At 45.0% G+C, this 51,725-nt stretch carries 49 protein-coding genes and 5 pseudogenes (1 of these 54 cut by a window edge); 44 read left to right on the top strand and 10 right to left on the bottom strand.

Annotation, left to right across the window (positions count from 1 at the left end; genetic code table 11):
* From HMPREF1534_RS01620 to HMPREF1534_RS01630, 3 genes and pseudogenes are all read left to right on the top strand, one after another.
* Positions 1-271 (top strand): annotated as a pseudogene (locus HMPREF1534_RS01620) (transposase family protein); the annotation flags it as partial.
* Complete coding sequence (locus tag HMPREF1534_RS21425) at positions 225-689, top strand: IS5 family transposase (RefSeq protein ID WP_005650024.1); 465 nt, start codon at positions 225-227, stop codon at positions 687-689. The pseudogene HMPREF1534_RS01620 and the gene HMPREF1534_RS21425, both read left to right, overlap by 47 nt.
* 8 nt (positions 690-697) lie before the next feature.
* The gene (locus tag HMPREF1534_RS01630) at positions 698-1,009 is read left to right on the top strand and encodes a helix-turn-helix domain-containing protein (protein ID WP_004295270.1); all 312 of its coding nucleotides are present in this window, start codon (positions 698-700) and stop codon (positions 1,007-1,009) included.
* A gap of 845 nt (positions 1,010-1,854) precedes the next feature.
* Here the strand turns inward: HMPREF1534_RS01630 and HMPREF1534_RS01635 are convergent.
* The 5 genes and pseudogenes from HMPREF1534_RS01635 to HMPREF1534_RS01650 all read right to left on the bottom strand — a co-directional run bounded on the left by HMPREF1534_RS01635 (position 1,855) and on the right by HMPREF1534_RS01650 (position 6,389).
* Entirely contained in the window at positions 1,855-3,387 is a 1,533-nt protein-coding gene (locus tag HMPREF1534_RS01635) for an acyl-CoA carboxylase subunit beta (protein ID WP_005944414.1), read from the bottom strand.
* 7 nt (positions 3,388-3,394) lie between these two features.
* Entirely contained in the window at positions 3,395-3,910 is a 516-nt protein-coding gene (locus HMPREF1534_RS01640; RefSeq protein WP_005944412.1) for an acyl-CoA carboxylase biotin carboxyl carrier protein subunit, read from the bottom strand.
* Positions 3,911-3,927: 17 nt separating this feature from the next.
* Complete coding sequence (gene accC / locus HMPREF1534_RS01645) at positions 3,928-5,439, bottom strand: acetyl-CoA carboxylase biotin carboxylase subunit (RefSeq protein ID WP_005944410.1); 1,512 nt, start codon at positions 5,437-5,439, stop codon at positions 3,928-3,930.
* 54 nt (positions 5,440-5,493) lie between these two features.
* Positions 5,494-5,849, bottom strand: a pseudogene (locus tag HMPREF1534_RS0119380) (DUF488 domain-containing protein).
* Between the two features lie 57 nt (positions 5,850-5,906).
* A complete protein-coding gene (locus HMPREF1534_RS01650; RefSeq protein WP_005944405.1) occupies positions 5,907-6,389 on the bottom strand; it encodes a GNAT family N-acetyltransferase in 483 nt (160 codons plus the stop codon).
* A 74-nt stretch (positions 6,390-6,463) separates the two neighbouring features.
* Here HMPREF1534_RS01650 and HMPREF1534_RS01655 point away from each other — a divergent pair, with 74 nt between their 5' ends.
* The 10 genes and pseudogenes from HMPREF1534_RS01655 to HMPREF1534_RS01695 all read left to right on the top strand — a co-directional run bounded on the left by HMPREF1534_RS01655 (position 6,464) and on the right by HMPREF1534_RS01695 (position 16,977).
* A complete protein-coding gene (locus tag HMPREF1534_RS01655) occupies positions 6,464-8,101 on the top strand; it encodes a B12-binding domain-containing radical SAM protein (protein ID WP_005944403.1) in 1,638 nt (545 codons plus the stop codon).
* 45 nt (positions 8,102-8,146) lie between these two features.
* Positions 8,147-8,575 carry a GNAT family N-acetyltransferase gene (locus tag HMPREF1534_RS01660; RefSeq protein WP_005944400.1) on the top strand — a complete coding sequence of 143 codons (429 nt, stop codon included), beginning with the start codon at positions 8,147-8,149 and terminating at the stop codon, positions 8,573-8,575.
* A gap of 27 nt (positions 8,576-8,602) precedes the next feature.
* Positions 8,603-9,091: a GNAT family N-acetyltransferase gene (locus tag HMPREF1534_RS01665; RefSeq protein ID WP_005944396.1), complete on the top strand. Its 489-nt coding sequence runs from the start codon at positions 8,603-8,605 to the stop codon at positions 9,089-9,091.
* Between the two features lie 28 nt (positions 9,092-9,119).
* Complete coding sequence (locus HMPREF1534_RS01670) at positions 9,120-11,444, top strand: outer membrane beta-barrel family protein (protein ID WP_005944394.1); 2,325 nt, start codon at positions 9,120-9,122, stop codon at positions 11,442-11,444.
* 151 nt (positions 11,445-11,595) lie between these two features.
* Positions 11,596-13,323 (top strand): WG repeat-containing protein, encoded by a 1,728-nt coding sequence (locus HMPREF1534_RS01675; RefSeq protein ID WP_005944391.1) that lies wholly within the window; start codon positions 11,596-11,598, stop codon positions 13,321-13,323.
* A gap of 6 nt (positions 13,324-13,329) precedes the next feature.
* The gene (locus HMPREF1534_RS01680; protein ID WP_005944389.1) at positions 13,330-14,265 is read left to right on the top strand and encodes a hypothetical protein; all 936 of its coding nucleotides are present in this window, start codon (positions 13,330-13,332) and stop codon (positions 14,263-14,265) included.
* A gap of 185 nt (positions 14,266-14,450) precedes the next feature.
* Positions 14,451-15,698: a site-specific integrase gene (locus tag HMPREF1534_RS01685; RefSeq protein ID WP_005944387.1), complete on the top strand. Its 1,248-nt coding sequence runs from the start codon at positions 14,451-14,453 to the stop codon at positions 15,696-15,698.
* A pseudogene (locus tag HMPREF1534_RS21305) lies at positions 15,688-16,171 on the top strand (hypothetical protein). Before HMPREF1534_RS01685 ends, HMPREF1534_RS21305 begins: the two are co-directional and overlap by 11 nt.
* 33 nt (positions 16,172-16,204) lie before the next feature.
* Positions 16,205-16,372, top strand: a complete 168-nt coding sequence (locus HMPREF1534_RS20770) for a hypothetical protein (protein ID WP_004295314.1) — start codon at positions 16,205-16,207, stop codon at positions 16,370-16,372.
* Positions 16,373-16,377: 5 nt separating this feature from the next.
* Positions 16,378-16,977 carry a GNAT family N-acetyltransferase gene (locus HMPREF1534_RS01695; protein WP_004295313.1) on the top strand — a complete coding sequence of 200 codons (600 nt, stop codon included), beginning with the start codon at positions 16,378-16,380 and terminating at the stop codon, positions 16,975-16,977.
* A 370-nt stretch (positions 16,978-17,347) separates the two neighbouring features.
* On the opposite strand, the gene HMPREF1534_RS20765 is transcribed toward HMPREF1534_RS01695, so the two are convergent.
* Positions 17,348-17,599: a hypothetical protein gene (locus HMPREF1534_RS20765; RefSeq protein WP_224205373.1), complete on the bottom strand. Its 252-nt coding sequence runs from the start codon at positions 17,597-17,599 to the stop codon at positions 17,348-17,350.
* A 323-nt stretch (positions 17,600-17,922) separates the two neighbouring features.
* On the opposite strand from HMPREF1534_RS20765, the gene HMPREF1534_RS01700 reads away from it, so the two are divergent.
* From HMPREF1534_RS01700 to HMPREF1534_RS20755, 3 genes are read left to right on the top strand one after another with little or no spacing between them, the layout of a single operon-like run.
* The gene (locus tag HMPREF1534_RS01700) at positions 17,923-18,483 is read left to right on the top strand and encodes a sigma-70 family RNA polymerase sigma factor (protein ID WP_005944382.1); all 561 of its coding nucleotides are present in this window, start codon (positions 17,923-17,925) and stop codon (positions 18,481-18,483) included.
* Between the two features lie 39 nt (positions 18,484-18,522).
* Complete coding sequence (locus HMPREF1534_RS20760; protein ID WP_004295310.1) at positions 18,523-18,915, top strand: hypothetical protein; 393 nt, start codon at positions 18,523-18,525, stop codon at positions 18,913-18,915.
* A gap of 4 nt (positions 18,916-18,919) precedes the next feature.
* Positions 18,920-19,099 carry a hypothetical protein gene (locus HMPREF1534_RS20755; RefSeq protein WP_004295309.1) on the top strand — a complete coding sequence of 60 codons (180 nt, stop codon included), beginning with the start codon at positions 18,920-18,922 and terminating at the stop codon, positions 19,097-19,099.
* A 340-nt stretch (positions 19,100-19,439) separates the two neighbouring features.
* Here HMPREF1534_RS20755 and HMPREF1534_RS01710 read toward each other — a convergent pair whose 3' ends face one another.
* The gene (locus tag HMPREF1534_RS01710; RefSeq protein ID WP_004295308.1) at positions 19,440-19,763 is read right to left on the bottom strand and encodes a helix-turn-helix domain-containing protein; all 324 of its coding nucleotides are present in this window, start codon (positions 19,761-19,763) and stop codon (positions 19,440-19,442) included.
* A gap of 43 nt (positions 19,764-19,806) precedes the next feature.
* On the bottom strand, positions 19,807-20,118 hold the full coding sequence (locus HMPREF1534_RS01715; RefSeq protein ID WP_005944380.1) for a helix-turn-helix domain-containing protein: 312 nt from the start codon (positions 20,116-20,118) through the stop codon (positions 19,807-19,809).
* A gap of 341 nt (positions 20,119-20,459) precedes the next feature.
* Here HMPREF1534_RS01715 and HMPREF1534_RS20520 point away from each other — a divergent pair, with 341 nt between their 5' ends.
* The 6 genes from HMPREF1534_RS20520 to HMPREF1534_RS01740 all read left to right on the top strand — a co-directional run bounded on the left by HMPREF1534_RS20520 (position 20,460) and on the right by HMPREF1534_RS01740 (position 24,348).
* Entirely contained in the window at positions 20,460-20,606 is a 147-nt protein-coding gene (locus tag HMPREF1534_RS20520) for a hypothetical protein (protein WP_154653514.1), read from the top strand.
* Positions 20,596-21,099: a DUF3408 domain-containing protein gene (locus tag HMPREF1534_RS01720; RefSeq protein ID WP_004320813.1), complete on the top strand. Its 504-nt coding sequence runs from the start codon at positions 20,596-20,598 to the stop codon at positions 21,097-21,099. The genes HMPREF1534_RS20520 and HMPREF1534_RS01720 overlap by 11 nt, the downstream gene beginning before the upstream one ends.
* Positions 21,100-21,326: 227 nt before the next feature.
* Positions 21,327-21,698 (top strand): plasmid mobilization protein, encoded by a 372-nt coding sequence (locus HMPREF1534_RS01725; protein WP_005650044.1) that lies wholly within the window; start codon positions 21,327-21,329, stop codon positions 21,696-21,698.
* Between the two features lie 4 nt (positions 21,699-21,702).
* Complete coding sequence (locus tag HMPREF1534_RS01730) at positions 21,703-22,623, top strand: relaxase/mobilization nuclease domain-containing protein (RefSeq protein WP_005944378.1); 921 nt, start codon at positions 21,703-21,705, stop codon at positions 22,621-22,623.
* A gap of 29 nt (positions 22,624-22,652) precedes the next feature.
* Positions 22,653-23,414 (top strand): hypothetical protein, encoded by a 762-nt coding sequence (locus HMPREF1534_RS01735; protein WP_004295303.1) that lies wholly within the window; start codon positions 22,653-22,655, stop codon positions 23,412-23,414.
* 7 nt (positions 23,415-23,421) lie between these two features.
* Entirely contained in the window at positions 23,422-24,348 is a 927-nt protein-coding gene (locus tag HMPREF1534_RS01740; RefSeq protein WP_005641960.1) for a site-specific integrase, read from the top strand.
* A 68-nt stretch (positions 24,349-24,416) separates the two neighbouring features.
* Here the strand turns inward: HMPREF1534_RS01740 and HMPREF1534_RS01745 are convergent, their stop codons facing one another.
* Positions 24,417-25,337 (bottom strand): helix-turn-helix domain-containing protein, encoded by a 921-nt coding sequence (locus HMPREF1534_RS01745; protein ID WP_004295301.1) that lies wholly within the window; start codon positions 25,335-25,337, stop codon positions 24,417-24,419.
* A 279-nt stretch (positions 25,338-25,616) separates the two neighbouring features.
* Here HMPREF1534_RS01745 and HMPREF1534_RS01750 point away from each other — a divergent pair, with 279 nt between their 5' ends.
* The 9 genes from HMPREF1534_RS01750 to HMPREF1534_RS01790 all read left to right on the top strand — a co-directional run bounded on the left by HMPREF1534_RS01750 (position 25,617) and on the right by HMPREF1534_RS01790 (position 38,329).
* Positions 25,617-26,771, top strand: coding sequence for a lactonase family protein (locus HMPREF1534_RS01750; protein ID WP_004295300.1), 1,155 nt, complete (start codon positions 25,617-25,619; stop codon positions 26,769-26,771).
* Positions 26,772-26,795: 24 nt separating this feature from the next.
* On the top strand, positions 26,796-28,403 hold the full coding sequence (locus tag HMPREF1534_RS01755; protein WP_005944375.1) for a carboxymuconolactone decarboxylase family protein: 1,608 nt from the start codon (positions 26,796-26,798) through the stop codon (positions 28,401-28,403).
* A 1,168-nt stretch (positions 28,404-29,571) separates the two neighbouring features.
* Entirely contained in the window at positions 29,572-32,268 is a 2,697-nt protein-coding gene (locus tag HMPREF1534_RS01760; protein ID WP_005944373.1) for a SusC/RagA family TonB-linked outer membrane protein, read from the top strand.
* Positions 32,269-32,280: 12 nt separating this feature from the next.
* Positions 32,281-33,897 carry a RagB/SusD family nutrient uptake outer membrane protein gene (locus HMPREF1534_RS01765; protein WP_005641955.1) on the top strand — a complete coding sequence of 539 codons (1,617 nt, stop codon included), beginning with the start codon at positions 32,281-32,283 and terminating at the stop codon, positions 33,895-33,897.
* A 9-nt stretch (positions 33,898-33,906) separates the two neighbouring features.
* Positions 33,907-34,509, top strand: a complete 603-nt coding sequence (locus HMPREF1534_RS01770; RefSeq protein WP_004295295.1) for a Crp/Fnr family transcriptional regulator — start codon at positions 33,907-33,909, stop codon at positions 34,507-34,509.
* Positions 34,510-34,851: 342 nt separating this feature from the next.
* Complete coding sequence (locus HMPREF1534_RS01775) at positions 34,852-35,409, top strand: PPC domain-containing DNA-binding protein (RefSeq protein ID WP_005641953.1); 558 nt, start codon at positions 34,852-34,854, stop codon at positions 35,407-35,409.
* A gap of 126 nt (positions 35,410-35,535) precedes the next feature.
* Positions 35,536-36,708 (top strand): aldo/keto reductase, encoded by a 1,173-nt coding sequence (locus tag HMPREF1534_RS01780; RefSeq protein WP_004295292.1) that lies wholly within the window; start codon positions 35,536-35,538, stop codon positions 36,706-36,708.
* A 7-nt stretch (positions 36,709-36,715) separates the two neighbouring features.
* A complete protein-coding gene (locus tag HMPREF1534_RS01785) occupies positions 36,716-37,747 on the top strand; it encodes an alpha/beta hydrolase (protein WP_005641952.1) in 1,032 nt (343 codons plus the stop codon).
* 42 nt (positions 37,748-37,789) lie between these two features.
* A complete protein-coding gene (locus HMPREF1534_RS01790; RefSeq protein WP_004295290.1) occupies positions 37,790-38,329 on the top strand; it encodes a flavodoxin in 540 nt (179 codons plus the stop codon).
* 68 nt (positions 38,330-38,397) lie between these two features.
* Here HMPREF1534_RS01790 and HMPREF1534_RS20750 read toward each other — a convergent pair.
* Positions 38,398-39,420 (bottom strand): annotated as a pseudogene (locus HMPREF1534_RS20750) (site-specific integrase); the annotation flags it as partial.
* A gap of 1,379 nt (positions 39,421-40,799) precedes the next feature.
* Here HMPREF1534_RS20750 and HMPREF1534_RS0119360 point away from each other — a divergent pair.
* From HMPREF1534_RS0119360 to HMPREF1534_RS01850, 13 genes and pseudogenes are all read left to right on the top strand, one after another.
* The gene (locus tag HMPREF1534_RS0119360; protein WP_004295287.1) at positions 40,800-41,009 is read left to right on the top strand and encodes a hypothetical protein; all 210 of its coding nucleotides are present in this window, start codon (positions 40,800-40,802) and stop codon (positions 41,007-41,009) included.
* 161 nt (positions 41,010-41,170) lie between these two features.
* On the top strand, positions 41,171-41,623 hold the full coding sequence (locus tag HMPREF1534_RS01800) for a ferritin-like domain-containing protein (protein WP_005641945.1): 453 nt from the start codon (positions 41,171-41,173) through the stop codon (positions 41,621-41,623).
* Between the two features lie 102 nt (positions 41,624-41,725).
* Positions 41,726-42,373: a MarC family protein gene (locus tag HMPREF1534_RS01805; protein WP_005650034.1), complete on the top strand. Its 648-nt coding sequence runs from the start codon at positions 41,726-41,728 to the stop codon at positions 42,371-42,373.
* 50 nt (positions 42,374-42,423) lie between these two features.
* A complete protein-coding gene (locus HMPREF1534_RS01810) occupies positions 42,424-42,906 on the top strand; it encodes a ferritin (protein ID WP_004295284.1) in 483 nt (160 codons plus the stop codon).
* Positions 42,907-42,934: 28 nt separating this feature from the next.
* Positions 42,935-43,984 carry a class I fructose-bisphosphate aldolase gene (locus HMPREF1534_RS01815; RefSeq protein ID WP_004295283.1) on the top strand — a complete coding sequence of 350 codons (1,050 nt, stop codon included), beginning with the start codon at positions 42,935-42,937 and terminating at the stop codon, positions 43,982-43,984.
* Between the two features lie 13 nt (positions 43,985-43,997).
* Positions 43,998-44,747, top strand: a complete 750-nt coding sequence (gene gpmA / locus HMPREF1534_RS01820) for a 2,3-diphosphoglycerate-dependent phosphoglycerate mutase (protein WP_004295282.1) — start codon at positions 43,998-44,000, stop codon at positions 44,745-44,747.
* A gap of 67 nt (positions 44,748-44,814) precedes the next feature.
* Positions 44,815-45,243: an Hsp20/alpha crystallin family protein gene (locus tag HMPREF1534_RS01825; RefSeq protein ID WP_004295281.1), complete on the top strand. Its 429-nt coding sequence runs from the start codon at positions 44,815-44,817 to the stop codon at positions 45,241-45,243.
* 85 nt (positions 45,244-45,328) lie between these two features.
* Positions 45,329-45,784: an RNA polymerase sigma factor gene (locus HMPREF1534_RS01830; RefSeq protein ID WP_005641942.1), complete on the top strand. Its 456-nt coding sequence runs from the start codon at positions 45,329-45,331 to the stop codon at positions 45,782-45,784.
* Positions 45,750-45,824, top strand: a pseudogene (locus tag HMPREF1534_RS21300) (RNA polymerase sigma factor); the annotation flags it as partial. The gene HMPREF1534_RS01830 and the pseudogene HMPREF1534_RS21300, both read left to right, overlap by 35 nt.
* 25 nt (positions 45,825-45,849) lie before the next feature.
* Positions 45,850-46,833, top strand: a complete 984-nt coding sequence (gene pfkA / locus HMPREF1534_RS01835; RefSeq protein ID WP_004295279.1) for a 6-phosphofructokinase — start codon at positions 45,850-45,852, stop codon at positions 46,831-46,833.
* A gap of 13 nt (positions 46,834-46,846) precedes the next feature.
* Entirely contained in the window at positions 46,847-49,093 is a 2,247-nt protein-coding gene (locus tag HMPREF1534_RS01840; RefSeq protein ID WP_005944366.1) for a cation:proton antiporter domain-containing protein, read from the top strand.
* A gap of 21 nt (positions 49,094-49,114) precedes the next feature.
* The gene (glgP, locus tag HMPREF1534_RS01845) at positions 49,115-51,673 is read left to right on the top strand and encodes an alpha-glucan family phosphorylase (protein WP_004295277.1); all 2,559 of its coding nucleotides are present in this window, start codon (positions 49,115-49,117) and stop codon (positions 51,671-51,673) included.
* A gap of 16 nt (positions 51,674-51,689) precedes the next feature.
* Positions 51,690-51,725 carry the 5' end (the start) of an arginase family protein gene (locus tag HMPREF1534_RS01850; RefSeq protein WP_005944363.1) on the top strand. Its footprint extends 774 nt past the window's final position, so the window shows 36 of its 810 coding nt (coding positions 1-36); it begins with the start codon at positions 51,690-51,692; its stop codon lies off the right edge, out of view.

The following is a 51,725-nucleotide window of genomic DNA, read 5'->3' as shown; positions in this document are numbered from 1 at the left end:
ATATCTGAAGATCAATCCCCTTCAGGAACTCCATGCTATTCAGTTTGAGATGACCCAGCCCCAGGCCAATAGATGGATTCACCTTCTTTCTGAGATTCTCCGGCGTACATTGAAAACGCTTGGTGAATTGCCTGACCGTAACTCCAAACGTCTGATACACATTCTTCAAGGGTGCGAAGAAGTCTTGTTGGACGGAACCGAGCGACCTATTCAGCGTCCTTTGGATGAAGACTGGCAGTCTGCATGCTATAGTGGTAAAAAAAACTCATAGCATAAAGAATAACCTGTTATGTACTAACAATCTTCGGATTGTATGGTTGAGCTCCACATACAAAGGTCATGTCCATGACAAAAAGATTTGTGATGAAGAACCTCTTCTACTTCCCAAAGGTATTAGGCTCTGGCAGGATACAGGTTTCATCGGACACAAACCGGATGGAGTTGAAATATGCATGCCCAAAAAGAAACCTAAAGGGAAAGAGCTTACTTGTGTTGAAAAACAAGAGAACAAGCGGATTTCCGGAGTTAGGATTAAAGTGGAGCATGCCATAGGTGGTATGAAAAAATGCCGTATTGTCAAAGAACGATTCAGATGCCATAAATTCGGTTTCGAAGATATGGTGATTCTTATTGCTTGTGGATTACACAACTTCAGAATCAGTCACAAAATGAGTCATATAACAAATTAATCTATATAATGTTTAATGAATTGAAAACGAAAGACGATGCGTGGATGCAGTCCATCCACGAGCGTATCGACCGGCTGTCGGCGATGATTGACGGCATTTTCGGAGATGGCGCGGTTCCGCCAAAAGAAGACGTGTACCTGTGCGACAGTGAGGTGGCGTGTATGCTGAAAGTCAGCCGCAGGACATTGGGCGAGTATCGGAGCAACGGCACGCTGCCTTACTATGTACTTGGTGGCAAGGTCTTGTACAAGAGGAGCGAGATCGAGCAGGTGTTGGAACGGGAATATAGGAGTGTCGGCAAGGCGCGGGGAAGCGGATGAAGATTCCATTTACCTGTTTTTTACGCACTTGTACAGGCTGCGGGCATTAAGACTGTCCGCATAAAGGCTGGACGTTTGCGTGCGCCAGCCACAGACTGTTTTTTAGAGGTGAGGGAGTTTGCCGTCTGGAAAAAGAACCTCTTTTTGGACTTTGGCACAAAGTCGTCCCCTGCCCGGTATCAGACTGTAATTCCTGTATGCAATCCTTTTCTGACTGTTCTCGTAACAGTCTGTTTCAATCCTGCCTGACCTTTGTTTACTTTTCATAAAGAGACTGTACCGCCTTTGTGACCGGGATATGAAACCGAAAGATTGTTTTTGACGGTTGCTAAAAAAGAAAAATCAAAGGTGTTTTGCATGTTCCGTAAAAAATCGTACCTTTACATAAAGTGAGTTGCACATCAACGCAATTGATGCAAGTATGTAGAAACCAGAACGGTTGCCAACTCGTTACCTCGTTTTTTGATGATCCGCATAAACTTTTATTCTTAGCGGATTATGTGATTCTTTCAAAAATAATCTCTATTTTGGGAATACGGCTTTCTGAATATCGGAAATTCTATGTGCCTGCCGTTTTACATCCCCTCCCTACAATCTACAACGACATGCTATCAGAACACTTCCCCATAAAATTTCTATTTTTCCTGTGAAATTATTCTCTTATTCAAAAAAAATAGTATCTTTGTCCTATAAAAGTTGTTCATAAGTATGAGACTGTAAAGTACTGAAATTAGCACAATCTCCAAATCGTTACCTTAGACTTTTCAGAACTTCCATAAGCGTTTGTCTTTCAAATTAATCCATCAAATTGATAAGAATTTAAAGTATAAAAGAAGGCACTTTCATTACAACGGCATATTGCCATGCTTTTTGGGAGGATTACTTTGGTTTTTGTTGTGACACATATCCAAAGCCTGAGCCAGTTTATATCTTGTATCACGCGGCATAATTACTTCATCAATCAAACCGCGTTCGGCTGCACGGTAAGGGTTGGAGAACTTATTCTCATACTCCTTTATTATCTCCTGCTTCTCTTCGGGAGTCGATTTACGATACAGGATGTTTACTGCACCCTCGGCACCCATCACTGCAATTTCCGCCTGTGGATAAGCCAGATTCACATCAGCACCTGTCGGCTTGCTGGACATGACGATATAGGCTCCACCGTATGCCTTACGGGTAATCAGGGTTACTTTGGGAACTGTGGCCTCAGCGTATGCATACACGATTTTCGCACCGTGGCGAATAATACCGTTGTGCTCCTGCACCGTACCGGGAAGAAAACCGGGAACATCCTCAAAAGTAATCAAAGGAATATTGAAACAGTCGCAGAAACGGATGAAGCGAGCAGCCTTGTCACTGGCGTCGATATCGAGCACACCGGCAAGGTAAGCGGGCTGGTTGGCAACGATACCCACCGAACGACCTCCCAAACGACCGAATCCCACTACCACGTTCTTGGCAAAATGAGGCATTACTTCGAAAAAGTACTGGTTGTCCAGCACCGGTTCGATAATATCTTTGATGTCGTAAGGCATATTGGGGTCTTCGGGAATAACGGTCTGAAGTGCTTCTACCTGGCGATGAATATCATCCGTACAGGGGGCAAGGGGAGCATCCTCCATATTGTTGGAAGGCAAGAAGCTCAACAACTCGCGAATACTCATCAGAGCTTCCTCTTCATTATTACACATAAAGTGAGTGACACCACTCTTGGAACTGTGAGTATAAGCGCCACCCAGTTCTTCTTTTCCTACCTCTTCATTGGTCACCGTCTTTACCACATCGGGACCGGTAATAAACATGTGGCTTTGCTCTTTCACCATAAAGATAAAGTCGGTCAGTGCCGGAGAGTAGCAGGCACCACCCGCACAAGGACCCAAGATGGCAGAAATCTGAGGAATAACACCCGAAGCGATGGTGTTCTGATAGAAGATAGACGCATAACCGGCAAGACTGTTCACACCTTCCTGAATACGGGCACCGCCCGAATCGTTCAGTGCAATAACAGGCGCACCGTTCTTCAGGGCAAGTTCCTGCACCTTGACAATCTTGGCTGCATTGGTTTCACTCAGCGAACCACCGTGTGCGGTGAAGTCGTAAGCATACACAAAAACCAGGCGGCCGTCTATCTTTCCGTAACCTGTCACCATTCCATCTCCGGCAATCTGTTTTTTATCCATACCGAAATTGGTGCAACGGTGGTTCACCAACTTGTCCAATTCATTGAACGTACCTTTGTCAAGGAGCATTTCAATACGTTCGCGGGCAGTCATCTTACCCTGTGCATGCTGCTTCTCTATCTTGTCCACACCGCCACCCAGCGATGCCTTTTTGTCCAGTTCCTCAAACCGGCTGTATATTTCTTCTCTTGTCATGGTTCTTTCAGTCTTCTTTTATGATATCCAATATTATCAACTCCTGATTGGCATTGACGGCATCGCCCTCCTGCACCAGAATATCCTTTACGACACAATCCGAACTTACTTTGTAGTTGCTCTGCATCTTCATGGCTTCCAGCACTACCACGATGTCTCCCGCACTAAGGCGGTCTCCCTTTTGAACGGGGATTTTAACGACCTTACCCGGCATGGGTGCAATAATCCGATCGTCTTGTTTCTCTTCTCCACCCTTCTTCATGCGCAAGTACTTGGTCTGCGTATCCACAATATCTACGTGATAAGAGCGATAAAACATATTCACGTCATAACTCTTACCACCTTCACCGCGAATCAACTCGGCATTAAACGAATTGCCATCGTGAAGAATGGAGCAACTTCCGTTCTCAGCCATCACAATATCCACATCGTATGGTTTTCCATCGATAAGGAACTGTACCTTATTACCCTCTTTGCTCACCAAAGTTACATCGGCGATGCGGTCTCCTATATGTATTTCCATATTTCTTTTCCGTTTGTTTAGATGCGTAATACTCCCTTCTGCAAACCGAACTCACGCCAACGGCTGATGGGACGACCGTCGGGCAACTGTGAACTCTTGTTTTCTTCCAGATTCATCAGATAATCGATGTAAGAGGCAATCATGGCAATATTCTCGATTTCTTCGTTGTTGCCATTACTGCGCAACAGCATACGGGAATTCTTCTCGATAAACAACGTATTATATTCGCCTTTTACAAAGTCGGGCGTATGCATGATACGTTTCAAATAACTGAGATTAGTCTTCAGTCCGGTAATTTTATATTCATAAAGCACTCGGCGCATACGCTCGATGGCATATTGACGGGTGGTGGCCCACACAATCAACTTACCGATCATGGGATCGTAATAAATAGGTATCTCATACCCTTCGTACACATAGCTGTCTATACGGACACCGATACCGTTTGGTTCAGTAAGCTGCTTGATAATACCCGGCGAAGGCATGAAATTGTTTTCCGTGTCCTCGGCACAGATACGGCATTCGATGGCGTGGCCGCGCTGAAACAGCTCTTCCTGTCTGAGATGCAACACCTCATCATTGGCAATACGGATTTGTTCCTTTACCAAGTCCACACCAACTACCTCCTCCGTAATAGGATGTTCCACCTGAAGGCGGGTATTCATTTCAAGGAAATAGAAGTTACGGTTCTTGTCCACCAGAAACTCAATGGTTCCTGCACCCGAATAGTTCACTGCCTTGGCTGCGGCAACTGCCTTTTCTCCCATCTCCTTACGAAGTTCGGGAGTAAGAAACGGTGAAGGACTTTCTTCCACTATTTTCTGGTTACGACGCTGAACAGAACATTCGCGGTCGAACAGATGAACTACATTGCCATGATTATCACCCAGAATTTGAAATTCGATATGGTGAGGTTCTTCCACAAACTTCTCCAGATAAACAGTATCATCTCCAAAAGACGACATGGATTCCGAACGGGCAGTATTATAAGCTTCCACTACCTCATTTTCATTATGAATAAGACGCATACCCTTTCCGCCACCGCCCATTGAAGCCTTCAACATCACAGGATAACCAATCTCATTGCAAATGCGGACTGCTTCCTCAGCACTCTGTAACGGCTGTTCCGTTCCGGGAACGACTGGTACACCGGCTGCAATCATACGTTTACGGGCAGCAATCTTATCGCCCATCGCCTCCATTGTCTCGGCAGCCGGACCGATAAAAATAATACCTTCTTCCTTACAACGGCGGGCAAAGTCTGCATTCTCGGATAAGAAGCCATAGCCGGGATGAATGGCATCGGCATGATGCTGCTTGGCAGCTTTGATAATATTATCTATATTCAGATAACTATCCTTGGAAGCGGCAGGGCCTATCAGACAGGCTTCATCTGCATACATTACGTGCCGCGCTGTGCGGTCGGCTTCCGAAAAAACAGCCACAGTGCGAATGCCCATTTCCTTACAGGAACGCATTACACGTACGGCTATCTCGCCACGATTGGCGATTAGAACCTTTTGTATCATAATCCTTCTTTTTACCTAAAACGGTCGCAAAGTTAGCTTTTTTTTGCACAAAAACTAAAAAAGTGTGCTTAAATATTGCGCCAATACACGCGCATGATTCTGCTCCTGATTCTTCGAAGCATAAAGGAGTGTAACCTTTTCATAAGGTTTTATCCTATCAATGAACGTTTTAACAGCAGTGAGCGTTCCAGTTCCTTTTGGTACATATCAGCAAAGGCTCCCCATCTTTTTTCGACATCAGCATGAAACCATTTACGCAAATCATTGGAAGGAGTCAGTTCTTTTGCCCAATAATCGTATTTCAGATACTCCCGTTTCATGCCTCTGGGCCAAAGACGGTCGACCAATACCCGATAACCGTCATTGGACGAAGGAGTCTCATATACCCTTTTAATATTAATTTGAGTCATAGTCAGTTTTTTTAGGTTTAATGGCTATAACCCTTTTTGGATAGAAATGTTCACTGATTATAAGATAAGTTCATAATCGCTGACATCAAGCCAACGCCCGAACTTCAGTCCAACCTCCTTAAAATGAGATACTTTTTGAAATCCCAGCTTAGTATGTAAAGAAGTACTGTCTTCATTCGGTTCCGTCAGACAAGCTATCAGTGCATGGTAACCCTCCCTCCGGCATTCTTCTATCAAACGCATCATGAGTTGGGTTCCCATACCTTTCCCAACACAATCGGGAAGAAGGTAAACAGTTGTCTCCAGCGTATGTCCGTAGGCCACACGCTGTTTCCAGGGATGAGCATAGCAATACCCCACAACTTTTCCGTCTGATTCACAAACAAAATAAGGATAATGAGCCGAAATCCCGGCTATCCGACCACGCATATCCTCTTCGCGCACAGGCTCAATATCAAATGTAACCACACTATGTATTACATACTCATTATAAATAGCCGCAATCGCTTTAGCATCTTGTAATTCTACCCTTCTAATCATAACGGTATTTATTTAAAAACACAGGCAAGATATAAAAAAAAAGCTATCTTTGCAAACAGAAAACAATATTAAGAATGAAGATTCTCTGGATAGACCTCAACTGTTCGTATGCTCACTCTTCACTGGCACTCCCTGCCTTGCATGCACAAATGGCTTCAGACACCTCTGTGGAATGGGATATAGTATCCGCTACCATCAATGAAAATGTAGGGATGATTGTCGATGAAATCTATCGCCGCCGGCCCGACATACTTGCAGCCACCGCCTGGCTGTTCAATCACGAACAACTGATGCATATCACTTCCCGCGTAAAGGCATTACTGCCGGATGCCTGTCTCATTTTGGGCGGTCCCGAGTTTTTGGGAGATAATGAAGAGTTTCTGCGTAAGAATCCTTTTGTCGACTGTGTATTCAGAGGAGAGGGAGAAGAAGCGTTTCCGCAATGGCTGGCATGCCGGAAACAGCCTGAGAAGTGGAACACCATTCCGGGGCTCTGCTATCTGACCGCCGAAAAAGAATATAAAGACAACGGTTTAGCCCGCGTACTGAACTTTTCCGGCCTCGTTCCTCCCGAAGAAAGCCGTTTCTTTAATTGGAGCAAACCTTTTGTCCAGTTGGAGACCACACGCGGTTGCTTCAATACTTGCGCCTTTTGCGTAAGCGGAGGAGAAAAACCGGTGCGCACACTGTCCATCGAAAGCATACGCCACAGACTGCAAATCATTCACAGCCACGGCATCAAGAATGTACGTGTGCTCGACCGCACCTTCAACTATAATCCGCGCCGCGCCAAAGAACTTCTCCGACTTTTTCTGGAGTTCTCACCCGACATCTGCTTCCATCTGGAAATTCATCCCGCCCTGTTGTCTGAAGAGCTAAAAAAAGAATTGCGACAATTACCGGCAGGACTCCTTCATCTGGAAGCCGGTATTCAAAGTCTGCGTGAACCCGTTTTAGAGAAAAGCCGAAGAATAGGCAAACTCTCCGATGCATTGGAAGGATTGAAATTCCTGTGCTCACTATCCAATATGGAAACCCATGCCGACCTGATTGCCGGACTCCCGCTTTATCGCTTGGATGAAATATTTGAAGACATATATACCCTTGCGGGATATCGCGCCGGAGAAATCCAATTGGAATCTCTTAAGCTATTGCCCGGAACAGAGATGCGCCACCGGGCAGACGAATTAGGTATCCGCTACTCTCCCCTTCCGCCTTATGAAGTATTGCAAACCGGAGAAATCAGTGTAGGCGAACTGCAAACAGCACGCAGACTGTCCCGCTTGCTCGATGCCTTCTATAATACTCCCGCGTGGCAGGAACTGACACGGGAACTCATACTGAACGACAGGCGTTTTCTATATAGATTTCTGGCTTATCTGACAGAAGCCAATCTCATTGACCAACCCATGAGTCTGGAGAGACGCGGATTAGTTCTATATGAATATTGCAAACAATATTATCCCGACTATCGGACACAAGCCTCCATAGCATGGATAGAAGCAGGCATGTCACTCAAGAAACTTCCGGCAGAACACGTGAAAACCAAGCGGCAAATTCCACCCGAACATTGGGAAGTGATCTATGGCAACTATAAACCCGAACTACGCCTCTGCTTCCTGCCTGTAAGCACCGACACGGAACATGGTTATTGGTTCGGTTTCGAATCGGAGATACAAAAAATAGCACCGGTCTTCAAAGCGCGGACCTAAAGCAGGCTACACCTTATTATATATAGACATAAAACCGACTTATTTATGACTCAAATCATCGAAATACTGGAATACAAGCCGGAATATCTGGAAGCCACCCGGAAATTCCTGACTCAACTGACTACCCGACCCATACAACTTACAGAAGAAGCCTTCAGGCATACACTCGCGTCAGCGAACAGCCATCTCTTCTTCCTGCTGGATGACAAAGCGGTGGCAGGAATGCTGACCGTCGGAATCTATCATTCCCCCACCGGCGGAAAAGCATGGATAGAAGATGTGGTGATAGACGAAGCTTATCGCGGAAAAGGACTCAGTAAGATGTTGGTGCGCCACGCCATCGATTTCGTGAAATCGCAAGGCATCCCCGCGCTGATGCTGACCTCCAACCCTAAACGGACAGCCGCCAACAAGCTGTATCAGACAATGGGATTTGAACAGAAAGAGACCAATGTATACAGAATGAATTGCTAATCTTAACACGATATAAACCAAGAAAGCATGAGAATCAGAAAAACAACCCTCAATGACCTGGAGCCGGTAATGGCCATGTATGACTATGCACGCAAGTTTATGCAAGAGCACGGCAATCCCAACCAATGGATAAACGGCTATCCCTCTGAGGAATACATCCGCCGCGAAATAGCCGACGGACACAGCTACATATGCGAGAATGAGCAGGGAGAGACGGTAGGAACCTTCTGTTTCATTGTCGGAGAAGACCCTACCTACGCGGTTATCGATAATGGCAAATGGCTGAATGATGCCCCATACGGTGTGATTCACCGCATGGCCTCCAACGGGAAAGAGAAAGGAATTGCAGACCAATGCATCCGATGGTGCTTTGAGCAGCATCACAACATACGCGTAGACACACATCATGACAACTATGTAATGCAAAACATCTTGAAGAAAAACGGTTTCGAGGAATGCGGAATTATCTATACACACAACGGCAGTCCACGTATCGCATACCAAAAAAACGTATAAAAAAACAATAAAACACACATTTAATACTATGAAAACATTTTATATTATATACTTGCTACTTGCCTGCCAAAGTATCATCACCGGTCTTTCAGCACAAACAGTCAGTGGGAAATTAGTAGATGAAAAAAACGAACCGATGCCATACGCCAATGTAGTACTGCTATCACTCCCCGACTCTGCCTTTGTCAGCGGAACAATAAGCGGAGACGACGGAACATTCAGCCTGAGTGCAACAGCACAACCTCAGATAGTACGCATTTCCTCTATCGGATACACCACCATATACAGACCGGTGAATCCTGCCGACATGGGGATTGTCCGACTGACAGCAGACACACACCAACTGGGTGAAGTAACCGTAAAAGCCGACTTACCCAAAATGCGTCTGAAAGGCGATGCGATGGTGACTACAGTTGCGGGCAGCGTATTGGAAAAGTCCGGTACAGGCAACGACCTGCTCGACAAGATACCGGGTATCTCGGCTGAAGAAGGAGCAGTGAATGTATTCGGAAGAGGAACAGCGGAAGTCTACATCAACGGAAGAAAAGTGAGAAGCAGCTCGGAGCTGGAACAACTCTCTTCGGACAACGTAAAGAGCGTGGAAGTGGTACGCAACCCGGGAGCACGCTACGACGCTTCCGTAAAAGCCGTTGTCCGTATCCTCACCAAAAAGGCACAAGGCGAAGGATTCGGTTTCGACAACCGGCTCGTGACTCGCAACCGCCGCACGTATGGCTGGACCATCTATGACCAGTTCAACTTCAACTACCGGAAAAACGGTTTCGACCTTTCCGGCACTTTATTCGGCGGCAAATTGCGAGGCGGGAACAACCAACAGATTGTCATTGACACCTATTTGGACAAGTTATGGCAACAAAAGATGGATGCCACATACGCCAAGACAAAACGCAGCAACATAGAAGGCACGCTCGCCATGAGCTATCAGTTCAATGAAAAACATTCGATGGGAATACGCTACAACATAGACCGTTACATGTCTACCCATGAAGACTGGCGGTATCTCACACAAGTGTTGTGCGACAACCAACCTTACGAGAACAGCTCCAGCCAAATGATTATCCACAACCCTTCCACCACTCACAACCTGAACTATTACTACAACGGACAGGCAGGCAACTGGAATATCGACTTCAACGCCGACGGCCTATGGAGCCCTACCAAAGAGATACAAAACACAACGGAAATCATTAACGAACACAATGAAAACCATATCAATACCCTGAACGAAAACAACAACACGCTTTATGCTGCCAAGTTGGTACTCTCACATCCTCTGTGGCAAGGGAACTTATCGTTCGGAGGTGAATACTCTCATACCAAGCGCACCAACCTTTATCTCAATCCGGAAGGTATCCTTGCCAATGACGACAGCGAGATAAAGGAAGGAGCCGCCTCCATGTTTGCAGACTACACCCGTTCCTTCGGCAACGTAAGCATACAGGCAGGCATCCGATACGAACACGTAGGCTTCGACTATTACGAGAAAGGCAAACACATAGATGTACAAAGCCGTAAGTTCGATAACATTTTCCCTTCGCTGAACATCAACTTCCCCATCGGAAAGACACAAGTGCAGCTCAGTTATGCAGGAGACATCACCCGCCCTTCTTATGACAACCTGCGGAATAGTACTTATTATGCCAACCGCTATACTTATCAGACAGGAAACCCTTTCCTAACTCCGACCATGACGCAAAACATATTACTGGCTGCCTCTTACCAATGGCTGAATGTCTCCGTGGGATACAGCCGCGTGAAAGATGACATGATACAGATATCAGAAAACTATTCGGAAGAGAATCCCACCATCTCGTTGATGAAAGTGGTAAACACCGAATCCTACGACCGCATGACGGCATCACTGACAGTGGCGCCCACCATCGGGCTGTGGAAACCGCAGTTCACGGCAGAGCTCTACAAGCAGTGGTTCTCCATCAAAACCCACAACGGCATAAAGTCACTGAACAACCCTGTCGGTACATTTGTCTGGCGCAACAACTTCTCGCTGCCTGCCGGTATACTGCTTGATATAAACGCCGTTTACACCACCTGCGGCCACAACCAGAACATATACCTGCAAAAAGATGCGTGCAATGTGTCGCTGGCTCTATACAAAGCATTCTTCAATAACCGGCTGAGCATGCAGCTGCAAGCCAACAACCTTTTGGAAACCGACGATGCGGACATATTGATATACAGCGGAATACGCACTATGAGCGATTATATAACCCAGTTCCGACAGGTAACTCTCACCTTGCGCTACAAATTCAACGCCGCAAAGAACAAGTATAAAGGAACAGGAGCCGGACAAAGCCAAAAGAACCGTATATAAACAACGGACATGGCTCCTTCCGGAAAGCAATAACATTATCGGTGTGACTGATATAAGACAAAGAAAGGAAATGCTCCCTTTCACCAATCCGATAAACAGCGGGAACCCTGTTACCAATGCAAACATTTGAATATTGTTTATATAATTGATTATGAAACATTTTCTATCCATATTATTTATATTTTCTCTCAATCTTGTCAGCCCACTTTTAGCGCAAGACAAGAGTTCGGTAGATATGTCTGCTTTATTAGAGAATAAAATATGGAAAGTGCAATTACCCCAAGACAAACAATATGCAATAGAAATGGAATTTCGTAGTGCCGAATGGAAACAAAGTTTTCTATATGATAAAAAACAAAACCCAATATGCTATTCCTATTCTTTGCATGAGGATACAATCAAAGTTTTTGAATCGGGAAAAGATTATATCATACAGGAACTGACAGATAGTACGCTGGTTCTCCAATATCTGCCGGAGATTTTGACAATCGAAGTTGCACCTGTCAGATGTACAACAGATAACAGTATTCAAGGACAAAGGCAGAACGAAGAACGCCTGGATAGTATTTGGCGCAAAGAGGACATTTGGAACAAGGGTGTTGCTAAAATAACCGGAGAGCCTATTAAGGATTTATCCACGATAGAACCTCCCCGATGGGCAATATGGAATTACGATTTGGAAAAGTATTTTGTTTCTCGAATGAAATACCCCAAAAAGTTGCTGGAAAAGAACGTGGCAGGCTATTCCGTTGTAATGTTCTCTCTTGATACTTTAGGATTGCCTCGTGGAATAAATATCCTGACGTCTATTCATAAAGATTTTGATAAAGAGGTAATCAGACTGACCCAAGAGCTTCCGCACTGCCTGCCTTGCAGGGACAAGAACGGCAAACGGATGGAATGCTTTTATACAGTGTATGTACCATTTTTACCGCAACATTACAAAGACAGGGTAAAAACGGATAGTGTTAGAGAAGAAGAACTGAAACAGTGTCTTGTAGAATGGGAAAGCGGGTCTTACTTTCAAAAAGGAAATCCGTATGCAATTACCAACTACATCAATGAACACTTGAGATACAATCCTAAAATGTTGGGCAACAAAAATCAAATCAGAGGAATTTACACAATACAGATTGATTCCTACGGAGAAGTGTCAGAAGCTAAAACCATGAGAAGTTGCAGAATCCCGGAATGGGATAATCAAGTATTGCAAATCATAAAAAGCATGCCACGATGGACCCCGGCAATCAATTATTGGAAAGGTGAATATTGCAACTCCGTTTGGACTGTACCTGTTTTATTCAAGAATGATAGTCCGACAACTCCTATCAACCCTCACACCGATGTTTCAGTTATCGGTTATAGCACTTGTGATACCCCTGTCTTGATGCGATACGATGCCACACTGACCGCCCATACCACAGAACCTTATTTGGAGGTGGGTGTTCCGGTCTGTTATCTGAATGAACAGGGTGACACCATTGTGCCATACGGCAAGTACAGATACTGTCAGACAGATACTATCAAAAAACTAGGTTTTGTTTATGAGCACAAGCCAAAGGACGCTCGAATAATCTGCATCAATAATGCGGGCAAAGAACTTTTCTATGTATTCAAATATGATAATGGTCCCGACTACATACAAGAAGGGCTTTTCCGTATAATGAACGAGGATGGATTGGTAGGTTTTGCCGATTCATTGGGTAATGTGGCCATAAAGCCTCAATTTAAATTTGCTTACCCATTCGAGCACGGCAAAGCAAAGGTTACTTTCTCCGGTGAGAACAAAGTAATTCCCGATTCCAAAGGCGAAAAGCATTACCGGAATAACTCTGATTGGTATTATATAAATAAGAATGGTAAAATAATTAACAAGTAGATATGTATGAAAAATCTGATTTACTTATCTGTCCTTTTGTCTGTTTGGTCGCTGAAGCTGAATGCACAGGACATTGATTTTCCCCTTTTACAGTCGGAAATAGAGAAGTACGAAAGTCGTGTACATATCCAAAGGCTTCCCAATGTTTACGTTACGCATCCGGACGCTTACAAAATTCGAACCCAACAACCCGTTTACCCGTCCTCAACCAAACGAATTACGTTGGATGTAATCAATGTAGATGCTCCTACCGCCGAACCTGAATTACATTGGATGAAGTACAGGAAAGGCGGCGAGTGGAAAGAGTTTCCTTTCATTGACAATCTTGCCTTTGCTGGCGTGGGCAGAGATTTGTCTAAAGGCGATACGTTGCCCGAACACATTCACATGTCTGAGTTTAAATATCCGTTGAAACCGAACAAGTACCAAGTTCACTTTTACGTGTTCTCCAATATCTACACGTATTGCAACCTGACAGACATGGGGATTCAGCCCGTGAAAGGGACAGAGATGCAGGGAGCTTTTAGTTTTAGGGTATTGGAATCCGATAACGATTCTATCCGCATACAGTTTGAAAACCATACCAATCTTTCGGTACAACCGCTGTTTCTTCCGAGCATAGGAACGGATGAATTGTATATGGTACATCCGCTTACCCGCTCCGGTTCGAGAGATGAATCTGATTACATGAGGAGTTGCGCACGTTTGGAAGCAGGAGAAGCAATGTTGTTTTCCATACCTGTATCATGGAATGTCAGTCGTATTACCGACCCTAATTACAAACAACGATTCAGTTCCGGGAAATTATCTCCCGGCAAATACAAGATAGGATTACAATTGGAAATATACATGAATACAGAGTTTGAAGTAAACGCAGAAAGAAAAAGCAAGGTTGATGATAATACAGCAAAAATGCAGTCTATTAAGTGGTTAGGTGTTTAACTCATAATACTGCATAAGCTGAAAAAGGAGGTCCGATAAAAGCTGCGAAAGACTTCAGTTCCCATATCGTTACTGATATAACAGGAACAAGAAACGGCACAACAGATTCTATTTCAGTAATTTGCACAGTTTTTCATACCTGAGGACAACTCGCTTGATATTAACTTTGTAACGATCAAAAAAGTATGAAAACGAGTATGAGCAGATCGACCTTCAAAATCCTCTTCTACGTGAAGAAGGGCAGCGAGAGAGCCAACGGCTATCTCCCCCTGATGTGCCGTCTTACGGTAGACGGCGAAATCAAGCAGTTCAGCTGCAAGCTGGACGTGCCCCCGAAACTTTGGGACGTGAAAACGGCACGTGCCACGGGCAAGAGCGCCGAGGCGCAGAAAATCAATGCGGCGGTTGACCGGATACGTGTGGACGTGAACCGTCGTTACCAGGAACTGATGCAGTCCGACGGCTATGTCACTGCTGCCAGGCTGAGGGATGTCTACCTCGGACTGGGCGTGAAACGGGAGACTTTGCTGAAACTCTTCGAGCAGCACAACGAGGAGTTCATCAAGAAAGTGGGACACAGCCGCGTGCAGGGAACATACAACCGCTACCGTACCATATACAGGCACCTTTGCGAGTTCGTCCCGAAAGTATACCGCCGTGACGACATCCCCCTGAAGGAACTCAACCTGACCTTCATCAACAACTTCGAGTATTTCCTGCGTACGGAGAAGAAATGCCGCACCAATACCGTATGGGGTTACATGATCGGGCTCAAGCACGTCATCTCCATCGCCCGCAACAGCGGTGCGCTTCCCTTCAACCCCTTCGCCGGGTACATCAATTCCCCCGAGAGCGTTGACCGAGGCTACCTGACGGAGCGTGAGATACAGACGTTGATGGAGACCCCGGTGAAAAGCGGGACCTGCGAACTGGTACGCGACCTCTTCATCTTCTCTGTGTTCACCGGACTGGCATACGCGGACGTGAAGGCACTGACGACCGACCGGCTCCAGACCTTCTTCGACGGCAACCTCTGGATCATCACCCGCCGTCGCAAGACAAACACCGAGTCCAACATCCGCCTGCTGGACGTGCCCAAGCGCATCATAGAGAAGTATAAGGGACTGTCCAAGGACGGTCATGTATTTCCGGTACCGAGCAACGGCAGATGCAACACCATATTGAAGGAACTTGGCAGGCAGTGCGGTTTCAAGATACGGCTGACCTATCATGTGGCCCGGCATACGAACGCCACCACCGTGCTGCTCTCGCACGGTGTACCCATCGAGACCGTAAGCCGTCTTTTGGGGCATACGGATTTGAAAACCACCCAGATATATGCCCGGATAACCAACCAGAAGATCAGCAGCGACATGGAAATCCTGTCCCATAAGCTGGAAAAGATGGAGAAGGAAATATGCGATGCCATCTGAGGAAATGGTATTTATGAAACAGATGATTTTCCCCTTCCTCATCAAAGTTCGTCCGTCCCTGCGGGACTCCGCGTTTTCCCTTCGGTTTCCGGCAGAAAATTTCCGTACGGCGAAATTTTCTGCCGGAAAAACGCTCCGAAAGCGCAGGGACGGACGTAAGAGGGATTCAGAAGGCGAAAACTGCGACCGACGTAGTGCATGTGCGACAAGGAAAAGAACTGTCCGGGAGCCCCCTTTTCATGCCGTACCCCGGCATGAAACCACTTTTCTCTCCGGCTGTGGTGAAGGCTCTCCTGCTCCCTCTGCATTGCATATGCGGGTTGTTTTGCCCATATCCACGTCCGCCGGTATTGCCTGCCCTTTCCTTGAGAAAAACGGCTTACCGCAACGGGTGGCGTGACACAGACTTTTCCGGATATGGAGGAACATTCCGGAAAAAAGAGTGGAAGACGGGCTATTATTTGGCTGTATAACAACAAAGTTGTATTTTTGCAAAAAATAATATTATGGCTATAACTATCAAGAACATTCCGGTTTTGGAGGGCGTTACGGCGGAAGATTTCGTACGCAGTGCAGACAAGAACGCCGCAAAGGTAACACCCCGGTTATCAGTGGAGGCAAAGAAACGGTTGCGAAAAGTATTGGAGAAATCCCGTTCATTCCGGTTCAATTAACAGCAATGGACGGTATTTCTTTATATGATGATTGTGTCATGCTTGCCTATAACAAGGAAGTACGGAGGAATTGCCTTCCTTTCACTTGTGGCGAGAATGACCTTGATGATTTTTTTCTCAATGATGCCGATCTGTATGCGGATGAACTCCTTGGGAAAACATATTGTTGGGTGACGACTGAAATCCCGCATCGTATTGTGGCCTTGTTTACCTTGTCCAATGACAGTATCAAGACCAGATTAATATCCCCCAATGATAAAAACAGGCTGCAACGCAATATTGTAAATCCTAAACGTGGACGCAGCTATCCGGCCGTGCTGATAGGAAGACTGGGGGTCAACCTGGAATATCAGGGTACATCAAGCCACGTAGGACGGCAACTGATGGCTTTCATAAAAGACTGGTTCCGTCATGAGGACAACAAGACAGGATGCCGTTTTATCGTGGTGGATGCATACAATGAGGAAAAGATTCTCAGGTATTATGAAAGAAACGGTTTCGTTCCACTCTATAAAACAGACGTGATAGAAAAGCAATATTATGATATTCCGCAAGATGAACCTTTGAAAACCCGTTTGCTGTATTTTGATTTGAAAAAGGACTGACATAATAATATATCAGTAAAATCCTTTAGGGTGACAACGGGTTCCAAAGACAGGCTGTCGCTACGATTACCTGCCATATGGCACCGGCCGTTTTCTTGATGGCGGGCGGTGGATTTCATGGGAAGCCAATCCGGAATGACAAGTAATGCCGCACCTGTGGCATAATAGAGCATTATTTTGAAGGCGGAGACTTTGTCCGGTTCTTCTTTTTCCAAGGTTTTCCGTCGGATGTCTTCAAGTTTTCCACACTTGTTTTAGAATAGTCCGCATTATCAGCAGATTGCGAGTTTCAGTCTGCCGTTCCGATTCTCTTTATTGCATCGTAGCATGTCGTTGATATATTCCAAATACTTATCCATGAATAGGCGACTTATAATTTTGTCTCAGGCAAATATCGAGACACACTCCCGAATGAGGTCTTCCATGATTTTAAAAGACTCCGTATTTCGGAAGGAACAACGTACACATACAATTTCTCCGGAACGGCCGACTTTCCTGTCACTTCCCTGTAATCCTCCCCAAAATCAACACCGCCGTATAAACTGCATGAAAGCCCGGGCACGCTTCCTGTTTCCAATCCCATATCTGCTCCTTCCGCAACATCACGTATTGCCGTTCTCATTTCATATCCTTGAATATTTCTCCAAACATACCAAAGACAGAAAAGCTGCATGGAATCTAAATTCTCACCGGACAGACAATAGATAGAAGGAAGGAATCCATCATCCTCATTTCTTGCGGCAAAAATAGTTGTTTTTCAGGCCGGTCCCGCAAGGCGGCCCTTCGGGCTGGTTGCACGTGAAAAAATCTTCCTCACGCTTCGCGTGAGCGTATTTTTTCACGGCAAGCCTTGCCGGAGACCGCCGAAAAACAAACTGGAGGAAGCACAAGAAATAAGAATGCCTACCCGTGTAGGCCATGTATAACTCAAAAAAATATAAAGCTATGGCAGACAAGAGCGCAGAAAAGGAAAGACTGTTCAACGAGTGGTTCACTGCATCCTATGACAGGTTGAGAGGGACGTTACGCCGGTACGGAATGCTGGACGAGGACAATTTCCATGACACCTACCTTTTTGTAAGAAGGCAGGTGCTGGTTCCCGGAAAGGACATAACGGACTATGACGCGTATTTCATCGGATGCTACAAAAAGGCGGCCCTGGTAAAGATTAAAAGGGAGAATCGGTATGCACACCCTGAAGATGATTTCTTCCTCCGATGTGGCGAAGAGGCAAAATTCCTTTCCGAGGACGACCTGAATGGGTGCGAGCGGCTGGTAAGAGACATACTGCGTTTCGTAAGGCAGAAGTTCTCCTACGAGGAGTACCGGATGTTCATGCTCAGGTTCTATGAGGCGCAGTTCTCGTTCAAGGCACTGGCGGAATGCATGGGCGTATCGGCATCGGCCATATCACAGAAAGTATGCAGGATAGTGGACGCGGTACGTACCCACAGCGGTTTCGCATGGAGAAGCCGGATGCTGGCGGTGGAAAGCTTCATGTATTAAAAAAACGAAAACAGTTCAACCGATAAAAGAAAGACAATTATGGCACTGATAGTATACAACAGGGAAAACTCCCGTCCGCAGGAAGTCACATACAAGGGAAAGCGGACCATCAACCTTGACAGCAGGGGGACCGTCTATCTGTCAAAGACGATGTCAATCGAATTGGGAATCCTCGGTGGCGGACGGGTGAACTTCGCCCACGACGACGAGACGGATGACTGGTACATCTGCCGGGCCGATGACAGCGAGGGGTTCATTGTCTGGAAGGATAAAAGATGCGCAAGGTTCTCGGCGGGGTTTATCGTGCAGAGACTCATGCGGCAGGCGAAGGTGGAGAGGAAGAGCGTGCAGTTCATGATGGCGAGGATGCCGGTAGAGATTGGCGGAGTGGCCTATTACAAGATACTGCTCTCGAATCCGATACTCAGATAGAGGCATGGGCCGGAGGAGTCCGGCTGTATATGACATGACGGAGACAGGTGCATCCGACGGGACAGGAGCCCGGAGGATGTGCCTGTTTTTATGCGCCGCCATGTTTACACACGGACATGCGGTTGTCACCGGCCGGCATAAGGTCACTCCGAAAAGACCGGGAAACGGCATTGCCGGAGGATAATGATACCAGTACGGAATGTGCCGCCATTACGGAAACGGATCGTCCCACCGGTACACGAACGGCCCGCCCCAATTTCAGAATAACATAATGACATAATAAAATAAGAGTCTTTTTTTATAATGGAATCCCCGTATCTTATTGCCATATCGGAAAAATGTTTCCATGTCCCGCCATGTTATGCCAATGTTGTCACCGGATCATAATTCATAAAGAAAAAAACACTCTGTGTATAAGTACTTTACGAGCAAATTAAAGTCGTTCATCCGGTGGAAAGAAAATGAAGGAGCGACCGGTATGACAACCGACCGCCCCTTCATTCACGATCCCGTACGGAACTTTTCTAAAGTTCCTCCGGCCTGGTTCTCGCCTCCCGGTAGCAGCCGTCAAGCAGCTTCTCGATGTCGGAAGAACGGTACAGTATCTTGCCGCCCAGCCGGGTGAAGGCAAGCAGGCCGCTGTCACGGTACTGTTGCAGGCTGCGGCGGCTCACTTTCAGCTTTTCAGCCAGTTCGCGGTCCGTATAGAAGTTCTCGCCCGCCATCGCCGGTGACCTGCCGGCAAAGAGACGCTCCATGGAAACGGAGAGACGTTCGACGGTGGAGAAGAACTCTCTTATATGCTCGCTGCTCTCACGGGTGAGCAGACGGTTATCGGTATTCATCATGACTTGATCTTTTTTTTGTTCGACATTCGTTTTTCATGGCCTTTCAGATCAACCTTCCCATATTTTCAGCCCGCTTGCGGCGCTCCTCCACTATCCGGATGATGCTTTCCACGTCCCCGGGCTTGTAATAAGTCTTATGGCAGATCTGTGTATATGCCAGCGTGCCGTTGTCACGCAGGGTCTGCAGGGTTCTCGGGCTGACCTTCAGCAGCAGGCACACCTCCTGGTTGTCCAGCCATTTCTTCTCTTCCATGTCACCGTACAGCCGGCAGAGGGTGTCCAGCCGGTCCGCAAACGTCCGGAAGGCCGAGAGCATCGCCTCGAAGGTCCTTGCCTCAATGTTCACTATTTCCATAATCACTGTAATTTCAGGTTTGACATCTGTTTCATTCTCTTTTCGGATCCGGATTCCGTGCCGCAATTTAGTGAATCCCGGCGGAACGTCCTGAATTTCAAGACAGGATGACTACCTTTGACACCATATGCGTACTTGTTTCATCCGCAAAGTAAATGATTGTCCCCGGATATGGTTCCGGCCCTTCATCAAATGTCATTATATGTCATCAGATGTCATGGAAATCGGATTTTAACATTCATTTGTTTTCAGCAGACAGACGTTCAGATCCGTTCCCGAAGAGTGGGAAATTTCCGGTGCGTATATTTGTGAAGTCATCACCGTCAGACTGATCCAACAATATGAATAACACGGCAAACCCCGCCAATCGGACCCGTCCGTTTCACAGCACTTGTTATTATCGTTTTATTTGCTTCCGACAATCGGGCAAACGGGTAGACCGTGCCCACAGTATCAACCATCTAAAATCCATGTACAATGAAAAGTGAACCGACTGAAAAAACGAAAGGGAAGAAAATGGCGGTATCCGAAACCGCAGACAGAAAGAACGGCCGTAGTCCCGGAGCCGGCCACGACGAGTGGTGGGAAAGACTCATGATGGAACCCGGTCCGGGGGAATCCGCCGGTACGGATGCTTCCGTGACGGAATCGATGATTCCATCCGGGCTCGTTGCGGAGGAGGTATCCGGGGAGGCGAGAAGAAAGGACACCCCGCCGGAACCGGAAGACCCCGTGAGAAGAAGAACGAGCGGCAGGCAACGCAGGGCCTCGCTGGAGGAGTACCGGGAAACATACCTCACCGTCCCGAAGATCAGGAACCGCAAGACGGTGTTCGTCAGTGAGGATGTGAGGGACGAACTGGACGCCGTCGTCCGCAGGCTCGGCGGGCGTGGCATGAGCGTTTCCGGACTGCTGGAGAACCTTGCCAGGGAGCATCTTGCCGCCTACCGTGGGGACATCGAGCAGTGGAGAAAAATCTGACAGCCTGTTACCGGGCGTGGAGTATACCCGATGTATGCACTGTTCCCTGTATACCCGCTTCAATGTGGAAAATGCGGGGGGATTTTTCTGTGGGGGGAGCAAGGGTATGTTTCCGGATTCCCGAAAACCCTTGCTCCCCGCGCCCGGCGGTTGCTGGGAGGGCAAATCCGCTCCCGCCGGTCGCAGATTTTGGAATGAAAGAAGTACGGACGAAAAAGAAAAAACATATGACAAACGATGTGAATGGGATGAAGAAAAAATGTGGCCGTCCGGCACTGGGCAGGACGCGTAAATTGACCAGAGGCGTGACGGTGAAGTTCTCCCCCGTCAGCTACGAGGCTCTCAGGTTCAGGGCAGGGAAGTCCGGCCGGAGTCTGGCGGTCTATATCAGGGAGGCAGCACTGGCGGCCACCGTTACGGCAAGGCATACACCGGAGGAGAACGCACTGTTGCGCAGCCTGGCGGGAATGGCGAACAACCTGAACCAGCTGACAAAGCTCTCGCACCAGACCGGCTTTTACAGGACAAGGCTGCTGATAGAGGGGCTGCTGGGAAAGCTGAAGCGGATCATGGATGATTACAGGCCGAAAGGAGGATAGCCTCATGATAGGGAAGATCAGGAAAGGCCGCTCGTTCAGCGGCTGCATACGCTACGTGACGCAGAAGGACGACGCAAAAATCATCGCCTCGGAAGGCGTGCTGCTGGGAACGGTGGAGGAGACGGCACGCAGTTTCCGGTGGCAATGCCTGCTGAATCCGGACGTGGCGAAACCGGTGGGGCACATTGCGCTCAGCTTCAAGCCGGAGGACGCACCGAGGCTGACCGACGCGTTCATGGCAAGGCTGGCGGAGGAATACCTGGAGCTGATGGGGATACGGAACACGCAGTTCATCGTGGTGAGGCATCACGGGACGGACAACCCGCACTGCCACATCGTCTTCAACCGGGTGAACTTCGACGGGAAGGTGATTTCCGACAGCAACGATTTCAAGCGCAACGAGAAAGTGACAAAAATGCTTAAGGACAAGTATTCGCTCACCTATTCCGAAGGCAAACAGTCCGTTAAAACGGAAAAGCTGCATGCTTCCGAAAAGGTGAAATACGAAATATACCGTGCGGTCAAGGAAGCTTTGAGGAGTGCAGATACATGGAAAGAATTTCAAAATAAGCTCTTAAAAATGGGCGTGGAAATGGAATTCAAGTACAAGGAAAACACTAATGAAGTGCAGGGCATCCGCTTTATAAAGAACGGTCTGTCATTCAAGGGAAGTGGGATTGACCGCAGTTTCAGCTGGTCAAGGCTGGATGCGGCATTGGACCATAACCATGTCACGTCCCTGGAAAATGACGTTTCCCAAAAGCAACCGTACCATGAACAAAGTCATGGTTCTGTTATTGATAACCTGGTCGAAGTCACCGGTACGGGTGGCGTGTTCATGCCGTCGGTGGCACCGACGGAGGACGAGAAAGAGGCGGAACGCCTGCGGAGAAAGAAGAAGCGCAGGAAAGGAAGGAGTTTGTGAACCATATGTATAACAAAAAACTTTGAAAGATGAAAGAGGAAAATTATCTGGAAGGCATCTACGGATGCCTTGAAAGGATCGAGAAGAAAGTGGAGACGCTGCCCGTGGAAGGCACAAGCCCCGCAGTTGGAAACCGGACCAGTTCCCCGGAAGGGATTGCGGAACTGAAAATCCGTCTGGAACGCCTGCAATCCGCGGTGGAGAAAAACGGCTTGGAAATAGCAGCGGTACGTAACCATACCGTCCGGTTGTCGGAAGGCTGGCCGTTGTCTGCCGAAACGTTTGCCGGGGAGATGGAAAAGATTAGATACTGCCTGAGTCAAGACTGCCAAGCTGTAAAGGAGACAGTGAGACGGCTGGATGAGAGAATGGTCCTGCTGAAAAAGGAACCGGAGCGCAGACTGGTGACCTACCGTCTGGAAAGCGCATCCAAGGCAGTGGTAACGACAGCTTCAGCACTGATCCTGGCACTGATCATTTCCGTCTGGACCAACTGCAACCAGTACCGCACGAACCGGCTTTTGAAAGATGCCGATTTGAAATACCGAGCCATCAGGATCTGCCTGCCGGGGGATGATCCCGACATCGCCTTCCTTGAGAAGCATTTCACCATCAAGCGGGACGAGGAAAAGATCCGGCGTGTGGAAAGGCTGGTGACCGCTTTTGAGGACTCGGTCAGGAACCGCATCCGTAACCATGAAATGGCAGCCTACAAGGACAGTCTGGCGCACCGGCTGTTCAGGGAGGCACAGGAAATCAGGAAGCAACTGGACAATCCCAATTCAAAATGACTGCACTATGGCAACAATCAGAACCAAATTCAGGTCCTCGTCCGCGGAAGGCAGGGAGGGCGCACTGTATTATCAGGTGATTCATAACCGTGTGGTCAGGCAGATCAGTACCGGATACAAACTTTTCGCTTCGGAATGGGACCAACGTTCCGAAGCGGTCATTCCCTGTCAACATCCTGCAGGGATGGAACGGGACAATTATCTTCTATCGGTAGGGGAACGGATAAGACGGGACAAAATCCGACTGGAAAAGGCTATCAGGACATTAAGCCAATCCGGTCCGTTTACAGCGGATGATATCGTCATACGTTTCCATGACAGCGGACAAGAACCTTCGTTTAACGACTATATCCGGCAACAGATAGTAAGGCTGAAACGTTTGGGAAAGATACGGACCTCTGAAACCTATACAGCCGCGCTCAAAAGTTTCAGCAGTTTTATGAAAGGTAGCGATATACTGTTTGGCGAACTTAGCTCTGACTTGCTCATGGAATACGAGGCTTATCTGAAAAACAGGGGGAACTCACCCAATACAATCTCGTTCTACATGCGCATTCTGAAAGCGGTCTACAACCGTGCGGTGGAGAACGGACTGACCGGACAGCGGAACCTGTTCAAGTCTGTTTATACAGGTGTGGAAAAGACCTTGAAACGGGCCATTCATTTAAATGATATCAGGCGTATCAAAAGACTGGACTTGTCCCTGAAACCCCACCTTGATTTCGCACGTGACATGTTCCTGTTCTGCTTTTACACACGGGGGATGTCCTTTGTGGACATGGCTTATCTGAAAAAGGGAGACATTGCGAACGGAATCCTGACTTACCGCAGGAAAAAGACCGGACAACAGCTGTTCATCCGATGGGAAAAGTGTATGCAGGAGATCATCAAACTTTTTTGTTTATCGGTTCAAGATTTCAAAGTTGTTCATTAATTGCTTTGTTGGTTATATCCAGAGTATTATTTGTAAGAGACTCTACGAATAAATGATGATAAGACCAGTTAGTTTATCGCTTGTTTTATAATTTCATTGCGATATTCGTTCGGTGTGCAACCTTCCATCTTCTTGAACCAACGTGTGAAATGTTGCGGGTATTGGAAACCCATTTCATCTGAGATTTGACTGATACTTTTTTGCGTGTTCATGATGCGCTCTTTGGCTATATCCATAATTTTTTGCTGGATATGCTTGATTGCTGACATACCGGTTTCCTTTTTTACCAGGTCACTGAAATAATTGGTGGAAAGACACAGTTGGTCAGCGCAATACTGTACCGTCGGAATACCTTTACTCGTTGGCAAGGCAGAATGATAGTAATTATTGAGCAACAATTCAAAACGCGCCAACAAATCGTTGTTGGCATTTTCCCTTGTAATGAACTGGCGGTCATAAAAGCGGATGCAGCGGTCAAGGAGAAGCTTCATGGTATCAATAATCAAAGAACGGCTGTGCTTGTCAATAGGATGCCTCAATTCTTCTGCTACATTGTTTATACATTCAATGACTACTTTGCGCTCCTGTTCTGACAGGTGCAGTGCTTCGTTGGCATTATATGAGAAATAAGAATACTCTTTTATTATATGTGCAAGGGAAGTACCGCGCAATAGTTCGGGATGGAACATCAGGGCCCATCCGGCCGGCTGGTGCAGACTGCCATCATCGTCAGAACCCATTACCTGCCCCGGAGCGATAAACAGCATGGAGCCTTTTTCATAGTCATAGAGGCTCCGTCCATAATTCATCGTACCGCAGTCAGTATCTTTCAGCAACACAGCATAAATGTTGTACAGTTTCTTTGAGTGTCTGATGGGCTGCACCTCGTAACAATTCACAACGCTGACCAACGGGTGCAGAGCTTCGACTTCGAAAAGGTCGCAGTACTGCTGAACTGTATCTATTCTTGTTATATCTCCCATAACCATCCTTTTGTTTTTTACAAAAATAAGTATTTATATTGACATTGCTGTCTGAGGAACAGCTGTTTCTTTTCTATCCCTTATTTATTTTATTCCATGACGACAAAGTTAGTTCATTCAATCAACGAACATATAACCCTAATCACAGACTGTCTTACCATTTTCACAGATAACATTTAACCCGGTCCAAGCCCGATGAAAGTGGTAATTTTATCAGTGATTGAGGTCTAATCTTCAGTATGTGAATGCTGTAATTTTGCAAGTGAAACCAAAAAGGTAAATAAGATGAAACCAAAAGCTTTATTTGTCATGTTAATCTTATGGCTTAGCTTCACTACGATTCAAGCGCGGTCAACCGAAGATGTCCCGGATAAGGGAACTTATGCAAAATTTCTGTTGGTAGGATGTTATATGAAGCCAGACGAAGAAGGTGTCAGAATGTACCGGTTTGACGGACAAACTGCCGATGTCGACTATCCGTGTGGGCTGAGAGGGATTTCAAATCCTGCTTTCCTTACATCTGATAGCACTGGTAATCGAATTTATGCCATAGGCGATGATGAAGGGAAAAGTTCGACTGCCAATGCTTTGCTTTTTGATAAGGAAAGTGGTCTGCTGTCTCTGCTTAACTCGCAATCTACAGACGGTGAACTTCCTATTTATATTACTCTCAGTCCAAAGGAATACTTTGTTCTGACAGCAAATTATAAGGGTGGCAGCATCACGGTATTCTCACAGGATAAGAAAGGAAAGTTGCAACGTGATACAAAAATAATTCGTTTTGCTGGAAATGGGCCGAATAAAAAAAGGCAGGAACAATCGCATCTGCATTGCGTGACCTTTACACCTGATGGCAAATTCCTTCTTGCTACCGATTTGGGAACAGATTGTATCTATCTGTTTCCGATAGGCAAACGACCGGAAGCAGGTAAGGCTCATTCTCTGTTGGATGAATCAAGAGTAGTCCGCATACAGATGGATTCCGGCTCAGGACCTCGACATATATGTTTTCACCCGAATGGCAGATTTGCTTATCTCATCAGTGAACTCTCGGGTAAAATAACTGTATTCTCCTATAATGAAGGCAAGTTGGAACGTTTACAAACAATTGTCTGCGACCCTTTCGTTGCAGAGGGAAATGCAGATATCCATGTTTCATCCGATGGCAAATTCCTCTATGCTTCCAAGCACTTGAAAGAAGATGGCATAATTGTTTATTCCATTGATTCCCAAAAAGGAACATTGGTTCAAATAGGATTTCAGCCAACAGGTCTTTATCCGCGAAGTTTTGCCATCTCTCCGGATGGTTGCTATTTGGCAGTGGTTTGCAGGGATGCCAACTGCATACAGATATTCGAAAGAAACCGAAATACGGGGTTACTGAAGAATACGGGAAAAAATATCCGACTGGAAAGACCGGCGTTTGTCAAGTTCTTATAAATTCATCACTAAACAGAAAGCAATATGAACAAGTTAATTACAACCATCGCCTGCCTGATATGCTGTATCGTTTATACGCAGGCACAAAACAAGAACAATATGTTAAGCAAGAAAGAACAAAGTATTGCCGCCATCAGTATGTATGCCGCACGTGGCAATCAGGACAGCCTCAAAGTGATTCTTGCCAGAGGACTTGACTGTGGGCTGACCGTGAGCGAAGAAAAAGAAGTACTTACCCAGCTCTATGCCTATTGCGGCTTTCCACGCAGCATGGGTGCATTGGTTACGCTGATGAATCTCACCAAAGAGCGTGCAGCACAAGGCATAAAGGATGAAGCCGGACGGGAGCCTTCTCCGGTAAAGAGTTCGGATATGTTTGTTGTCGGTGGACAAAACCAGCTGAAACTGTTCGGTCGTCCGGCACTAGGAGAAGTGCTGACATTTGCTCCGGCATTGGACCAATTTCTGAAAGCTCATCTGTTCGGTGACATATTCAGCCGTGACAATCTCGACTGGCGTACCCGTGAACTGTCTACTGTGGCTGCCTTGTCGGTGTTGGACGGCGTGAAGAATGAGTTGAATACTCACATTGCCCATGCCAAGCACAACGGCGTGACACAGGCTCAGATAGACGAAGTACTTATCATGGCGGCACGCTGTCGGAACGGAATGGTGTTTTCTGAATCCGATGAACCGGCAAAGACTTTTCAAACAGATCCGACAATTACTGTCCGTAAGGTCTTTTATAAAAACAGGTATGATATCATGCTTTGCGCCGAAATGTACCTCCCGAAGGATTTCAATGAAGCGCAACACTATGCAGCCCTCATCATCGGACACCCGTTCGGGGCTGTGAAAGAACAGTGTAGCGGACTCTATGCACAGGAAATGGCACGGCGAGGCTACGTGACTCTGGCTTTTGATGCTTCCTATCAAGGCGAAAGTGGAGGAGAACCGCGTCACACGGTATCGCCCGACGCATTGGTGGAAGACTTCAGTGCTTCTGTAGACTGGCTCGGACTACAACCGTTTATTGACCGCAACCGTATCGGTGTGATTGGCATCTGCGGAAGCGGCGGGTTCTCTGTCTGTGCGGCTTCTCTCGACCCCCGCATCAAGGCATTGGCAACCGTGAGCATGTATGATATGGGGCGTGCCACCCGTAACGGTTTGGGGGATTCGATGACGGATGAACAAAGACGCAAACTGTTGGATGAAGTTGCCGAACAACGTTGGAAGGAAGCAGAAACGGGAGAAGCACGTATCCGCTTTGGCACACCGGAGAAACTGCTGGGAAATGCCAATGCCGTGCAGAAGGAGTTTTTCGATTACTATCGCAACCCCTTGCGTGGCTATCATCCGCGCTATCAAGGTATACGCTTTACCAGTCAGGCGGCATTGATGAACTTCTATCCGTTTGCCATGATTAAAGAGATTTCACCACGCCCCGTGCTATTCATTGCAGGCGAGCATGCACATTCGCGCTATTTCAGTGAGGATGCCTATCAAGAAGCCAGCGAACCGAAAGAACTGTATATCGTTCCCGGAGCCAATCATGTAGACTTGTATGACCGGATGGATAAGATACCGTTCGAAAAAATTTCGGAATTCTTCTGGTATGCTTTGCGGTAATTCAGATGAAAATGGTAATGCTATCCGTGATTATGATACAGCAAAGCGAATACGCAGGAGGGTAACTTTGCAACAGAAACAATTTAAAGATTATAGTATTTGCAACCAGTTATTACTCAATATTTTGTGAGTTATAAGTCAGAAATATGGGCATAACCTTTAGGGGTACATTCTAAAAGGTGAAGATTTAACCTTTTTATTATTTCTTAACACTCAAAGAGCGGTGGTAGAGGGTATTTTCCCTCTTTTCGGTACTTTATTGATGGTTCGATGTTCCCATCTTTCCACATTGCTTGGCTCGTTCGCACAAGCCACTACAAAGGTACTACAATTTCCAATAAAGGCAAGAGGACAGCAATTCAAATCTATTATTTTTGAGGGAGTGAAATCTGCCGCTTGCCAAATTTCTCTCTGTCGAAAATAATAGTCCTCTGAAAAGAATGAAAACAGCATTGATAAAATTGCCTTATTAAGGGGGGGCTATGCTGTTTTATGCTATTATTTCGTCAGTCGTTTATCTCCGTTGCCGGATGCAGTTTTCAGCCAAGCCGATGAATAAGAAAAGGTTTTGGAGCTGTTTACTCTCCAACGGAGGACGAAACTGCTCCAAATGGTTTACCGCTTGAACTTTTCGTTTTCTAAAAGAGGTTTGGCAACCTTTGCATCCGACAAAAGGAGATAAATGACCAGATATATAACAGTAGTATTACATTAAGGTAAAGAACAACCATGGTATAGTATTATTGCAATTTAACTATTTAAAGTTTGTTTATAATCAAATCATTTAAAGATTTTTGTCCTTCTATGATTTTTTGTATTTGATAAATGTCGTAATTAAATAAAAAATATCACGCATAATGACTTTTTCTTTTTTCTAAATTTCTTCAAATGACAAATTATTGTTACCTTTGTAATGTAATGTAGTTAATGGTTGCGCTTATAAAGTCCTTGGAAAGGATTTATGTATAAAAGAGGTAGATGTTTACTCTGTTCTTGTTTGGATTATCAGCATCACTGATATGAAATAACAAAAAAAATATACAATGGCTAAGCGGACGGACAGGCAGGGAAATAGTACAGATTCCCAATCCCCCTCTTTATAATACATTGCGTATAAGATTTATTAACTGTCTGGTCTGGGGAATCTACAGAGATTTAACGAATCAAGATGGGAAGAGTCAGTCTTTGTCTTGTCATAATGTTCTTCATCTGTAGTGCTCAAAAAATTGATGCACAAGTACAGAATATCAGAGAGAAACAAGATACCATTTCGGCGACTAAATCATTAGAGCATATCAGGCCCGAGAATATCAAGAAGGGACCATTGAATAATGCTTTGGATGTATTGAGTGGTCAGTCTGCCGGTGTGAACGTCACCACTAATGGGACTGACAGGCTCGCTATGCTGAATAGTATCCGTGTGCGTGGTACCACATCCATTATGGGTGGCAATGACCCGTTAGTAATTATTGACGGAGTGACATCTGACATCGCTACGCTATCTACCATATATCCCGCAGACATCGAGAGTTTCACTATTTTGAAGAATGCTACCGAAACGGCAATGTACGGTTCCCGTGGTGCTTCAGGTGTAATTGAGATTAAGACCAAGAAAGGAACGGGGCGAGGTTTCGAAATATCATATGATGGCAACTACGGATTCGAGTCAATGTATAAACATCTGCAAATGCTCAACGGCCCGGAGTATATAGCTACAGCAGAGGCACTTGGATTAGATTACAATAATGGTGGCTACAACACCAATTTTCACGATGTAATTACTCGTACGGGCTTGATACATCAGCATCACTTGGCTTTTAGCGGTGGTTCGGAAAACTCAAACTATCGAGCATCGTTCGGTTTTATGGATCATAATACAATTGTCAAAGTTAACGATTACCGAAATTTAGTGGTAAAACTTGATGCTACACAAAAGGCTTTCGATGGTCGCTTAGTTGGCGATTTTGGTGTATATGGCTACTCGTCAAAGATACACGACATTTTCGATACACGAATGCTGTTTTACTCGGCAGCTGCACAGAATCCTACATATCCAGCAGGAACTGATGTTAATGGCAACTGGGTGAAGAACTCGGCTGCATCACACATCAACCACCCCGGAGCACTCCTCTATGAGAAAAATGACTCCGAAGAACGGAATTTCAATACACATTTGGGGCTGAAATTTAATATCCTTGACAATTTGATATTGTCGGCTTTCGGCTCTTATTCATATTCATCTACGGGAAATGCTCAATTTTGTCCTACATGGGTGTGGGCGCAAGGCAATGTTTATCGTGGAGAGTTCAAGGGTGAAGACTACTTTACAAATGTGTCCCTCTCATATAACAATGCTTGGGGAGACTCACACCTTGATGCTGTTGTTGGCGCAGAATATCTTAAACAGGTAAGGACTGGTTTATGGGTGCAGGCAAAAGGAATAACAACAAATGATTTCTCCTATAATAACATCGGAGCAACATCATCGCGTCCTTTCGGTGGTACGAGCAGTAGCTATGAAGACCCGTCACTTGCTTCAATAATGGGTAGTGTCACATATAGTTACAAGGATAGATATTCTATTGCGGCAGCACTCCGTGGAGATGGCTCTTCAATGGTAAGCGATAACAATACTTTCGGATTCTTCCCATCAGTATCACTGGGTTGGGATGTAAAAAAAGAAGGCTTCCTCTCTGATACTGACTTTATAACAATGTTGAAACTAAGAACCGGATATGGTCGGTCAGGAAATCTTGGAGGTATAACATCCTATACAACACTTAATACCGTAAAGGAGAATGGTATCGTATCCATCAACGGTGCACCTACCGTAACAATGGGAAGTATACGCAACACGAATCCGGACCTTAAGTGGGAGACTCGTTCAACATTTAATATCGGTTTTGACTTAGGTATATGGGATAATCGGTTGATGCTTACCTCGGAATTATATTACTCAAAGACAACTGATATGCTCTATGAGTATGATGTTCCCGTTCCGACCTTTGCGTTCGATAAACTGATGGCAAATATCGGCTCGATGTCTAACCAGGGTGTCGAACTAGGAATCTCGGTAGTTCCCATTCAACGAAAGGATATGGAGATGAATATCAACTTCAATATGTCCTACCAGAAGAATAAGTTACTTTCGCTTAGTGGAGAGTATAATGGTATGCATATGACAGCTTCAGATATTACTCCGATTGGCTCGCTTTATGGTGCAGGTCAGAACGGTGGAGACAATAATGTAGTATATCAGATTGTAGGTCAGCCATTGGGGGTATTCTATCTACCTCACTGCAAAGGGCTTAAAGAAAATGAACGTGGTGGCTACAGTTACGATATTGAAGATTTGAATGATGATGGCGAGATTGATTTTAGCGATGGCGGAGACAGGTATATAGCAGGTCAGGCAACCCCCAAGGTAACTATTGGATCAAACATCAGTTTCCGTTACAAGTCCTTTGATATTGCCATGCAGATAAATGGTGCTTTCGGTCATAAGATATTCAATGGCACGGGCTTGGCTTATACCAATATGTCTATATTCCCTGACTACAATGTATTGAAGGGTGCTCCTGAAAAAAATATTATTGATCAGAATGTTTCAGACTATTGGTTGGAAAAAGGTGACTATGTAAATATTGAACATATTACCATAGGCTACAATATTCCAATGAAATCCAAGGCTGTGAAGTCATTGCGTCTTTCGGCAGGCATTAGCAACCTTGCAACAATCACAGGCTATAGCGGTCTTACTCCAATGATAAACAGTTATGTAGTAAGCAACACTTTGGGCATTGACGACAAACGCACCTATCCTTTATATCGTACCTATTCGTTAGGTCTTAGTATTCAATTCTAACCGCTTACAGTTATGAAAAGATATATAAACATATTGATGGTTGCTTTGGCAACGATGATGACCTCTTGTCTTACTGAAGACCCTAGAGATCAACTTTATGAAGAAGACATTTACAACAATGCCAACAACATATATATTAATGCAGTGGCTGTGCTCTACAATTACATTGGTGGCAGTGCAGACAGTGAGGGTTTACAGGGGACCTGTCGTGGGATTTATGACTATAACACACTTACTACAGACGAAGCCATGATACCTATTCGTGGTGGCGACTGGTACGATGGAGGTTTGTGGACGAATATGTATCAGCATAAGTGGAGTCCTAATGATTTACCACTCTACAATACTTGGAAATACCTCTACAAGGTTGTTGTGTTATCGAACAAATCTCTGCATATCATCGATAAGTATAGCCATAACCTATCTGAGGAGCAGAGAGTGGCCTACGAAGCTGAGGTGCGAGCTCTGAGAGCACTTTTCTACTACTACATTATGGATATGTATGGCAGAGTGCCCATCGTAACATCCTATGAACAACCGCAGGATGAAGTTGTGCAGAGCGAGCGTAGCGAGGTTTTCCGTTTTATCGTGAATGAGTTGCAGGAGGTTGCCGAGTTGTTGCCAAATGAGCGTAGTAATAAGATGGGTAACTACTATGGTCGTATAACAACACCTGTAGCTAATTTCCTTTTGGCTAAGTTGGCTCTTAATGCCGAGATATATTGTGATGATAATTGGACTGATGGCGTTCCACGGAACGGTAAAGAGATATTTTTCACCGTCGATGGTGAGAAACTCAACGCTTGGCAGACCTGTATCAAATATTGCAATAAACTTGCCGAGGTAGGTTATCGGTTGGAGGACGATTATAGCTATAATTTCTCTGTGCATAACGAGAACTCCAACGAAAACATATTCACCATTCCGTTGGATAAGAACCTCTATGCTGCGCAGTTCTGGTATCTCTTCCGATCACGACACTACAACCATGGCGGTGCGTTGGGTGGCTCATCGGAAAATGGTACCAGTGCCAATATCTCAACAGTCTTAGCCAACGGATACGGCACAGATGATGTAGATGCTCGCTTTGAAAAGAACTTCTATGCCGGCATCGTAGAGGTTGATGGAAAGCCTGTAATGATGGACAATGGACAGCAGTTGGAGTATTTCCCATTGGAGCTAAAGTTGAATCTTACGGGAAGCTCCTATGTCAAGACAGCTGGTGCTCGTATGGCAAAATATGAGGTTGATAGGACCTCACATTCCGACGGTAGACAACCGGATAACGACATCGTGCTATTCCGCTATGCCGATGCTCTCCTGATGAAGTCCGAGGCAAAGGTACGTAATGGTGAGGATGGCTCGTTGGAGTTGAACGAAGTCCGAGGTCGTGTTGGTATGCCATATCGAGAAGCTACGCTTGAGAACATATTGAAAGAGCGTTTGTTGGAGTTAGTATGGGAAGGCTGGCGACGACAAGATATGGTGCGTTTTGGAGTTTATCACAAATCATACGATCAGCGAGTCCAACTGGCTGATGAGAAAAATGGGTATACCACAGTTTTTCCTATTCCACAAAAAAGTATAGACTTGAACCCAAAATTGAAACAAAATGTTGGATATAAATAACTTTAGCCTATGAGTATTCAATTTGACATTGCAAAACAGATTATAGCTGAAACATGCCCTAATCGCAAACTTAAGTTGGAGAATATTCGCCTTTTTGCAGATATTATTCAGCCTAAGAAATATCAAAAAGGTGATATAATTCTAAATGAAGGTGATATCTGTAATTGCCTATTTTATATAGAAAAGGGATTTATTAGACAGCACTACCTAAAGCATGATAAGGATGTGATAGAACATTTAGCATGTGAAAAAGATGTTGTCTGGTGTATTGACAGCTATTTTAACCGAGAGCCAACACATCTTATGATGGATGCTGTAGAAAACAGTGTTTTATGGGAAATTCCGCGTGATATAATGGAAGAACTTTCTGATGCTAATGGTGATATAGCTTATCTATATCGGAGTTTTTTTGAAAATTCCTTAATGTTATCACAATTAAAGGCTGACATTTTACGTTTCGAATCAGCAAATGACAGATACGCTAGATTACAGCAACATTTTCCTGAAATAACTAGAAGAGCACCTTTGACAATGATTGCTTCATATCTTCAGATGACATTGGAAACATTAAGCAGAGTACGTGTATCAATAGCTAATGCTGAGAGCAAATAAAGCAAACTAACTATTAGGACTTAACTAACATCAAAAACAGGTCAGGATATAGCGTCCTGACCTGTTTCTTTAATAAACTTAAAAGCTATGGATTAATGAGATGTTAGTCATCGTCATCATCATCGAATTCATCCTCATCGTCGTCATCATCATATTCTATTGCTTCACTTTCTTCAATAATGTTACTAAAAGCTCCTGTTAAATCAAAATGATAGTTCTTTTTATTGTTAGAATATGGAAAATAAGAAGGAAGAGCCAACTTTGAACAAGGTAACGTTCGTAAACGGTGTGCAGATTAAAAACAAAAGTGGAAAGCACTGATGTGGGATAATTTTATCTATTATGGTAAGATTAATCAAAACAGAGACAGTCATAAGTGTACTGATGGGGCATTTTATAAAGAAATTATTGTTTATCTTGCTGTTTGTCGGGGTACTGATTGCTCCGGCAAACGCACAAAACGAAAAGAATATGTATTCGTACAAGAAAATTGGCAACAAGTATATTGTCAGCATTAACAATCATACTGAAATTGTGAAAGCCCTGAATGCTTTCTGCAAGGAGAAAGGAATTCTGTCGGGTTCTATCAACGGGATTGGTGCTATCGGAGAGCTGACCCTCCGTTTCTTCAATCCCAAGACAAAAGCATATGATGATAAGACATTCCGGGAGCAAATGGAAATATCCAACCTTACAGGGAATATATCATCTATGAATGAGCAGGTATATCTTCATTTGCATATAACCGTCGGCAGGAGCGACTATTCCGCTTTAGCCGGACATCTACTTTCCGCAATACAGAATGGTGCAGGGGAGTTCGTGGTGGAAGATTATAGCGAGCGGATAAGTCGCACATATAATCCGGATTTAGGACTGAATATATACGATTTTGAAAGATAGTTGCCTATAAATATCGCTTGGAATACAGGATAATACATCATTCAGCTTAGATAATATATATCAAAAAAAGTTTATCAATTCTGTCACGTTAACTTTGCAACAGAAATAATTTAAAGACTATCAAATATGGATAAAGACAAGGATATGAGCCGCCGGAGATTCCTTAAAATGGCGGCATTGACAGGAGCTGCCATGTGTGTCGGGCCTACCTTGAACAAGGTAACGGCAGCAGAACGGGTATGGATGGGGAAACAACAAGTTGCAAACAACATCCCTGCAGGCATGGCGGCGGTGCGCACTCGGCGAACATTGGGACACGGAAATACGGCATTCACTGTTTCTGCAATGGGATATGGCTGTATGGGCTTGAACCATAACCGCAGCCAGTACCCGAGCAGGGAAAAAGAAATCGCCCTGGTGCATGAAGCTGTTGAACGTGGGGTGACCCTTTTCGATACAGCCGAAAGCTACGGCTACCACATCAATGAAAAATTGGTCGGCGAAGCCTTGAAAGGATATACCGACCGGGTATTTGTGTCATCGAAGTTCGGACATAAGTTTGTAAACGGTGTGCAGATTAAAACCGAAGAGGACAGCACTCCGGCCAACATCCGCCGGGTTTGTGAAAACTCGTTGCGCAATCTCGGAGTTGAAACATTGGGCATGTTCTACCAGCACCGCATAGACCCGAACACACCGATTGAAGCGGTGGCTGAAACATGCAGCAAACTCATCAAGGAAGGTAAAATCCTGCATTGGGGCATGTGTGAAGTAAACGTTGATACCATCCGCCGTGCGCACAAGATATGTCCGGTTACGGCAATCCAAAGCGAATATCACTTGATGCACCGCATGGTAGAGACGAACGGAGTGTTGGAGCTGTGCGAGGATTTGGGCATCGGTTTCGTTCCATACAGTCCGCTGAACCGTGGTTTTTTGGGCGGTATGATCAATGAATATACCAAGTTTGATGTTACCAACGACAACCGGCAGACCTTGCCACGCTTCCAGCCCGAAGCCATACGCGCCAACTATCGTATTGTGGAAGTTCTTAACGCTTTCGGCCGTACAAGAGGCATTACCCCGGCACAGATAGCTTTGGCCTGGCTGATGAACAAGAAGCCTTTTATCGTGCCTATTCCGGGCACCACCAAACTCTCTCATCTGGAAGAGAACCTTCGTGCCTGCGACATCCGTTTCACGGCAGAAGAGATAGAAGAACTGGAAACAGCCGTAGCTGCCATTCCTGTGGTGGGTAGCCGCTACGATGCCTTGCAGGAGTCTAAAATCCCAAAATAATCCGTGTATGAAGAAACAGATATTTTACATGACGTTCATCGCTTTACTGTCGGGCTGTAATTGTTACAAAGGGAATATTCTGCAAATAGAGGAACAAGGCAGTTTTGCCGTAGGTGGCACCGTACTGACCGATTCATTGGGACACAAATACCACGGCGACCATGCTTATGTATTTTATCAGAAACCGGTTGATGCACGGAAATATCCGCTTGTTTTTGCACATGGTGTCGGCCAGTTTTCCAAAACATGGGAGACCACTCCTGACGGACGCGAAGGGTTTCAGAATATATTTCTTCGCAAAGGTTTCTCCACCTATCTTGTCGACCAGCCTCGCCGGGGAAATGCCGGACGGAGTACGGAAGCTGTCACACTGGAACCGGTATTCGATGAAGAAGAATGGTTCAACCGTTTCCGTGTGGGAATCTATCCTGATTATTTCGAGGGTGTACAGTTCAGTCGCGACCGGGAAGCCTTAAACCAGTACTTCCGGCAGATGACGCCGACCATCGGACCTTTGGACTTCGATGTCTATTCCGATGCCTATGCTGCTCTTTTTGACAAAATCGGTCCGGCCATATTTGTCACTCATTCACAAGGCGGTCCGGTGGGTTGGTTTACTTTGCTCAAAACGAAGAACATCAAAGCCATTGTAGCATACGAACCCGGTGGAAGTGTACCCTTCCCAACCGGTCAAGTTCCCGAAGAAGGCAAAGTCTTGACACGGTCTAAAAAAACAGAAGGAATAGAAGTCCCTATGGCAGTTTTCAAGAGATACATGGAAATTCCCATCATCATTTACTATGGGGATAACCTGCCCGAAACAGACGAACATCCGGAACTTTACGAATGGACACGCCGTCTGCATCTCATGCGCAAGTGGGCCGAAATGCTCAATAAGCTGGGCGGTGACGTGACGGTCATTCATCTGCCCGATGTCGGTCTGCATGGGAATACGCACTTCCCGATGTCGGATTTGAACAATGTGGAAGTAGCTGACCTGCTGTCGAAGTGGCTGTATGAGAAACAGCTGGACAGATAGAAATTAACAGAGGATAACCCCAAAACCTAAATAAAAATAGTTATGAAACTGAAGTGCTTATTGGCAATGCTGCTCTTAACCTTCCTTTCGTGCAGCAACACTCCGGCTGTTGAAGATAAGATAGATTCGTTGCCTCACTCAGAGCCGGGGAAAACATTGATAGTCTATTTCTCATGGAGCGGACATACGCAAACTGTAGCCAACATTATCCATGAACTTATTGGATGCGACATGGTGGAGATTGAACCGGAAGAACCCTATTCTGATGAATATAATGAAGTGGTTGACCGTTTCAAAAATGAAAGAGACAATCATATTCTTCCAGCTCTGCGTACAAAAGTAGAGAATATGGATGATTATGATACATTGATTATCGGTAGTCCTATTTGGGGTGGTCTTCTGTCTTCTCCTGTAAAAAGTTTCCTGTCCGGTTATGATTTGTCCGGGAAAAAGATACTCCCATTCTGTACACATGGAGGAAGCGGAACAGCACAAAGTGTGGATAATATCCGCAAACTATGTCCCCATGCTGAAATATTGCTGTTTATGGCAGTCAAACTGCAAACTCTCGGAATGAAGTGAAAAAATGGCTGTCAGAAGCCGGATTTTCTGTCGAATTAAATTACGCCCGTTTAATAGTTTTAATACTGAAATGAAATATCCTTTGTTATCCGCACTCTTTCATCCCCTTTTTCAGAGATTTGCAGATAGACCAGTAGTTGAGATTAGGGAATATGAGATTGTCTTCCTGACAGGGTCGGTAACGCTCGATAATCTGCAAAGGAGTATCCAACAGTTTCACTTGGAACGGCACTTTTGTCTTGTACCGTTTGGACAATATCCACTTCTCACCATTCACTTCTACGATGTTGCTATTGGTTAGTTCCTTGATGTCCACGAAAGAGAGGGCAGTGAAGCTGGCGAAAACAAAAATGTCACGAATATAGAACAGTTGGACATCCCCAACTCGTGCGTCATCAACGTTTTCAGTTCATCTTCCGTCAGGAACTCACGTTCCGTCACATTAGGGCTGATGTGGAATTGGGCAAACGTTTTTTTCGGTATTAGTCCGTTAAAGTGCACACACATGACAACGCCTTTCAGCCACATGCATTTTTCCCATATCGTCCCGTTGTGAAGTCCCGCTTTCGTTGATAGGTAGGCTGCAAACCCCTTGATGAAGTCGGGCTTAATCTCCAGCATGAACATATCCGTCCGTCTGTAAAAAGACTTGATGAACGCTGCCACATGGTTTCTTGCCACCACCCGTGAACGGTGGTTGCCATTACCCTGTCTTTTCCGACACGCTTCTTGAATACTTCGTTCTCACGTCCGGACGCTTTGAGCAGTGTCTCATACTCACTGCCGATACCCTGATAAGCATTGCTCACCATTTCAGCCGTCACGAACGCTTCACGGTCGAATATACGCAGGTAGTGCTTGATGATTTGAGCCTTGATGTTGTCAAGGGCAAGGTTGATATCACGTACTTCCGCACTCTTGCCTTTCGCCCTGTTCCCTTTCACGTCCCAAAGCGTTTTCGGGATACTCTACTTATAGCTGAACTGCGTCACAATCCCGTTAATCGTTACCCGTCCTATGATGCGGACAATATCGTTTTTCTCCTTGTTGCCGTTCACGTAGAACAGCACTTTGAATGTACTTCTTGCCATACTCGTTTTTTAAGTTTAAAATTAAGTATCAATGAGTTATGCCTTGTAAACCAACCGAAGCCATACGGAGAAAAATTCAGCACGGAGTATCAAAAACCACCTTTCACGGGGTAATGATTTAGCAACCTTTCTACTTCATAAATTTACTTTTTTTTGCGTTACCTCCTTTTATGCCTTTGTCCTCATTTGTCCTCACAAACGCTTTATTCATAGCCGTTTTAAAAACATTTCCGCCTTTCTATTCCTCTTTTCCACAGATTTTTAGTAAATTTATATCCGTCTAATTTTTAAGGTCCTATGTTCAGACTCAATCTAACCAAACATTGCATAAAGTGGTACTGTTTCATCCAAATGCAACTGATGGACACGTTCGTACATTATTTTGTGCTTGTATCGTTATATCTATTGCAGCTATTATCTGTAGTTCATTTGTATCCATGGCCCATTACAGACAGGCGTTATTCAGTATGACTTATTTTTCCTCCCTGGTGTTTTTTTGTGGAGTATGCATTGCGCATTTGCGGCACCGGTCAAATATCCGGATAGAGACATAAACCGTACACGATGGAAATATATTTTTTCATTCTATGGTTTGTGGACTCCGTGACCATTCTCCCTTATATGTTAACCTATATGTATTGGGATACGAATATTGTCCATGTCATTATCCTCCTTTACATTTTTATTATTGTCAAATAGATAAGATACTTACGGAAGAGTGGGTTATGACCTATATACCTGCGGTATCATGGTCTGTTTTTCTGCTATTCTGCTATACTATATAGAGCTTAATGTACAGCTTGAGGATTTCAAAACATTCGTGACGGGCTTTGGTGGGCAGTAATTCTAAGACTTTAAATAAAGAAAAATTAAGCCACCCCTTAAAAAAAAGAGATATTTCCTTTCAAAGAATTCATTTCTTTTATTACATTTGTATTAGTCTTTTGAAAATAGAAGATTTATAGTAAAGCGTTAAGGCATTATCCAAGTTCAGGAAATCCCCAATTTCGAAACAACAATTGGATAATACATTGGACGCTCCACGTTCTATCTATATAGATTTTTGTTATATATAGGCGTGGGGCTTTGTGTATTATATGTTGTTGAGTATGGGGATACTTCTGAACGGTAATACCAAAGTTCCCACGCTTAACTTTATATAAACACAACTCCAGGGAACAGGGTTGGCTTATAATAAACATTATGAAAGCAACTTGTTTTAAAAGCGAGACAACTGTCTCCAACGACTTTCCCCCTTTGTTTGTTACTGTCTTTTGTGGAATATTCTATCCTTTCATTTCCATTCCTGTCTCTTTCGGAACATACCGTTCATTATCATACAAATTACATGCCAAAGCACTTTTCTGCCTTCTCCTGCTATGGTACTAGATAATAGTAACTCCCCCTATCACATAGAGGAAGAACTTTGGTTACAGATACTTTCTCTGTCAAGAGAGTTGCAGGAGTGTAAAGCTAGTCTGCACCATAATACTTTGGACTGTATTTCCGATAAGATTGAAGGAATAGAAAGAGAACTGGATGTCTTATTGGATATTCTGCAAGGGAGGCAAGACAAAAAGACATCATAGTGCTATTTTTTATGACAATTTGTCTACGCCGATAAGTTATCCTATTATTTAAGCCTCGTTTAAGAATTCCGTTTTATGGGTTACCCACAATCGAATGGAATTTTTATATACTGAGAATAACACATGATATTAGTAATGGATTTTCAATATTCAGAGTGATAATGGATAAACGAATAGAAAACGCCATGAATGAGTTGATCAATACAGAAATATGGTCAACCGGTTTATACCTGTCATTGCAGGTTTATTTTGAAGATGAACGGCTTCCAATACTTAGCTCCTGGCTGAACTCCCAAGCACAGGACAATATGAACAAGGTTTATCAGATGATGAATCGGATATGCCATGATGGAGGATGTGTTGTAATCAATGAAATGAAACGGGATACACATGAATGGACAACGCCATTGAATGCCTTGAATGAATTGCTTGAACATGAGCAGTACATATCACGTCAGGTAAACACATTTCTCATATTATGCTGGAATGTAAGCATGTCCTTCCATTCTTTCATCAGCGGGCTGTATGCAGACCGTATATATGTAAGTACGGCATTTATGGAATTGTTACGTATCCTCGCCAAGGAAAACGAACGGAAACTACCTTATTTTTGACGGTATGGATTTAAGATTGATGTTATGCAAAATTTAATATTGCAGAATGCTATCTGGTATGTTTTTTGCGATATAATAATCGATAATAAACTATATGTCATCATGGATATATTTGTATATTTAACATTGTGTTTCACTTCGCTATTCACCTTGATGGACCCTCTTGGAGTGATGCCGGTATTCCTGCAAATGACTGATGGAATGGATACGAAAGAACGCAGATATATCGCCTTGAAAGCATGTACCATTGCATTTATCATATTAGTCCTTTTTACATTATCGGGCAGGTTTCTGTTTCATTTTTTCGGCATCTCAACAAACGGATTCCGGATTGTGGGAGGTATCATCATCTTTAAAATCGGATATGATATGTTGCAGGCACATTTTACCCATGTGAAACTGAATGAAACTGAACGAAAAGAATATTCCAAAGATATAACCATCACACCTCTTGCCATTCCGATGTTATGCGGTCCGGGAGCGATTTCCAGTGGAATAACATTGATGGAAGATGCTTCGGAATATACTTTCAAAATAGTATTGCTTGGCGTAATCGCTTTGGTCTGCATTCTTTCCTTCTTTATTCTGTGCGCGTCCACCCAGCTTTTAAAAATCTTGGGAGAGACGGGAAACAATGTGATGATGAGACTGATGGGACTTATTCTAATGGTGATCGCCGTGGAATGTTTTATCAGCGGGATACGTCCGGTATTAATTGAAATCTTGAAACAAGCCCATGCTTGTTCTTAAAGAAGAGAGATAATTTGGATTTATTATTAACATTAAAAGTTTGATTCATCATGACTGAAAAATTGCAAAATGCTCTGAATGAGCAAATCACAGCAGAATTATGGTCTGCCAACCTGTATTTATCAATGTCTTTTTATCTGGAAAGAGAGGGCTTTTCCGGAATGGCTCGCTGGATGCAGAAACAGTCTGCAGAAGAGACCGGGCATGCATATGCCATTGCCGGGTACATGATTAAGCGTGAGGCAACCCCGAAAGTAGACAAGGTCGATGTGGTTCCACAAGGTTGGGGCAACCCTGTTGAAGTATTCGAGCATGCTTTGGAGCATGAAAAACATGTTTCCAAACTGATTGATGAGTTGGTACAGGTAGCATCCGAAGAGAAAGACAATGCCACTCAGGACTTCTTGTGGCAATTTGTTCGTGAGCAAGTAGAAGATGAAGCGAATGTACTCAATATTGTTAGTCATCTGAGGAAAGCCGGAGACTGTGCTATCCTTTTTATGGATGCAAAACTGGGTGAACGGGAGTCATAAACCAGAATAATCAATAAAAATAAATAAAATGAAAATAGTAGATTTATTGGGAGGAAAGGCTGAGTACTACCTGAACCATACATGTAAGACGATAGACAAACAACTTATCCATATTCCGGGACCGGATATGATAGATAAGGTATGGATGAATTCCGACAGGAATATCCGTACATTGGAAAGTTTGCAGGCTTTATACGGACATGGACGTCTGGCCAATACGGGCTATGTATCCATTCTGCCTGTAGACCAGGGCATAGAACATTCTGCAGGAGCGTCTTTCGCCCCCAATCCGCTTTATTTCGATCCCGAAAACATCATAAAGCTGGCCATTGAAGGAGGGTGTAATGCCGTGGCATCCACATTCGGTGTGTTGGGCGCCGTGGCACGCAAATATGCACACAAGATACCTTTTATCGTCAAGCTGAACCATAATGAGTTGCTGACTTATCCGAACAGCTACGACCAGGTAATGTTCGGTACGGTGAAAGAGGCATGGAACATGGGAGCCGTAGCTGTCGGTGCTACCATTTATTTCGGTTCGGAACAAAGCCGCCGCCAGATAGTGGAAGTGTCACAGGCTTTTGAATATGCCCACGAACTGGGAATGGCTACTATTCTGTGGTGCTATTTGAGAAACAGCAGCTTCAAAAAGGATGGTACCGACTATCATGCCGCTGCCGACTTGACAGGACAAGCCAACCATATCGGGGTTACCATTAAAGCCGATATCGTGAAGCAGAAGCTCCCATCCAATAACGGCGGTTTCAAGGCTATCGGATTCGGAAAGACAAACGAGTGTATGTATTCGGAACTGACCACTGACCATCCGATAGACCTTTGCCGTTATCAGGTGGCGAATGGCTATATGGGACGTGTCGGATTGATTAACTCGGGCGGTGAATCCCATGGGGAATCCGACCTGCATGATGCTGTCGTAACGGCAGTAGTAAATAAGCGTGCAGGTGGTATGGGGCTGATCAGCGGTCGTAAGGCTTTCCAGAAACCGATGAAAGACGGAATTCAACTTCTGAACACCATTCAGGACGTATATCTGGATTCTTCAATAACCATTGCATAAAGAAGAAGTATCCATGAAAAGAATAGTGTTATTACGTCATGGCGAAAGTCTATGGAACAAAGAAAACCGTTTTACTGGATGGACGGACGTGGATTTAAGCGAGAAAGGAGTTGAAGAAGCCTGCAAGGCAGGCGATGCATTACGGGAGGCTGGATTTTCTTTTGAGGCAGCTTACACTTCTTACTTGAAACGTGCCGTAAAAACGTTGAACTGTGTCTTGGACCGGCTGGATAAAGACTGGATTCCGGTTGAAAAGACCTGGCGGCTGAACGAGAAGCATTACGGCATGCTTCAGGGACTGAATAAGAGTGAAACAGCGGTCCAATATGGTGAAGAACAAGTACACATCTGGCGAAGAAGCTATGACGTGGCTCCCGCTCCGGTAGGCAAAGATGATCCCCGTAATCCGGGCATGGATATCCGCTATGCCGGTGTACCAGATAGCGAACTTCCCCGTACGGAATCCCTGAAAGATACTATTGGGCGTGTCATGCCTTACTGGAAATGCATCATCTTTCCCGCATTGATGTATAAGGACAGCCTGCTGGTAGTCGCCCATGGTAACAGCCTGCGCGGAATCATCAAGCATCTCAAAGGAATTTCCGATACGGATATTTCCAACCTGAACCTGCCTACGGCAGTTCCTTATGTCTTTGAATTTGACGACAGGCTGGTTCTTGTCAAGGACTACTACCTTGGAAACCCGGAAGAGATACGGAAACGGGCAGAAGCTGTGGCCAAACAAGGGATGGCTAAAAAATAAAAATCTGTCTATCAAGCAGATGCTTTTTTTTAAGTTTTAATTATTAACTTTTAAAGAGGAGGTAAAAATGGTACCTGTAAAAACAAACCAGAATTGGTTACCGAGTATTTTTAACGATTTCTTTGACAATGAATGGATGGCAAGAGCAAACGCTACGGCTCCAGCCATCAATGTGATTGAGAATGAAAAGGACTACAAGGTAGAACTGGCAGCTCCGGGAATGACCAAGAATGATTTTAAGGTAAGTGTGGATGAAAGCAACAATCTGGTAATCTGCATGGAAAAAAAGGACGAGAAAAAGGAGGAGAAGAAAGACGGAAAATACTTGCGCCGTGAATTCTCCTATTCCCGATTCCAGCAGAGTATCCTGCTGCCGGATAATGTGGAAAAAGATAAAATTTCGGCCAAAGTGGAACACGGGGTCCTGTTTATCGATATTCCCAAAGTCGTAGATAAGAAGGTTCAGGAAACCACCAAAACTATTGATGTCAAATAAGATATCTTGATGAGACTCTACAGAAGGCATTTCTTATTATCAGGGAATGCCTTCACCCGGATATTTGAATTCCAAAATAAATATAATGAGAGGATTTGATTTCGATAAAGCGCTGGTAGCCCTTCAGAATGAACTGCATTGTTTTGCATATAAACTGACTGCTGACAAGGATGAAGCAGAAAACTTGTTGCAGGAAACAATGTTGAGGACGTTGGATAATAAGGATAAGTTTGATTCCGGTACGAATTTTAAAGGCTGGATGTATACCATCATGCGCAATGCATTTATCAATAATTGCCGGACAAAGAAAATACGAGGGAATTTATATGTATTATCAGAACCTGAATATCATTTCCTGTTAAGGGACGACTCTTTCATTTTCGTGGATAACGGGCATGATGCAAAAGAGATAAGGGAAGCCCTTAAAACATTGCCTAAAGCACATTATGTCGTTTTTATGTTGTACCGGAGTCAAATATCGGGAAATAGCCGCAAAGATAGGAGTGTCACTGAGTACGATAAAAAGCCGTATCTTTTATAGCAGAAAAAGGCTAAAACAGTTGCTTTCTAATTTTGCCTGATTAATTAAAATATAAAAAACAAATTATGGATAACAAGTATATTGGAATTCTGACTTCCGGAGGGGATGCTTCAGGAATGAACGCGGCTATCCGTGCCGTGACCCGCGCCGCCATTTTTAACGGATTTAAAGTGAAAGGAATTTATAGAGGTTACGAGGGGCTGATTGCCGGTGAAGTGAAAGAACTCACGACGGAAGATGTAAGTAGCATTATCCAGAGGGGAGGCACCATACTGAAAACAGCTCGCTCCGAGACTTTCACCACTCCCGAAGGACGCAAGAAAGCTTATAAGGTCATACAGAAAGAGAACATCAATGCTTTGATAATTATCGGTGGAGACGGTTCCCTGACGGGAGCCCGTATCTTTGCGGAGGAGTATGATGTGACGTGCATAGGATTGCCCGGCACCATTGACAATGACCTATATGGTACCGATTTTACCATAGGATATGATACGGCATTGAACACCATTGTGGAATGCGTGGATAAAATCAGGGACACGGCAACCTCCCATGACCGTATCTTCTTTGTCGAAGTGATGGGGCGTGATGCGGGCTTCCTGGCACAAAACAGCGCAATAGCTTCCGGTGCTGAAGCGGCCATCATCCCGGAGGACAGGACGGACGTGGACCAGTTGGAAACATTCATCGGGCGCGGATTCAGAAAGACGAAAAACAGCAGCATCGTAATTGTGACCGAAAGTCCTGAAAACAAGAATGGAGGTGCCATATATTACGCCGACCGGGTAAAGAAGGAATATCCCGGGTATGATGTCAGGGTTTCTATCCTGGGCCATCTGCAACGGGGTGGTGCTCCGAGTGCCAATGACCGTATACTGGCAAGCCGGCTGGGTGAAGCCGCAATCCAGGCCTTAATGGAAGGCCAGCGAAATGTTATGATAGGCATACGGAACAACGAGATTGTTTATGTTCCTTTTGTCCAGGCAATCAAAAAGGACAAGCCTATTGACAAAAGCCTGATCCGGGTCCTTAACGAATTATCGATCTAAAATAACCGTTAATATGTCAGAAGTTGCTCCTTTAATATCGGATCTTGCCATAATTCTGATTATTGCCGGTATTGTAACCGTCATTTTCAAGTGGCTGAAGCAACCGGTCATATTGGGCTACATTGTAGCCGGTATTATGGCGGGTCCTTCCGTTTCTCTGGTCCCGACTGTTTCCGATCCTGCCAATATCAAAATATGGGCGGACATCGGTGTCATTTTTCTGCTGTTCGCGATGGGACTGGACTTTTCGTTCAAGAAATTGATAAATGTGGGCATTACGGCTATCGTTGCCACTGTCACTATTGTATGTGGCATGATGTTCATAGGTTATACAGCGGGGAATGCAATGGGGTTCTCCCACATGAGCAGTATTTTTCTGGGTGGAATGTTGTCCATGTCGTCCACGGCCATCGTATTCAAGGCCTTCAATGACATGGGACTTCTCCAACAGAAATTCACTGGCATTGTCTTGGGGATTCTTGTTATCGAAGATCTGGTGGCTGTAGTGATGATGGTTGTTCTTTCCACGTTGGCGGTAGGCAAACATTTTGAAGGGAAGGAGATGCTGGAAAGTATATTGAAGCTGGCCGCTTTCCTGATTTTCTGGTCGGCATTGGGTATCTATCTGATACCTACCCTGCTGAAGAAGATACGCCGTTTCACCAGCAACGAGATTTTATTGATAACCTCTCTGGGACTTTGCCTGGGAATGGTGATGATTGCGACAAAAGCGGGATTTTCTGCCGCATTGGGAGCCTTTGTCATGGGGTCCCTGCTGGCAGAGACCGTTGAAGCGGAAAAAATCGTACATATCGTACAGCCGGTAAAAGACCTGTTCGCTTCCATATTTTTCGTGTCGGTAGGAATGATGATCGATCCTGCCATGATGTGGGAATATGCCGTCCCTATTTTCATCCTGACATTGCTGGTACTGTCCGGTCAGGTACTGTTCGGGAGCTTTGGTGTCTTGCTTTCCGGCCAGCCGTTGAAAATTGCCATACAGTCCGGCTTTTCACTGACACAGGTCGGTGAATTCGCATTCATCATCGCATCTTTAGGCGTCAGTCTGAATGTTACGGACAAGTATCTCTATCCGGTCATAGTGGCAGTATCTGTCATAACGACTTTTCTTACCCCCTATATGATACGGCTTTCGGAACCAGCATACCGGTTTATAGACATCCACATGCCTGAATCCCTGAAAGATTATCTCGTACACTATACGTCCGGGGCAATGACTGTAAAACACCAGGGTACTTGGCATAAACTGATCCGGTCTATGCTGGTGTCTGTCACACTCTATCTGGTCGTATGCGTTTTTTTCATCACTTTATATTTTTCCTATGTGCATCCTTTGATTAGGAAAAGTCTGCCGGGAATGGAAGGGAACTTGTTGGGCTTCATCATCATCTTTCTTGTCATATCCCCGTTTCTATGGGCCATCATCATGAAAAGGAACAATTCAACCGAGTTCCGTAAACTCTGGACGGACAACAAGTTCAACAGAGGGCCTTTGGTATCAATAGTACTTGTCAAAATACTGATCTGCACGATTATCATGATGAGTATCATTACCCATCTTTTCAATGTTGCCTTGGGAGCCGGGTTGGTAGTCTCTTCCATTATCATTGCCGTCATTTATTTTTCCAAGCGGATCAAGAAACGGTCGCTGACTATAGAGAGACAATTTATGGCAAACTTTCAGGGGACGGACGGGAATGGACTTTCTACAGAAAGTGATACAGGCTCCACCCTTGGCAGCAATATCCCGTTCAAGGAATTACATTTGGCGGATTTCACAGTATCCCCTGATTCCATATATGTGGGCAGAACATTAAAAGAAAGCAGCTTGCGCACCTTGTTTCAGATAAATGTGATTTCAATCACCCGTGGAGAAAAACGCCTGGATATACCACAAGGGGAAGAACATCTCTATCCATATGACAAGGTTACGGTCGTAGGTACGGACCGACAGTTGGAAAGCTTCCGGACATCCATGGAGCAAAAGAAGGTAGAAAGGAACGGGAACGGAACATCCTCGCAGGATGAGATGGAAATAGGGCAATTTCCTGTCGAAGGAGGTTCACCATTGATCGGAAAGACGATCCGGGAGGCAGACATATCGGATAGCATCATTATCGGAATAGAGAGGAGTACCGTGAATATTATGAATCCAGACCCTGATACAATTTTCAAGGAGAATGATACGGTATGGATTGTCGGTAAACGAAAAATAATAAAAGGACTGAATAAAGATTAGGACTTATTTAATTAAAATGTCATGGAATATTCAAGTTATAATGTAAATACCCCTCAGTGGAGGGAGATTACAGTAGGTTCACATCTTCCTGCAGAACTGCGAAAACTTGCAGAAATCGCACATAATCTCTGGTGGACATGGAATGATGACGCAAAGAAACTGTATTGTGATTTGGATTCGGAACTTTGGAAAGAGGTGGAACAGAATCCGGTATTGTTTCTGGAGCGGATAAATTATGAGAAGCTTGTAGCGCTGGCACATGATGAGAACTTTGTCTATAAAATGGATGCCGTCTATTCCGCCTTCAAAAAATACGTAGATGTGGAACCGGATCACCAGCGCCCGTCAATAGCTTATTTCAGCATGGAATACGGCTTGGATGAAGTCCTTAAGATATATTCCGGCGGTTTGGGAATGTTGGCGGGGGATTACCTGAAAGAGGCGTCGGACAGCAATGTGGACCTTTGTGCCATAGGACTTTTGTACCGTTACGGTTATTTTGACCAGTCGCTTTCCATGGACGGCCAGCAGACAGTCAATTATAAAGCGCAGAATTTCGGGCAGCTCCCGATTGAAAAGGTAATGCAACCGGATGGGAAACAACTGGTAATCCACGTCCCCTATGCCGACAGTTTTGTGGTACATGCCAATGTCTGGAAAGCCAGTGTGGGGCGTATTCCCCTTTATCTGCTGGATACGGACAATGAACTCAACAGCGAGTTTGACCGCCCTATCACTCACCATCTGTATGGAGGCGACTGGGAGAATCGGCTAAAACAGGAAATACTGCTTGGCATAGGCGGGATGATAACGCTGAGAGCTTTAGGTATAACGAAAGATGTATATCACTGTAATGAGGGGCATGCCGCACTGATCAATATCCAGCGGCTTTGTGATTACATAAATGGCGGCTTGAATTTCGGGCAGGCCATGGAGCTGGTACGTGCTTCCTCACTTTATACCGTACATACTCCCGTACCCGCTGGTCATGATTATTTTGACGAAGGGCTTTTCAATAAATATATGAAGGGATATCCTGGCAAGTTGGGTATAACCTGGGATAACCTGATGGATCTCGGGCGTCACAATCCGGGAGACAAGGAGGAACGTTTCTGCATGTCTGTCTTCGCCTGCAAGACCTGCCAGGAGGTAAACGGTGTCAGCAAGTTGCATAAATCGGTATCCCAGCAAATGTTTGCGCCGATCTGGAAGGGATACTTCCCGGAAGAGAACCATGTGGGTTATGTAACCAACGGGGTACATCTGCCTACCTGGTGTGCGGCAGAATGGAAAAAGCTTTTCAAGGACAATTTTGATGAGAATTTTTTCTGCGACCAGTCCAATCAGAAAATCTGGGAGGCCGTCTATGGCATCCCGGATGAAGAGATATGGAATACCCGGTTAAAACAGAAAGCAAAATTGCTGGACTATATCAAAAGCAAATGCAGCAAGGACTGGCTCAGGAGTCAGATTGATCCGGCATTGAGCGTTTCCATTTTTGAGAGATTCAATCCCGATGCTCTTCTAATAGGCTTCGGACGCCGTTTTGCTACATATAAGAGGGCTCATCTTCTGTTCACGGATATAGACCGACTTGCCAGGATTGTGAATAATCCGAAATATCCGGTACAGTTCATCTTTGCAGGCAAAGCCCATCCCAATGACGGTGCCGGGCAGGGGCTGATCAAGCAAATCGTGGAAATATCCCGGCGTCCGGAATTTTTAGGTAAAATCATATTCTTGGAGAATTACGACATGGACCTGGCACGCCATCTTATCTCGGGGGTGGATATTTGGATGAACACCCCTACGCGGTTGGCAGAAGCTTCGGGTACGTCGGGCGAGAAGGCATTGATGAACGGTGTGCTTAATTTCTCCGTGCTGGACGGTTGGTGGTATGAAGGATACCGTAAGGATGCTGGATGGGCACTGACTGATAAAAGGACTTATCAGAATGAACAGTACCAAAACCAGCTGGATGCCGAAGCCATCTATTATTTGTTGGAGCATGACATCCTGCCACTGTATTACGAGCATGGGGGGAAGAACTATTCGGAAGACTGGGTCAAGTATATCAAGAACTCAATCGCACAAATCGCTCCCCATTTTACCATGAAAAGACAGTTGGACGACTACTATGACAGGTTCTATAACAAACTGTCAGAGCATTTCCACATTCTGGCAGCCGACAACTTTGCGAAGGCGAAAATGATGGCTGACTGGAAAGCAAACGTCCGAAGCAGATGGGATGCCATAGAAATCAAATCCATAGAGGCAGGGAATGGGCTGAATGCCACGGTTGAAGCCGGAAAGGAATATGAGGTGACGGTTGTCGTTGATGAGAAAGGCCTGGATGACGCAATCGGAATAGAATCGGTCATTATCAGGCGTGAAGACGGTCAGGATCACATATATGAGGTTATTCCCCTTTTGCCGGTTTCCAAGAATGGGAATTTATATACCTTTAAGGCGACATCCGGCATTTTCAACGCTGGAAGCTTCAAGCAGGCCTTCCGTATGTATCCCAAGAATGCTTTGTTACCTCACCGACAAGATTTCTGTTATGTACGATGGTTTTAATGAACAGTAAAAGGATATGCAAAAACAACGTATGAGCGGGCAAAATCAAAAA

This window comes from Phocaeicola massiliensis B84634 = Timone 84634 = DSM 17679 = JCM 13223 (assembly GCF_000382445.1).
Classification (GTDB): Bacteria; Bacteroidota; Bacteroidia; order Bacteroidales; family Bacteroidaceae; genus Phocaeicola; species Phocaeicola massiliensis.
Note: the sequence above shows the minus strand (reverse complement) of the source record. Positions and strands in the feature narration are given on the sequence as shown.

Bases quoted from the DNA above. Each gene is read 5' to 3' on its own strand.
- HMPREF1534_RS21425 (WP_005650024.1), top strand. From the start codon at position 225: ATGAAGACTGGCAGTCTGCATGCTATAGTGGTAAAAAAAACTCATAGC.
- HMPREF1534_RS01630 (WP_004295270.1), top strand. From the start codon at position 698: ATGTTTAATGAATTGAAAACGAAAGACGATGCGTGGATGCAGTCCATC.
- HMPREF1534_RS01635 (WP_005944414.1), bottom strand. From the start codon at position 3,387: ATGACAAGAGAAGAAATATACAGCCGGTTTGAGGAACTGGACAAAAAG.
- HMPREF1534_RS01640 (WP_005944412.1), bottom strand. From the start codon at position 3,910: ATGGAAATACATATAGGAGACCGCATCGCCGATGTAACTTTGGTGAGC.
- accC (WP_005944410.1), bottom strand. From the start codon at position 5,439: ATGATACAAAAGGTTCTAATCGCCAATCGTGGCGAGATAGCCGTACGT.
- HMPREF1534_RS01650 (WP_005944405.1), bottom strand. From the start codon at position 6,389: ATGATTAGAAGGGTAGAATTACAAGATGCTAAAGCGATTGCGGCTATT.
- HMPREF1534_RS01655 (WP_005944403.1), top strand. From the start codon at position 6,464: ATGAAGATTCTCTGGATAGACCTCAACTGTTCGTATGCTCACTCTTCA.
- HMPREF1534_RS01660 (WP_005944400.1), top strand. From the start codon at position 8,147: ATGACTCAAATCATCGAAATACTGGAATACAAGCCGGAATATCTGGAA.
- HMPREF1534_RS01665 (WP_005944396.1), top strand. From the start codon at position 8,603: ATGAGAATCAGAAAAACAACCCTCAATGACCTGGAGCCGGTAATGGCC.
- HMPREF1534_RS01670 (WP_005944394.1), top strand. From the start codon at position 9,120: ATGAAAACATTTTATATTATATACTTGCTACTTGCCTGCCAAAGTATC.
- HMPREF1534_RS01675 (WP_005944391.1), top strand. From the start codon at position 11,596: ATGAAACATTTTCTATCCATATTATTTATATTTTCTCTCAATCTTGTC.
- HMPREF1534_RS01680 (WP_005944389.1), top strand. From the start codon at position 13,330: ATGAAAAATCTGATTTACTTATCTGTCCTTTTGTCTGTTTGGTCGCTG.
- HMPREF1534_RS01685 (WP_005944387.1), top strand. From the start codon at position 14,451: ATGAAAACGAGTATGAGCAGATCGACCTTCAAAATCCTCTTCTACGTG.
- HMPREF1534_RS20770 (WP_004295314.1), top strand. From the start codon at position 16,205: ATGGCTATAACTATCAAGAACATTCCGGTTTTGGAGGGCGTTACGGCG.
- HMPREF1534_RS01695 (WP_004295313.1), top strand. From the start codon at position 16,378: ATGGACGGTATTTCTTTATATGATGATTGTGTCATGCTTGCCTATAAC.
- HMPREF1534_RS20765 (WP_224205373.1), bottom strand. From the start codon at position 17,599: ATGAGAACGGCAATACGTGATGTTGCGGAAGGAGCAGATATGGGATTG.
- HMPREF1534_RS01700 (WP_005944382.1), top strand. From the start codon at position 17,923: ATGGCAGACAAGAGCGCAGAAAAGGAAAGACTGTTCAACGAGTGGTTC.
- HMPREF1534_RS20760 (WP_004295310.1), top strand. From the start codon at position 18,523: ATGGCACTGATAGTATACAACAGGGAAAACTCCCGTCCGCAGGAAGTC.
- HMPREF1534_RS20755 (WP_004295309.1), top strand. From the start codon at position 18,920: ATGGGCCGGAGGAGTCCGGCTGTATATGACATGACGGAGACAGGTGCA.
- HMPREF1534_RS01710 (WP_004295308.1), bottom strand. From the start codon at position 19,763: ATGATGAATACCGATAACCGTCTGCTCACCCGTGAGAGCAGCGAGCAT.
- HMPREF1534_RS01715 (WP_005944380.1), bottom strand. From the start codon at position 20,118: ATGGAAATAGTGAACATTGAGGCAAGGACCTTCGAGGCGATGCTCTCG.
- HMPREF1534_RS20520 (WP_154653514.1), top strand. From the start codon at position 20,460: ATGAATAACACGGCAAACCCCGCCAATCGGACCCGTCCGTTTCACAGC.
- HMPREF1534_RS01720 (WP_004320813.1), top strand. From the start codon at position 20,596: ATGAAAAGTGAACCGACTGAAAAAACGAAAGGGAAGAAAATGGCGGTA.
- HMPREF1534_RS01725 (WP_005650044.1), top strand. From the start codon at position 21,327: ATGACAAACGATGTGAATGGGATGAAGAAAAAATGTGGCCGTCCGGCA.
- HMPREF1534_RS01730 (WP_005944378.1), top strand. From the start codon at position 21,703: ATGATAGGGAAGATCAGGAAAGGCCGCTCGTTCAGCGGCTGCATACGC.
- HMPREF1534_RS01735 (WP_004295303.1), top strand. From the start codon at position 22,653: ATGAAAGAGGAAAATTATCTGGAAGGCATCTACGGATGCCTTGAAAGG.
- HMPREF1534_RS01740 (WP_005641960.1), top strand. From the start codon at position 23,422: ATGGCAACAATCAGAACCAAATTCAGGTCCTCGTCCGCGGAAGGCAGG.
- HMPREF1534_RS01745 (WP_004295301.1), bottom strand. From the start codon at position 25,337: ATGGTTATGGGAGATATAACAAGAATAGATACAGTTCAGCAGTACTGC.
- HMPREF1534_RS01750 (WP_004295300.1), top strand. From the start codon at position 25,617: ATGAAACCAAAAGCTTTATTTGTCATGTTAATCTTATGGCTTAGCTTC.
- HMPREF1534_RS01755 (WP_005944375.1), top strand. From the start codon at position 26,796: ATGAACAAGTTAATTACAACCATCGCCTGCCTGATATGCTGTATCGTT.
- HMPREF1534_RS01760 (WP_005944373.1), top strand. From the start codon at position 29,572: ATGGGAAGAGTCAGTCTTTGTCTTGTCATAATGTTCTTCATCTGTAGT.
- HMPREF1534_RS01765 (WP_005641955.1), top strand. From the start codon at position 32,281: ATGAAAAGATATATAAACATATTGATGGTTGCTTTGGCAACGATGATG.
- HMPREF1534_RS01770 (WP_004295295.1), top strand. From the start codon at position 33,907: ATGAGTATTCAATTTGACATTGCAAAACAGATTATAGCTGAAACATGC.
- HMPREF1534_RS01775 (WP_005641953.1), top strand. From the start codon at position 34,852: ATGGTAAGATTAATCAAAACAGAGACAGTCATAAGTGTACTGATGGGG.
- HMPREF1534_RS01780 (WP_004295292.1), top strand. From the start codon at position 35,536: ATGGATAAAGACAAGGATATGAGCCGCCGGAGATTCCTTAAAATGGCG.
- HMPREF1534_RS01785 (WP_005641952.1), top strand. From the start codon at position 36,716: ATGAAGAAACAGATATTTTACATGACGTTCATCGCTTTACTGTCGGGC.
- HMPREF1534_RS01790 (WP_004295290.1), top strand. From the start codon at position 37,790: ATGAAACTGAAGTGCTTATTGGCAATGCTGCTCTTAACCTTCCTTTCG.
- HMPREF1534_RS0119360 (WP_004295287.1), top strand. From the start codon at position 40,800: ATGGTACTAGATAATAGTAACTCCCCCTATCACATAGAGGAAGAACTT.
- HMPREF1534_RS01800 (WP_005641945.1), top strand. From the start codon at position 41,171: ATGGATAAACGAATAGAAAACGCCATGAATGAGTTGATCAATACAGAA.
- HMPREF1534_RS01805 (WP_005650034.1), top strand. From the start codon at position 41,726: ATGGATATATTTGTATATTTAACATTGTGTTTCACTTCGCTATTCACC.
- HMPREF1534_RS01810 (WP_004295284.1), top strand. From the start codon at position 42,424: ATGACTGAAAAATTGCAAAATGCTCTGAATGAGCAAATCACAGCAGAA.
- HMPREF1534_RS01815 (WP_004295283.1), top strand. From the start codon at position 42,935: ATGAAAATAGTAGATTTATTGGGAGGAAAGGCTGAGTACTACCTGAAC.
- gpmA (WP_004295282.1), top strand. From the start codon at position 43,998: ATGAAAAGAATAGTGTTATTACGTCATGGCGAAAGTCTATGGAACAAA.
- HMPREF1534_RS01825 (WP_004295281.1), top strand. From the start codon at position 44,815: ATGGTACCTGTAAAAACAAACCAGAATTGGTTACCGAGTATTTTTAAC.
- HMPREF1534_RS01830 (WP_005641942.1), top strand. From the start codon at position 45,329: ATGAGAGGATTTGATTTCGATAAAGCGCTGGTAGCCCTTCAGAATGAA.
- pfkA (WP_004295279.1), top strand. From the start codon at position 45,850: ATGGATAACAAGTATATTGGAATTCTGACTTCCGGAGGGGATGCTTCA.
- HMPREF1534_RS01840 (WP_005944366.1), top strand. From the start codon at position 46,847: ATGTCAGAAGTTGCTCCTTTAATATCGGATCTTGCCATAATTCTGATT.
- glgP (WP_004295277.1), top strand. From the start codon at position 49,115: ATGGAATATTCAAGTTATAATGTAAATACCCCTCAGTGGAGGGAGATT.